Annotated in this window: 48 protein-coding genes, 1 tRNA gene and 2 pseudogenes (1 of these 51 running past the window's edge); 16 read left to right on the forward strand and 35 right to left on the reverse strand. The window is 39.6% G+C overall.

Going from position 1 to position 57,671, the window contains the following annotated elements; all coding sequences use genetic code 11:
- Both ACT4_RS02635 and ACT4_RS02640 read right to left on the reverse strand, forming a co-directional pair.
- Positions 1-1,417: pseudogene (locus ACT4_RS02635) on the reverse strand (hypothetical protein); the annotation flags it as partial.
- Between the two features lie 470 nt (positions 1,418-1,887).
- Positions 1,888-6,330, reverse strand: a complete 4,443-nt coding sequence (locus ACT4_RS02640) for a hypothetical protein (protein ID WP_007479599.1) — start codon at positions 6,328-6,330, stop codon at positions 1,888-1,890.
- Between the two features lie 502 nt (positions 6,331-6,832).
- Between ACT4_RS02640 and ACT4_RS02645 the strand changes: the two genes are divergently transcribed.
- A tRNA-Arg gene (locus ACT4_RS02645) sits at positions 6,833-6,909 on the forward strand.
- A 47-nt stretch (positions 6,910-6,956) separates the two neighbouring features.
- Here the strand turns inward: ACT4_RS02645 and ACT4_RS02650 are convergent.
- Positions 6,957-8,255, reverse strand: a complete 1,299-nt coding sequence (locus ACT4_RS02650) for a hypothetical protein (protein ID WP_007479600.1) — start codon at positions 8,253-8,255, stop codon at positions 6,957-6,959.
- A gap of 186 nt (positions 8,256-8,441) precedes the next feature.
- Between ACT4_RS02650 and ACT4_RS02655 the strand changes: the two genes are divergently transcribed.
- From ACT4_RS02655 to ACT4_RS02665, 3 genes are all read left to right on the forward strand, one after another.
- Complete coding sequence (locus ACT4_RS02655) at positions 8,442-8,939, forward strand: YcxB family protein (RefSeq protein ID WP_007479602.1); 498 nt, start codon at positions 8,442-8,444, stop codon at positions 8,937-8,939.
- Between the two features lie 33 nt (positions 8,940-8,972).
- On the forward strand, positions 8,973-9,614 hold the full coding sequence (locus ACT4_RS02660) for a fumarylacetoacetate hydrolase family protein (protein WP_007479605.1): 642 nt from the start codon (positions 8,973-8,975) through the stop codon (positions 9,612-9,614).
- A 78-nt stretch (positions 9,615-9,692) separates the two neighbouring features.
- Positions 9,693-10,589: a polysaccharide deacetylase family protein gene (locus tag ACT4_RS02665; protein ID WP_007479607.1), complete on the forward strand. Its 897-nt coding sequence runs from the start codon at positions 9,693-9,695 to the stop codon at positions 10,587-10,589.
- Here ACT4_RS02665 and ACT4_RS02670 read toward each other — a convergent pair.
- Complete coding sequence (locus ACT4_RS02670) at positions 10,586-11,386, reverse strand: helix-turn-helix domain-containing protein (protein ID WP_007479608.1); 801 nt, start codon at positions 11,384-11,386, stop codon at positions 10,586-10,588. The genes ACT4_RS02665 and ACT4_RS02670 overlap by 4 nt on opposite strands.
- Positions 11,387-11,493: 107 nt before the next feature.
- Between ACT4_RS02670 and ACT4_RS02675 the strand changes: the two genes are divergently transcribed.
- Complete coding sequence (locus ACT4_RS02675; RefSeq protein WP_007479609.1) at positions 11,494-12,402, forward strand: DMT family transporter; 909 nt, start codon at positions 11,494-11,496, stop codon at positions 12,400-12,402.
- Positions 12,403-12,435: 33 nt separating this feature from the next.
- Here ACT4_RS02675 and ACT4_RS02680 read toward each other — a convergent pair whose 3' ends face one another.
- Positions 12,436-13,686, reverse strand: coding sequence for a YihY family inner membrane protein (locus ACT4_RS02680; protein ID WP_007479610.1), 1,251 nt, complete (start codon positions 13,684-13,686; stop codon positions 12,436-12,438).
- Between the two features lie 114 nt (positions 13,687-13,800).
- Between ACT4_RS02680 and wrbA the strand changes: the two genes are divergently transcribed.
- Positions 13,801-14,400, forward strand: a complete 600-nt coding sequence (gene wrbA / locus ACT4_RS02685) for an NAD(P)H:quinone oxidoreductase (RefSeq protein WP_004877556.1) — start codon at positions 13,801-13,803, stop codon at positions 14,398-14,400.
- Between the two features lie 32 nt (positions 14,401-14,432).
- On the opposite strand, the gene lgt is transcribed toward wrbA, so the two are convergent.
- Positions 14,433-15,245, reverse strand: a complete 813-nt coding sequence (gene lgt / locus ACT4_RS02690; RefSeq protein WP_004877554.1) for a prolipoprotein diacylglyceryl transferase — start codon at positions 15,243-15,245, stop codon at positions 14,433-14,435.
- 93 nt (positions 15,246-15,338) lie between these two features.
- On the opposite strand from lgt, the gene ACT4_RS02695 reads away from it, so the two are divergent.
- The gene (locus ACT4_RS02695; protein ID WP_007479614.1) at positions 15,339-16,121 is read left to right on the forward strand and encodes an NRDE family protein; all 783 of its coding nucleotides are present in this window, start codon (positions 15,339-15,341) and stop codon (positions 16,119-16,121) included.
- Between the two features lie 48 nt (positions 16,122-16,169).
- Here the strand turns inward: ACT4_RS02695 and ACT4_RS02700 are convergent, their stop codons facing one another.
- From ACT4_RS02700 to ACT4_RS02755, 12 genes and pseudogenes are all read right to left on the reverse strand, one after another.
- Positions 16,170-18,149 carry a PhoX family phosphatase gene (locus ACT4_RS02700; protein WP_007479616.1) on the reverse strand — a complete coding sequence of 660 codons (1,980 nt, stop codon included), beginning with the start codon at positions 18,147-18,149 and terminating at the stop codon, positions 16,170-16,172.
- Between the two features lie 187 nt (positions 18,150-18,336).
- Positions 18,337-19,100: pseudogene (gene tatC / locus ACT4_RS02705) on the reverse strand (twin-arginine translocase subunit TatC).
- Complete coding sequence (gene tatB, locus ACT4_RS02710) at positions 19,097-19,540, reverse strand: Sec-independent protein translocase protein TatB (RefSeq protein ID WP_007479619.1); 444 nt, start codon at positions 19,538-19,540, stop codon at positions 19,097-19,099. The pseudogene tatC and the gene tatB overlap by 4 nt, the downstream one beginning before the upstream one ends.
- A gap of 12 nt (positions 19,541-19,552) precedes the next feature.
- A complete protein-coding gene (gene tatA, locus ACT4_RS02715) occupies positions 19,553-19,771 on the reverse strand; it encodes a Sec-independent protein translocase subunit TatA (protein ID WP_007479621.1) in 219 nt (72 codons plus the stop codon).
- Positions 19,772-20,013: 242 nt separating this feature from the next.
- The gene (rdgB, locus tag ACT4_RS02720; protein WP_007479623.1) at positions 20,014-20,637 is read right to left on the reverse strand and encodes an RdgB/HAM1 family non-canonical purine NTP pyrophosphatase; all 624 of its coding nucleotides are present in this window, start codon (positions 20,635-20,637) and stop codon (positions 20,014-20,016) included.
- Between the two features lie 51 nt (positions 20,638-20,688).
- Positions 20,689-21,234 (reverse strand): hypothetical protein, encoded by a 546-nt coding sequence (locus ACT4_RS17230; protein WP_007479625.1) that lies wholly within the window; start codon positions 21,232-21,234, stop codon positions 20,689-20,691.
- A gap of 90 nt (positions 21,235-21,324) precedes the next feature.
- The gene (locus ACT4_RS02730) at positions 21,325-21,912 is read right to left on the reverse strand and encodes a tetratricopeptide repeat protein (RefSeq protein ID WP_004877533.1); all 588 of its coding nucleotides are present in this window, start codon (positions 21,910-21,912) and stop codon (positions 21,325-21,327) included.
- Positions 21,909-22,502, reverse strand: coding sequence for a methionine biosynthesis protein MetW (gene metW / locus ACT4_RS02735; RefSeq protein WP_004877532.1), 594 nt, complete (start codon positions 22,500-22,502; stop codon positions 21,909-21,911). The genes ACT4_RS02730 and metW overlap by 4 nt, the downstream gene beginning before the upstream one ends.
- Positions 22,502-23,662, reverse strand: coding sequence for a homoserine O-acetyltransferase (locus ACT4_RS02740; RefSeq protein WP_007479629.1), 1,161 nt, complete (start codon positions 23,660-23,662; stop codon positions 22,502-22,504). The genes metW and ACT4_RS02740 overlap by 1 nt, the downstream gene beginning before the upstream one ends.
- A 126-nt stretch (positions 23,663-23,788) precedes the next feature.
- Positions 23,789-25,486, reverse strand: a complete 1,698-nt coding sequence (leuA, locus tag ACT4_RS02745; RefSeq protein WP_007479631.1) for a 2-isopropylmalate synthase — start codon at positions 25,484-25,486, stop codon at positions 23,789-23,791.
- 444 nt (positions 25,487-25,930) lie between these two features.
- On the reverse strand, positions 25,931-26,614 hold the full coding sequence (locus ACT4_RS02750) for a Fe2+-dependent dioxygenase (protein WP_007479632.1): 684 nt from the start codon (positions 26,612-26,614) through the stop codon (positions 25,931-25,933).
- Positions 26,615-26,720: 106 nt separating this feature from the next.
- A complete protein-coding gene (locus ACT4_RS02755) occupies positions 26,721-28,979 on the reverse strand; it encodes a TonB-dependent siderophore receptor (protein WP_034604510.1) in 2,259 nt (752 codons plus the stop codon).
- A 383-nt stretch (positions 28,980-29,362) separates the two neighbouring features.
- Between ACT4_RS02755 and tig the strand changes: the two genes are divergently transcribed.
- The 4 genes from tig (at position 29,363) to ACT4_RS02775 (ending at position 33,716) form a co-directional block, all read left to right on the forward strand.
- A complete protein-coding gene (gene tig / locus ACT4_RS02760; protein ID WP_004877523.1) occupies positions 29,363-30,694 on the forward strand; it encodes a trigger factor in 1,332 nt (443 codons plus the stop codon).
- Between the two features lie 197 nt (positions 30,695-30,891).
- Complete coding sequence (gene clpP / locus ACT4_RS02765) at positions 30,892-31,497, forward strand: ATP-dependent Clp endopeptidase proteolytic subunit ClpP (protein ID WP_004877521.1); 606 nt, start codon at positions 30,892-30,894, stop codon at positions 31,495-31,497.
- Between the two features lie 41 nt (positions 31,498-31,538).
- Positions 31,539-32,849, forward strand: coding sequence for an ATP-dependent Clp protease ATP-binding subunit ClpX (clpX, locus tag ACT4_RS02770; protein WP_004877517.1), 1,311 nt, complete (start codon positions 31,539-31,541; stop codon positions 32,847-32,849).
- A 150-nt stretch (positions 32,850-32,999) separates the two neighbouring features.
- Complete coding sequence (locus ACT4_RS02775; RefSeq protein WP_004877515.1) at positions 33,000-33,716, forward strand: DUF2846 domain-containing protein; 717 nt, start codon at positions 33,000-33,002, stop codon at positions 33,714-33,716.
- Between the two features lie 21 nt (positions 33,717-33,737).
- On the opposite strand, the gene ACT4_RS02780 is transcribed toward ACT4_RS02775, so the two are convergent.
- From ACT4_RS02780 to ACT4_RS02790, 3 genes are all read right to left on the reverse strand, one after another.
- Positions 33,738-34,280: a DUF2059 domain-containing protein gene (locus ACT4_RS02780; protein ID WP_007479636.1), complete on the reverse strand. Its 543-nt coding sequence runs from the start codon at positions 34,278-34,280 to the stop codon at positions 33,738-33,740.
- A 102-nt stretch (positions 34,281-34,382) separates the two neighbouring features.
- Positions 34,383-35,906, reverse strand: a complete 1,524-nt coding sequence (locus ACT4_RS02785; RefSeq protein ID WP_007479637.1) for a fumarate hydratase — start codon at positions 35,904-35,906, stop codon at positions 34,383-34,385.
- A gap of 155 nt (positions 35,907-36,061) precedes the next feature.
- On the reverse strand, positions 36,062-36,922 hold the full coding sequence (locus tag ACT4_RS02790) for a helix-turn-helix domain-containing protein (protein ID WP_007479639.1): 861 nt from the start codon (positions 36,920-36,922) through the stop codon (positions 36,062-36,064).
- Positions 36,923-37,100: 178 nt separating this feature from the next.
- Here ACT4_RS02790 and ACT4_RS02795 point away from each other — a divergent pair, with 178 nt between their 5' ends.
- Positions 37,101-38,006, forward strand: a complete 906-nt coding sequence (locus tag ACT4_RS02795) for a DMT family transporter (protein ID WP_007479641.1) — start codon at positions 37,101-37,103, stop codon at positions 38,004-38,006.
- 74 nt (positions 38,007-38,080) lie between these two features.
- Here the strand turns inward: ACT4_RS02795 and pta are convergent, their stop codons facing one another.
- From pta to ACT4_RS02810, 3 genes are all read right to left on the reverse strand, one after another.
- Positions 38,081-40,216 (reverse strand): phosphate acetyltransferase, encoded by a 2,136-nt coding sequence (pta, locus tag ACT4_RS02800; protein ID WP_007479642.1) that lies wholly within the window; start codon positions 40,214-40,216, stop codon positions 38,081-38,083.
- 32 nt (positions 40,217-40,248) lie between these two features.
- Complete coding sequence (locus ACT4_RS02805) at positions 40,249-41,430, reverse strand: acetate/propionate family kinase (RefSeq protein ID WP_007479645.1); 1,182 nt, start codon at positions 41,428-41,430, stop codon at positions 40,249-40,251.
- Positions 41,431-41,729: 299 nt separating this feature from the next.
- Complete coding sequence (locus ACT4_RS02810) at positions 41,730-42,995, reverse strand: glutamate-5-semialdehyde dehydrogenase (protein ID WP_007479647.1); 1,266 nt, start codon at positions 42,993-42,995, stop codon at positions 41,730-41,732.
- Between the two features lie 355 nt (positions 42,996-43,350).
- Between ACT4_RS02810 and ACT4_RS02815 the strand changes: the two genes are divergently transcribed.
- On the forward strand, positions 43,351-44,664 hold the full coding sequence (locus ACT4_RS02815) for an alpha/beta fold hydrolase (RefSeq protein WP_007479648.1): 1,314 nt from the start codon (positions 43,351-43,353) through the stop codon (positions 44,662-44,664).
- A 44-nt stretch (positions 44,665-44,708) separates the two neighbouring features.
- Here ACT4_RS02815 and ACT4_RS02820 read toward each other — a convergent pair whose 3' ends face one another.
- Together ACT4_RS02820 and nagZ are read right to left on the reverse strand one after the other, a co-directional pair.
- Positions 44,709-45,554 carry a class I SAM-dependent methyltransferase gene (locus ACT4_RS02820; RefSeq protein ID WP_004877499.1) on the reverse strand — a complete coding sequence of 282 codons (846 nt, stop codon included), beginning with the start codon at positions 45,552-45,554 and terminating at the stop codon, positions 44,709-44,711.
- Positions 45,555-45,841: 287 nt separating this feature from the next.
- Positions 45,842-46,861, reverse strand: a complete 1,020-nt coding sequence (gene nagZ, locus ACT4_RS02825; protein ID WP_007479650.1) for a beta-N-acetylhexosaminidase — start codon at positions 46,859-46,861, stop codon at positions 45,842-45,844.
- A 236-nt stretch (positions 46,862-47,097) separates the two neighbouring features.
- Between nagZ and ACT4_RS02830 the strand changes: the two genes are divergently transcribed.
- Complete coding sequence (locus tag ACT4_RS02830; protein WP_007479651.1) at positions 47,098-49,281, forward strand: carboxy terminal-processing peptidase; 2,184 nt, start codon at positions 47,098-47,100, stop codon at positions 49,279-49,281.
- A gap of 47 nt (positions 49,282-49,328) precedes the next feature.
- On the opposite strand, the gene ACT4_RS02835 is transcribed toward ACT4_RS02830, so the two are convergent.
- The 6 genes from ACT4_RS02835 to ACT4_RS17235 form a co-directional block, all read right to left on the reverse strand.
- The gene (locus tag ACT4_RS02835) at positions 49,329-49,784 is read right to left on the reverse strand and encodes a DUF2147 domain-containing protein (RefSeq protein ID WP_004877494.1); all 456 of its coding nucleotides are present in this window, start codon (positions 49,782-49,784) and stop codon (positions 49,329-49,331) included.
- Between the two features lie 235 nt (positions 49,785-50,019).
- The gene (locus ACT4_RS02840) at positions 50,020-50,463 is read right to left on the reverse strand and encodes a DUF2147 domain-containing protein (RefSeq protein WP_023012931.1); all 444 of its coding nucleotides are present in this window, start codon (positions 50,461-50,463) and stop codon (positions 50,020-50,022) included.
- Positions 50,464-50,550: 87 nt separating this feature from the next.
- Positions 50,551-51,219, reverse strand: a complete 669-nt coding sequence (locus tag ACT4_RS02845; protein ID WP_004877491.1) for an LrgB family protein — start codon at positions 51,217-51,219, stop codon at positions 50,551-50,553.
- Positions 51,220-51,231: 12 nt separating this feature from the next.
- Entirely contained in the window at positions 51,232-51,594 is a 363-nt protein-coding gene (locus ACT4_RS02850) for a hypothetical protein (protein ID WP_004877490.1), read from the reverse strand.
- A gap of 91 nt (positions 51,595-51,685) precedes the next feature.
- Entirely contained in the window at positions 51,686-53,026 is a 1,341-nt protein-coding gene (gene hflX, locus ACT4_RS02855; RefSeq protein WP_004877489.1) for a ribosome rescue GTPase HflX, read from the reverse strand.
- 74 nt (positions 53,027-53,100) lie between these two features.
- The gene (locus tag ACT4_RS17235; RefSeq protein WP_004877488.1) at positions 53,101-53,241 is read right to left on the reverse strand and encodes a hypothetical protein; all 141 of its coding nucleotides are present in this window, start codon (positions 53,239-53,241) and stop codon (positions 53,101-53,103) included.
- A 331-nt stretch (positions 53,242-53,572) separates the two neighbouring features.
- On the opposite strand from ACT4_RS17235, the gene ACT4_RS02860 reads away from it, so the two are divergent.
- Positions 53,573-54,394, forward strand: a complete 822-nt coding sequence (locus tag ACT4_RS02860) for a 1-acyl-sn-glycerol-3-phosphate acyltransferase (protein ID WP_007479656.1) — start codon at positions 53,573-53,575, stop codon at positions 54,392-54,394.
- Here ACT4_RS02860 and ACT4_RS02865 read toward each other — a convergent pair.
- The gene (locus ACT4_RS02865; protein ID WP_374750062.1) at positions 54,387-55,949 is read right to left on the reverse strand and encodes a phospholipase D family protein; all 1,563 of its coding nucleotides are present in this window, start codon (positions 55,947-55,949) and stop codon (positions 54,387-54,389) included. The two genes, ACT4_RS02860 and ACT4_RS02865, sit on opposite strands and share 8 nt — an antisense overlap.
- A gap of 168 nt (positions 55,950-56,117) precedes the next feature.
- Between ACT4_RS02865 and ACT4_RS02870 the strand changes: the two genes are divergently transcribed.
- The gene (locus tag ACT4_RS02870; protein WP_007479659.1) at positions 56,118-57,128 is read left to right on the forward strand and encodes a metallophosphoesterase; all 1,011 of its coding nucleotides are present in this window, start codon (positions 56,118-56,120) and stop codon (positions 57,126-57,128) included.
- Positions 57,129-57,172: 44 nt separating this feature from the next.
- On the opposite strand, the gene ACT4_RS02875 is transcribed toward ACT4_RS02870, so the two are convergent.
- Positions 57,173-57,652, reverse strand: coding sequence for an OmpA family protein (locus ACT4_RS02875; RefSeq protein ID WP_004877481.1), 480 nt, complete (start codon positions 57,650-57,652; stop codon positions 57,173-57,175).
- 8 nt (positions 57,653-57,660) lie between these two features.
- Positions 57,661-57,671 carry the end of a diguanylate cyclase domain-containing protein gene (locus tag ACT4_RS02880; protein ID WP_004877479.1) on the reverse strand. Its footprint extends 1,213 nt past the window's final position, so 11 of the gene's 1,224 nt are visible here — the last part of the coding sequence; the start codon falls outside the window, past its right edge — the gene reads right to left on this strand; the stop codon is at positions 57,661-57,663.

Raw genomic sequence — 57,671 nt, forward strand, 5'->3', positions numbered from 1 at the left:
TTGGGCTACCATCAGTACCGCCTGTGATGCCATCGATCACACCAGTGACAAGATCAATTGGGCTACCATCAGTGCCGCCTGTGATACCGTCAATTACATCAGTCACCATTTCTAGTGGTGTACCATCAGCAAGATTACCTAAGTTACTAAGATCGCTACCAATATGTTGGACAACTTCTGTAGCTGTAGAACCGTTATTAATTAATGTTTCCACCACACCAGATACGGAGTCGATCGAGCCATTAAAATCAGCGCCAGCTAAGTCTGAAACAGCTTCTAAAGAACCATTTACAGTATCGCGAGAAGTCTCAAAAGTCAGTGTGCCTAGATCTGCTGTATCCCCAATCGGATGTTCTGATTGATGAACAGCGCTAATGATTGTATCTGCAACGGTATTAATACCTGAGTTAATGACTTCTGTTTTGAGGCTCTCAGCACCTTGTAATGTATCAATACCGCTTTGAACAGTTTGAGTTACAGGACTACTTCCGCTACTTACCTGATTGATGATGGTAGAGACGGTATTTGTTGGGTTAGTCCCACCAGTGATATTTGAAATGGTTGTTGTTAGTGTATTGAGTTGATAGCCGCCGACACCAATATTTATATTGCCTGATCCTGTATTAATCCCACCATTGATACCATTCTCAGGGTCACCAGAAAGACCACTATTGATATTTCCAACAGGCGTATTGATGTTGCCGCTGGCATTGCCTGAGCTATCATTCACTCCGCCATTTAATCCCCCAAAGAAGTTAGTTAAAGCTGTTGCAGGATTATTCGCAATTAAGGTTCTAAAGTTGTTAATGGCGTTGATGTTATTTTCGAAACCATCTGTGTTTAGCCCAATAATTGAGCCACTGAATGCATTTGTTACGGTACTGAGTGGTGAAGTGTTGGTTGTGTTTGTAAAGGTATCAAAAATATTGGTTGGATTTTCTAGCGTACTTGTATTGAGAAGGCCTGAGTTATTGGTGATAGTGCTCGTGGTCTGATCAAATAATTGGTTATTCAGAGTTGTATTTTTTACATTCCCAGCCATATTAACAGCTGCATCTAATGGATTGTTGGTCGGAATATTTGGAACTCCACCACTCATATTGGGAACGACTTTAAACGGAATATTGACTAAACTTTTGAAGTTCCCGCTACTACTAGAAATGTCTTCAAAAGTCCCTGTGAATGATGATATAGGATTAAAATTTCCTAGAATATTAAGTACAGGGCTAAACGAGTTCATTGCTATATTGCTCGTTATACTGCTCACCATACTGTTGATATTTTGAGTAGACAGCGCCTGTGAAAGCAACGCAAAAGGAATCTGTGTTGAGCCACTCAGGGGCGATATTGTGAAATTATCATCAAATGAATTCGATGATAGATTCGAGATTGGCGAAAATAGACTTTTGAAGCTCATAAGCGTACCTATATATTTTTAAAATGTTTTGTTTCGAGTAATTATTAAATCCATATTGTTTTTGTGTGATTAACATCACATTAATCATTTTTAGTGTTATATGTTGCAGTTTTTTTGTCAATCTTGAGAATTTGATTTGCTTGTTCTATTTTTGATGTCTTATCTTGTTGATTATAAATAGTTTTAATATTTAATAGACTTTTTATTTGAGCTTAAATCCAGGCAGAATTTGTTTAATATATGAGCAATATCAGTTGTTTAAAGTGAAGGTTAATTTTTTAGACTGTCGGGGCGTTCTGTTTGTCAAAAGTGGTCATTCGTCAGTTTTTTTTGTATAGAATTTATTATTGTTAAGATATTTGAAACTATGTATTTATCAGTACTATTGATTAAGGTGTTTGAATGGATAAGTACGTTTAAATCTTTATTAAATCAAAGCCGCTGATGACAGCGGCTTTTTGAACGAGGATTTAGAATAGATTCAATGAGTGGAATAGATCATCTGAGAGATTTGTCAGTGTAGATGGTGAGGTAATGGTTTCTGTATATGTGCTGGTTGAGCCTGTTGAATCCATTACCGTTGTCACTGTTGATGTCGTTCCTGTAATTGCTGTCAGAATATGTTCAACGCCTAAGCTGTTCTCACTTTCACCATTTAAGCTAATGCTGATGAGGTTATGAATACCATCAAGTGAACCATCACTTAATCCGTCAGTCAGACCATCTAAACCAAGTTCAAGGTTATCCGTCGCATTGCTAATGGTTGTTCCAACAGAATCAAGCGCTCCGCCACTGAATACGCCATCGATATCGGCTGTAATATGAGTTACTTCACTTAGTGCACCACCATTAAGACTACCAGTAATACTACCAAGTAAGTTTGTGACGATTCCCAATGAACTTTCAGTGCCAGTTATGCCACCAACGACATTGGTGAGTAGATCAATCGGGTTACCATCAGTACTACCCGTGATACCGTCAATGACGCCAGTCACCATTTCTAGTGGTGTACCATCAGCAAGATCACCGAGATTACCAAGGTCATCAGCAATATGTTGAACAATACCGATTGCAGCAGAACCATTATCAACTAAGGTTTCAATGACACCTGTTGCAGAATCTAAAGCACCACTAAGATCAGCACCCGCCAAATCAGACAAGGTTTCTAAAGTACCATTTACAGTATCGCGAGAAGTTTCAAAAGTGAGGGTACCTAGGTCAGCGATATCCCCGACAGGATGTTCAGCTTGAGGGAAAGCACCGATGATGGTGTCAGCTACAGTATCAATCCCCGTATTGATAATTTCAGTTTTTAAGCTTTCAACGCCTTGTAGAATATCGATGCCTTCTTGAACAATCCCTGTGACAGGATTATTAGCAAGATCACCGCCTGTAATACCATCAAGAGCACCAGTGATGAGATCAATAGGGCTGCCATCAGTACCACCAGTAATGCCATCAATCACACCAGTGACTAAATCGATAGGACTACCGTCTGCTCCACCCGTGATACCACCGATTACACTAGTGACGAGATCAATCGGGCTACCATCGGTTCCACCCGTGATGCCACCGATTGCACCTGTAACAGTACCTAAAACTCCTGAGCCATCACCATTACCAGCAACAACGCCAACCAAGTTAGTCACTGGGCCAAGCACATTAAAATCACCTTCACCATTTAGACCACTGAGATCGAGAACAGATATTGCATTTCCTGAGAAGTTAATCGGTATCGTAATTGGCGTTACAACATTCGCATCATCTCCGTTGCCATTACCAATACCGTAGTTGTGCTCACCATTGCCTGCACCGATACCATCGAGGATTCCACCTGAACCATTGGCACTGCCGTTGCTATTATTTTCAAGGTCATTGTCATTGAACTGATTGGTTGTAGTGGTAGATGAGTTGTTAGTTGAGTTCGCAGAGGCACTACCAAAAAGAGAAATCGCATTACCCGAAAGGTTGATAGGAATCGCAATCGGTGCAACAACACTTGCATTGTCACCGTTACCATTGCCAATACCGTAATTGTGCTCTCCATTACCTGAGGCAGCGCCATTGAGTATTCCACCAAGACCGAATAAGCCACCAGAACCCGTGCTAACACCATTTCCTGTGCCATTGCTATTGTCAGTACTATCATTATCCTGATAATAGTTTGTAGTGGTTGTTGATGAGTTATTGGTTGAGTTGGCTGTTGCATTTCCAAAGATTGAGAATGCATTACCAGATGCATTAATTGGTGTCGTAATTGGCATCACGATGCTGGCATCATCAGCAATTCCATTGCCAATACCATAGTTATGTTCACCATTTCCTGCAGCAAAACCGTTCAGGATACCACCATCGCCAAGAGTCCCTGAGCCACCTTCGATTTCGCCAGCATTATGAGCATTGCTGTTATTGATGCTGTCATTGTCTTCGAAGTGATTCACAGTTGTTGTTGATGAATCATTGGTTGAGTTTGATGTTGCATTACCAAAGATGGAGAAGGCATTGCCTGAAGCATTGACTGGTGCAGTAATCGGGGTAACGATACTGGCATCATCAGCTATACCATTGCCGATTCCGTAGTTATGTTCTCCATTGCCAGCACCAACACCATTTAGCAGTCCTCCGCCAATTCCGTTCCCTGAAGAACCACCACCTAGACCACCATCACCAAAACCATTCGCGCTGTTACTGTTGTCTGTGGTGTCATTGTCTTGAAAATAGTTTGTCGTATGTGTGGATGAGTCATTCACAGAATTAGAGGTTGCATCGCCAAAGAGTGAGAATGCATTACCAGAGCCGCTCAGCGGGGCAGTGATAGGGGAGACAACGCTGGCATCATTTCCAATACCATTGCCGATGCCATCATTATGATCACCATTACCAGCGGCAGGACCGTTGCCCCAACCGCCTAAGCCGTTGCCAGCAGCTCCTTCGACGATGCCAGTGCTACTGTTACTATTATTTGTAGTGTCATTATCTTCAAAATGATTGACAGTGGTTGTTGATGAATCATTCACAGAGCTTGAATTTGCATCTCCAAATAATGCAAATGAGTTACCCAAGCCACTCATTGGTGTAGTAATCGGCATGACGACACTAGCATCATCACCGTTCCCATTGCCAATTCCGTAATTATGTTCTCCATTGCCAGAACCAACGCCACTCAGTAAACCGCCAACACCATTGCCTGCAACACTATTGATACCAGTGCCGTTATTACTATTGTCTGTACTGTCATTATCAAAAACATAATTTGATGCTGTAGTAGATGCATTATTTGTGGATGAGTTGTTTGCGTCGCCGAACCAAGAAAACTCATTTCCGAGAGCATTGATTGGTGTCGTTGTTGGCATGATCACGCCTGCATCATCACCGTTACCATTTCCGATACCGTAATTTTGCTCTCCGTTACCAGCGCCGAAACCGCTGAGAATACCACCAATGCCATTACCGGCTGCACCAGCGCCATTATTGCTATGATCATTAAAGTCATTGTCTTCAACAATATTGGTGGTGTTGGTGGTTGATGTGTTGGTTGATGTGTTGCCAGAACCATCTTCATCATTGTTATGATTTATTCCAGAGACACCATTGCCCATAATATTGATTGGGCTGACGACAGGTGATGTCCAGTCGACATCATCACCATTACCATTTCCGATGCCATAGTTATGTTCACCATTTCCAGCGCTCACACCATTGAGTAAGCCGCCAATCCCATTACCAGAAGCACTTCCCAAACCAGTGCCACCATTGTTACTATTATCGGTACTGTCATTGTCTTGTACGTGGTTGAGAGTTGTGGTTGAGCCATTGTTCGTCGATGAAACATCACCGCCAATACCTCCAAATGCATTACCTAGAACATTGACGGGTGTTGTGAATGGGGCTGTAACATCAACATCATCGCCATTTCCATTGCCGATACCATAGTTTTGTTCGCCATTACCTGCTGCGGGGCCGTTGCCCCAACCATCAATCCCATTACCTACAGCACTGCCAAGACCATTGCTATTGTTGCTGTTATCAATACTGTCATTGTCTTGAACAATATTTGTTGAGGTTGTTGCTCCATTATTGTTGGAAGAAACATCGCCACCACCAATGCCACCAAATGAGTTACCGAGAACTTGAACAGGTGTTGTCCATGGGGCAGTTACATCTGCATCGTCACCATTTCCATTGCCAATACCATAGTTTTTTTCGTCATTGCCTGCGCTGACGCCATTCAGAAGACCGCCTGCGTTTCCATTCCCAGCGGCATCTACGCCAGTATTGCTGTTATTGGTATTGTCATTGTCTTCAATAACAACTGTTGAACTGGTCGGAGTTGTATTGATTGAATCAACTGCACCACCACCAATTACTGCATAAGCATTCCCTAGGGAGTCTACAGGTGTCGTGACAGGTGTAATGATGTTGGCATCATCGCCATTTCCATCACCAATGCCATAGTTATGATGGCCATTACCTGAAGCAGTACCATTTAAGAAACCACCATCATTGCCATTTCCCGCAGTACCCGTATTACTGTTATCAATCGTATCTTGATCTTGTAAATGGATTGAAGAGGACGTTGGTGCTGTATTTATAGATGTGACAGGTTCAGCATTGCCAAACCAAGAATATGAGTCTCCGAGTGAATAGAAAGTTGTCGTAAATGGAATAGGAAAATTAACGCCTTCGCCATTGCCTACGCCAACACCGTAGTTTTGTTCACCGTTTCCAGCGGCAGTTCCATTCAACAAACCATCATAAGCAGAACTACTGCTATTATTGGTCAAGGTACTATCTTCTATTTGATTATTATTGACTGTTGATACCGTATTCACAGAAGATGATGAGCCTTGATTATTCTGGCTTGGAAGAGAAAGGATGCCTGTTATGGGTGATAAGATATTTTTAAATAACATATTGGTATACCTATCATAATTATTAAAGTCTTGTTTTATTCGTCCTTATAATTATGTGACTCCTGTCTCATAATTAATAAAAAGTATTGAATGTTTAATTAATTGTTGTCAACGCCACTCGATAAAGCGTAGTTTTTGTGAAAATCTTGGGGATAATAAAAATCAACTGCTTAGCTTATTTTTTTAGTGTGAGAGAAGAGAGAAAATATGGATAAAATAGCTAAAATCTATATCAAAAGCTAAGTGAATAAAATGTGAAACAAAGCATCTAACGCTGTAAACAACTTTTTAATCTTCTGAAATTTAATAATAAATCATGAAAATTTTGATCGTAGTGATTAAGCAGAAACTCTTGTCTCGTATTTCAATTGAAAGCAAATGTTTATATTGTGTATTGATGTGTTTTTAAACGATGTGCTGAATCTATAATCAATTGAAATTATTTTGCAATAAAGTTCTTATCAAATGGGAAAAAGTGCGTATAATGCCCTCCATCAAATACGCGCTCATAGCTCAGCTGGATAGAGCACTTGGCTACGAACTAAGGGGTCGGGAGTTCGAATCTCTCTGAGCGCACCAATTTGAAGAATTAACCGCTAACTTAGCGGTTTTTTTGTGCCTGAAATTTATATTTTGTTTTTAACTTTCTGTACAAACACGGTATTACCTCCAACAGCAGGCAGCACATCATGATAAGGCAAGCTGCGCATTGCCCTTAATAAAAATGGTGCTTTTTCATCAATTTTTGCGCTGGTGGTTATTTTAAATAAACTGCCTTGTTTGAGCTCAGTCAACTCCATTTTTCCTTTAATAAAACGTAAATCACCACCCGTGGCATAAAAACTATTCTCGGTGTCATTTGGATAGTTAAAATGCAGTTTAAATGCAAAGGGAATATTAATGACCCCTAAACCGACATTAACTTGAATATCAGCATTTTGTCCTTGGTTTTGAATGGGTGTCGTGACGACTTTTTTAATTTGTCTTGGAAATAACTCTTGATAGGAAATAGGATTCAACCATTTCTGTAATTGCTGTGGTGGATGTTTATAAAAATGATAGGTCGTTGTAAATCGCATGCCTTCACGTCCGTGAGTATACGGTACGCTCGTCGGGGCATGTAACACGCTGACTGGTTGATGGGATGCTTGAATCAGTTGAGTGATTTTCGCTAATTGAGCTGCACTGAGTTGTGGATTGGGCATTTGTCCTGCATTGAGTGCAGCCGTGTTTTGTCCAATAAATTGATTTCTGAGAGATTCTAAAATAAATGCATTACTTGTACTGGGAATCCCAAGCTTAACTTCAGGAATGGCATTTAATATTTTTTTGATGATAAAGCCTTTGGGTTGGTTTAGATCTCCCCATTGCGTTAAGGTGATCAAAGTTCTGTTGTCATCGAGTGCAAACCACTCTAGTTTCCCTACTCCGTAAGGAATAGGTGCATCGACTACCAAACTCGCGATGCTATTGGCTTTAATCTGATGTTGTAATGTCACATCTTCATTGAAATTAAGTACAGGAATAGGTGTTGGGATGGAGACTTTATATTTCATCTGTACGATATTGCCTGATTGTTCAATACGTTTGGCAGACTTCAGTGTTGGAAATAGACCAACATAATGACTAAAGTCAGTCAATGTTTCAGAAACGCGTTGGCTATTGGCGGGGACAATAATCGCTGCAGTATTAAAACTAACACTTGGCTGAGGATTGTTTTTTAATGTTGGTACAGAGGTTTTGACGGCAGGTTGCCCATAAATAAAAATATTGCCTTGCGTATAACTGGCTAAAAGCTGCGGATTATTTTGAAAAGGCTGTAAAGCACTTGGAATATTGTCAGACCATATAATGATCTGAGCAAAACTAAACGGACTTATTCCGAATAAAATGCCTATAGAAATGAGGCGAGAAAAATAAGACATTACATTCCTTTGAGTTCTTATAATTTACCCGTTGAGCAATGGGTGTTTATCCATAACAGTGAATCCAAAATATTTATAATTTCTTTCTAGAGTAAAAAATAGTCATATTGTGTAAAACAACATGTAGCCATTTAAATTAGTGTAATATTTATGCCCATTCATGATGAGCAAAATTAGAAGCCGAGTATGTCTGAACAGCGTCCAACCGTATCTGTGCGTTATTACCTTAACTTACAAGAATCTCAAGATGGTTTTGCCTTAGTCACTTTTGGAAAAAAGCCTCTTACGCGTTTTCTCACCCCAGCGATTAGTATTGCGATTATTTTGTGGGGTGTTTATCTCGGTTTTACTGATGTAGGTCGCTATTACGTCGCGCTTGGCGTTTTCTTCCTGATCATGCAGGGGGTGATGCGTTATTGGTTATTGCCGATGTTGTTTAAGCGTCAGTTCGTGCGTTATCAATTTGGAAAAAGTGAGCAAGGCATTGATCTCTACCAAGATCATTTTGAACTTTACTCAACAGGAAAGAAACAAACAGCGCAGTATGCTGAAGTACAATCCTTTGCAGTAGGCAAGTTGACCTACATGTTAGAGTTGAAAAATCATACGGTGATTATCGTGCCCAAACGAGCATTTACTGATTCAGCAGATCAAACGAAGTTTGAAAATAGCTTTAAAAAATAAACTCATTATTGGTTATAACAACAAGGAGCTTACATGAGTACTCAGCCATCAAAAATTGTTTGTGTAGGCAGAAATTATGCTGAGCATGCAAAAGAGCTTGGTAATGCAATTCCAGATCGTCCGATTTTATTTATGAAACCACCCAGCAGTATCGGTTCACTGGCGCAAGGTGTTAAATGGAATCAGGCTTTAGGCGAGTGTCATTTTGAATGTGAAATTTGTTTGCAAATCACACATCCTCTTTCTCAAGAGACGGATAAACTAAAAGCTTTAGAAGCTGTTGGTGCGATCACGCTAGGTTTGGATCTCACGCTGCGCGACTTACAAAGTGACTTAAAAGCAAAAGGACAGCCCTGGGAGCGAGCGAAAGCATTTGATGGCGCATGTATTCTAGCGGATTGGGTCGAAACAGATGAAATCGGCGATTTGCAAGAATTAGAGCTGATCCTGACGATTAATGGAGTTGAGCGTCAGCACGGTTTTAGCCGAGATATGTTATTTGATATTGGTGCTTTACTGGTTGAGATCAATCAATCTTTCAGCTTACAAGCAGGCGATGTGATTATGACTGGAACGCCAGCTGGCGTTGGTGCATTACATTCGAATGATCAGTTGACAATGAAGTTGATTACCCATACTGGAGAATATGACTGGGATACCTTTGTAAACGCTTAATAATGTTTAGAATGGCGCTGACTTTTATTTTATAAGATCAGCGCCATTTTTATTTAAAAATAAAAGAGAAGAAGAATCATGAAAAAATGCTTAGGTTTGCTGCTGATATTCGTGACAACAATGGGGCAGGCGAAACAACTGGCATTAAGCTTTGATGATGGTGTGAATCCCGATCTAAATTCGCAAGCGGTGCAGATTAATCAGCAAATTCTACAACAACTCAAACAACATCAACTAAAAAGTATTATTTATCCAAGTGTTATTAAAATAGGGGATTATGCAGGTTTGCAGCTTGTAGCTGAATGGGGCAAGCAAGGGCATCAAATTGGGAACCACAGTGAATTACATCTAAATCTCAACAAAGACCATATTAGCAGTCAGCAATATATTGCAGGCATACAACGTGCAGAACAGGTTTTTCGTCCGCTAACGGGTTGGACGGCAAGATATCGTTTTCCTTTTTTAAAAGAGGGAAATACGCTTGAAAAGCGAGATCGCGTTGCAGCGTACTTAAAACAACATCATTATCAATCTGGCGCTGTCAGTATTGATGCTAGTGATTGGTTTTATAATCAGAAATATATCGCCTATCAAAAACAAGGACAGACGCAGTACCTTAAAAAGTTAAAACAGGCTTATATTGCTCATTTACTTGATCGGGCCGCATATTATGATCAATTAGCGATTGAAACGTTGAGCTATTCGCCTAAGCATGTTTTGTTGTTACATGTAAATGCGATCAATGCGGCATTTCTGAATGATGTCATACAGACATTCCAAGCACATGATTGGCAGTTGATTGATAGCGAACAAGCATACAGTGATGCACTTTATCAAAAAAATGCAAAAATTTTGCCCGCAGGTGAGAGCATTATTTGGTCTTTGGCAAAGCAAAAGGGGCATGTCAATTTGCGTTATCCCGCTGAAGATGCACCCTATGAACAGGAAAATTTAAAACATTTCGAGCTGCCTTAACTGCCTTGATAGAGTTTTCGGAACTGATCAGGGGTGAAATGCATCCAACGTTTGAACATATAAATAAAAGCTGATGAACTAGCATAACCTAAATCGAGCGCAATACTTTCAATGGTTTTGCCTTTGTTTAACATCGACATTGCTTTCATGACTTTTAAACGTTGTCGCCACTCGTGCAAAGACATACCAAGCTCTTTTTGGCTATAACGTGCCAAGGTTCGCTCAGTCATGTTGATCATTTTAGCAAGTTCTTCTAAGGTACTATCATCTGCTGGATGCTCATGTAAATGATTAAGAATTTGAGTAAGAGCTGGATGTTGTGTAGTGGGTAAATAACTTCCGACTAATTCGGCATGTGTTAAGCAATCAAGCAGCACTTGGAGCAGCCTTAAATATTCAGGATCATGGTCGGGTAAGTGATGACTACGAATATGTTCGAGTAAGGATGGAACTAGTGGTGCAGTCAGTAGAATACCTGCCTGTTGCGGCATCTGCTGACACAAAGATTCATGGACATACAGCGTACAGTAAGTGACATCATTTCGGTTAATGCCACTGTGCTGCATATGTGGTGGTAGCCAAATACCATAAGGTGGCGGTGTTAAATAATGGATTTGCTCGATATTTACTTCTAACACACCATCAAAGGCATAAATAAATTCACCCCAAGCATGTGCGTGTTCGGGGTAAATTGTTTCAGCAGGCGCATCGCGAACTCTTAACCATAATGGGGCAGGAATATCATTGATGGCAGGAATTTTTTGGAAATCCTGAATCCTTTGTGCTGTTTTTTTCATAGAGTGAGAATTGCCCGAAAACACGTATGTATTGTCAGATTTTCACTATATCATGAAAATCTGACAGACTTATATTGGCTCTCTAGAATGAAAATTGGGAGAGGGCGATGGATGAGCGTAAAGCTTTAGATGCAAAAGCATCAGGTCTAATGATCGTGCTTTGTATGATTTGGGGATTGCAGCAAGTGATTTTAAAAATGGCTGCTCCCGATATCTCGCCCTTGATGCAAATTGCATTGCGCTCTGGTTTAGCTGCACTTTTGTTATTGCCTTTATTGTGGCTGGATAAAAACAGTCAACTGTTTAATCGACAAAACCTTAAAGCAGGCGGTTTGGTTGCTGTTCTTTTTTCTTTAGAATTCTTCTTATTGGCACAAGCGTTAAATCTAACCTTAGCATCTCACGCCGTGGTATTGCTATATACCGCTCCGATTTTTGTTGCCTTAGGATTGCATTGGAAGTTACCGTCTGAACGTTTAAGTGTATTGCAATGGAGTGGGATCGCGATTGCATTTATGGGGATCGTTGTAACCTTTATTCGCCCCAATCAAGGCCCTACAACAGTACTTGAGCAACAAATGCTTTGGGGGGATTTATTGGCTTTGGCGGCTGCAATTGCTTGGGCTGCGACGACGATTACCGTACGTTTATCCTCTTTGGCTCAGGCCGCAGTGACTCAGACTTTGTTTTATCAGCTTGCAGGGAGCTTTGTCCTGTTATTTAGCTTGGCTGTTTTTCTGGGACAATCCACCATCCATTTTACTCCCTTGGTTTTTGGTAGTTTGGCATTTCACACTTTGATTGTTTCTTTCGCAAGTTTCCTTGCATGGTTTTGGTTACTTAGAAATTATTTAGCTTCTCGTTTAGGTGTATTTTCATTTTTAACGCCATTATTTGGTTTGGCTTTTGGTGTGTGGTTATTGAATGAAACTGTAGAACTAAACTTTATGGTTGGTTCTGCATTGGTTCTGTTTGGGATTGTTGTTGTGAGCTTACAGGGTTGGCTACGGAAATAAAAAAGACCTCTGTTGAGGTCTTTTAGGTGAGCTTTATTTCTGTTCAAAGATAGTGGAAAGAGGGATGGAAAGTTTAGCCGCTAAGTAATCATTACTTTCAATCAATGATGGCCCAAGTCTCTCCATCCATTCATCATCTTGATGAATATTCAGAACGTCCTCACGGAGTGGAAGCCGATAAGGCAGCGCAGTAAAGAAACTCCAGAAATCGACTTGTGCCAGATTGCGAACCAAAACGTATTCATCCTTGTCGGTACGCTTAACCAAATTTTGTTCCTCTAATTGGAGGATATATGCAGGCAGGCGGCCCAGTTCACCTCGTCCAATAATACCGAGAAGCTCTTGCTCCGAAACACTTTCACCAATCTGTTGCTTTTTATAAAACAATTCCAAAATGTCCAATAACATCAGGATCGGATGGCGTTTCTGTTCCTTTCCTGAGTGAAATGCAGTCAATGCATAACTCACTTCGACGCCGAGCAAAATCATATTCCAAGAAAGATAGATCCAGAGCAGGAAAATAGGAACGGCAGCGAATGCACCATATACGATTTCGTAGCTAGTGAAGTTGCTCATCACCCAACCGAAGAAGCGTTTTAAGATTTCAAAAACGGTTGCACTAAAACAGGCAGCAATCAGTGCGGAGGGAATAGGCACGGTACGATTTGGAATCGTCCAATACAGAATAAAGAAACCAATAATGGTTAATAAAAATGAAATCATCCATAAGATAAAAGATCCATTTAATTGATAACCAGCAAAGTTATTGCTCAGAATATTCATCGAAGCAACAGTAGAGGAGAGGACAAATGCACTACCGAGCACAATTGGGCCTAATGAAATAATGGTCCAATAACGCATAAAGCCAACCAAACCTGAACGTGTCTCTTTAACGCGCCAAATACGGTTGAAAACATTCTCGATTGAGGTCAGCATTAAAACGGTTGTGACAAAAAGAAACAGCACACCAATGATGGTCAAGTTACTTGATTTCTCGGTAAAAGCATTAAGCGCTTTATCAAAAGCAATGGTACTTTTAGGTAAAAAGTTACTATAAATGAGTTGTTGTAGCTGCTGTCGAGCAGGCTCTAACGCCTTAATCGAAGAAATGATAACCAAGAATACAGTTAACATTGGAACCACAGCAAATAGGGTCGTATAAGTCAAAGAACCTGCTTGTTCCTGACAACGATCAGCCTTGAAGCGCCGTAACACAAATACAATAAACTGAAACCATGTTTTCTCTAAAAAAGGTAATTTTTTTAGATAACGGTCTAAGATCATGGGTTCTATCCTAATTATTTTTAATAAAAATCTTGTGAAAATCACAAGACTTACTACCGCGCAAACTATAAAAAATGTCGTATAGTGTTCTTTTTAACAAAATTACCGAAACTGATGCAACCTTACGTTCTTGTACTCTATTACAGTAAATATGGTTCAACTAAGCAAATGGCACACCTGATTGCTGATGGAATTGAAGCTTCAGGTATGACTGCACGAATTCGTACTGTACCGAATTTAGCGACTGTTGTGACAGAGGCTCAGCCAAGTATTCCAGCAGATGGAGATATCTATTGTAGCTTAGAAGATCTAACACATTGTTCTGGTTTGGCACTTGGCTCACCAACTCGTTTTGGCAACATGGCGAGTGAGATGAAATATTTTTGGGATCAGACCACGAGCCTATGGCTGAATGGCGCTTTACATAATAAACCAGCATGTGTATTCACTTCATCAGGATCAATGCACGGTGGGCAGGAAAGCACATTGCTGACAATGTTACCGCCACTGTTCCATCATGGCATGATGATTTTAGGGCTACCGAATTCAATTCCTGCATTATCCAATACCAAAACAGGTGGTACACCTTATGGTGCAAGCCATGTCAGTGGTCCTCGTCATGATCAAAGCTTATCTCAAGATGAAAAAATGTTGTGTGAAGCTCAAGGAAAGCGGTTAGGTGAGGTCGTGAAAGCGCTGATTGGAACGTTTTAATTAGAAAAAAGGGAGCATCAGCTCCCTTTTTATTATTTCTTAATTTGCCAATCGTAGATTTTCTTGTGATAGGCATACCACATCATCCATAGACCAATAATGATCATTGGGAAACTGAGGATTTGTCCTTTGGTCATCCAGCCAAACAAGATAAAGCCTTGGTCAATATCTGGTTGACGGAAGAATTCCATGAAGAAGCGCGCAACGCCATAGCCGATCAAGAATAATGCTGAAACTGCCATACGTGGGCGAGGTTTCGCACTAAACCACCATAAGATGATGAATAGAAGCAGACCTTCACACAAAGCTTGATAAATTTGTGATGGGTGACGAACCAATCCTAATGGATCTGTTGGAAAAATCATGCCAAATGGATAGCTTGGATCTTGAACTTGGCGACCATAAAGTTCACCACCAATGAAATTACCAATACGACCGAACATTAAACCTGTTGGTACACACGGTGCGATAAAATCCAAAGTCTGAAACCATGTTTTTTGGTATTTCTTACACCAAAATAACATCGCAATGATGACTCCAAGGAAGCCACCGTGGAAGCTCATGCCACCTGTCCACACTTGGAATAACCAGAGTGGGTTTTCTAAAAACTTACCAAACTCATAAAACAGCACATAGCCTACACGGCCCCCAAGCACGACACCTAACGCACCATAAAACACAAGGTCTGAGACCATGTCACCAGTCCATCCATCACGTTGCTTAGCACGATATGATGCTAAACCCCATGCGCATAGAAAGGCCAATAAATACATCAGTCCATACCAGTGCACTTTGACTGGTCCTAAGCTCAGTGCGACTGGATCAATATTAGGATAGGTCAGCATTGCTGTTCCTCAATTTTATATTTTGAGCAGATTGTAGCGGAATGATGTGAAAAATGTTGTACATTCAATGTGTAAAGATGTGAGAACAAAATAATGTGTATCGTCGCTTTTGCATGGCATGTTCTTGAGGATATGCCACTTTGTTTAATTTCAAATCGTGATGAGTTTTATCATCGTCCAAGTCAAACGCTGCATCTTTGGGAAAATAGTCAGATCGTTGCAGGACAGGATTTACAGTCTGGCGGAACTTGGATGGGTGTCACCGCATCAGGTCGCTGGGCAATTGTGACAAACTTTCGCAATGGACATGATAAAAACCAATATGAAACCTCGCGTGGAAAACTCATTCAAGACTTTTTAGAAAGTGACTTGCTACCCATTCGCTTCGCGCAAAAGTTAGAACAACAGCAACAAGCCTATGCTGGCTTTAATTTATTCATTGGTGATCGTGAGCAAGCGGTGTATATGAGTAATCGTGGTGAAGCACCTCAAGTGTTAGCCAATGGTGTGTACGTGGTTTCCAATGGATTAATGACTGAGGACTGGGAGAAAACCAAACATTTGCGCAAGCGTTTTACGCAAGAGTTTCTACCGATGTTGCAGCAAGTTGATATTTCAGAATCAGATTTAAAAAATGCGGTATGGGATATTTTGGAGGATGAGAGAAAGATTATTCCTGATCTTTTACCAAATACGGGAGTCAGTGTGGAAATGGAGGAGTTACTTTCTTCTACCTTTATTCAAAGTCCGATTTATGGGACACGCTGTTCGAATCTTTTAAGAATGACATCGCAACAGTGGCATTGGCTTGAGAAAACCCAACAAGGTGAGCAGCAGGGGCATCTTGAGGAAATAAAACTGAGCTTGCTGAAATAAATAATGCCGACATTTGTCGGCATTATCTTTTGATTTAAAAGCGAAGACTTAAGCTTTTTTCTCAATAGAAGGCGCTACTGGATCAGCCGTGATATAGCCTACACATGCGCTATAACCACCATTATAGTTTTCTAAAACTTTTGCTTTTAATTCAGCAGGAAGTTTTGAGCTATCACCAGCGTGTTGGAAGTTACTCATGATATATGTCCAACCATTTACAGAGTCAACGGCATGTAAACCAGTTGATTCTGCACCTGCTGGTGTAGACAAGATACGATCTAATTGTTTCGTATCAACGTTATAAGCCCAAAGGAAGTTATTAGTGTGGTTACCACTATCTTCACCAATGAACAAGGTACGTAAAGTTTCTGAGAATTTCAGGTTATCTGCACTTGCAATATTATCTGGGTTTGCTGTGTTACCTAAAGCATCTACAGAAATATCTTCACCCATCATGAGCATATGACTTTGATATGGAGCCCATTCGCTATTGATTAAGGCATTAGTGCTGTCAACTTGGCTGCCTTTCATGTCATGCGCAAGGATACCGCCAGCTTTGATGGTTTTTTTGAATTTAACATTATGGCCAGCAACCCAAGCAGAGTTACCTTCGATCATCGAGTCTTGTATATTTGCAAGTGCCGAATAAGCGACTTTATCCTTGATGTTAACTGTTGTACCTTCCATCTTCGTAAACGCCATACTACCGCCTTTAAGAGCAGCGTAACGATGAGTTTCTAGGAAAGCAGCAGCAAGTTCGATCTCTGCTTTTGTAAAGCCATTATTTGCTTCTTTAAGTTTGATCCAAAGCTTTTTCTTATCAAGCAGGATTTGTGTGTAACCCGTTGTATCAGCAGGTGCTTCAGTCAAACTTTCCATAATGTTTTCAGCTTTGATACCGCGAACATTGACTAGGTCATCAATTGCTTTACTTGTTGTATGACCCAGTTTGATCCATTTGATTGGTGCAGTCGAGGTTTCATTCAATTCAGCAGTATATTGAGCAATATACAATGTACCTGCTGAAAGGTCTTTTTCTTTGTCTGCTACGAACATGAAGAAACCACCGTTCGTGTAGTCATCACCCATGATTACAGTGCGGTTATCGGGCATTACTTGAATGAGTTCGTGTGAGATACGACCTAAGCAATAGTGTTTAACTGCTGTACCACGACCTTTACCATCAAGAATAATTTCTGGTAAATGACCATAGTTATAAACATTTGCGGTATTTTCATTGCCATATAGGTTTTTACTATATGCTTTTAAAGTCGCTAAGCTTGAACCGATTTGATCGAAAGCATCTGGTTCATACTCTTCACTTGAAAGGTGCGTATTCCAAGGAGAAAGGCTTGCACCACAAGTAATCCAAAGACCATGAACTTTAGACATATCTACATTGAAGTATTTTTTCAATGCAAGGTGTCCAGTTTTTTGATCTTGATCTAATGTCAGTACCGCAATCGGAGAAGGTAACTGACCATACATGCTTTGAGCAGCTAAGTTTTGGGTGGTGTATTCAAACTGAACAACATGGAATACTGGTGTTGTTACCCCCGCAACTTGAGCACCTTCAATATGAATTAATGATGAACCATCTGGACAGTCAGAGAAGAATTGACGCTCTTGACCAGCAACAGAAGTATCACGGATAGGTTGATTGTTAATATCGTAATAACTACCTGCGATAATTTTACCGCCATCGATATTGTCAACTTCCATACCAGTGCGGAAGAACTCTTCATAACCCAACTTATATTCAGTTGATGTATTGTCATCCCAAGTTACTGTTAAGCTAGATTTAACAGATGTTGTTGCCATATCAAGTGTAGTTGATGGTGCAGCCATAGGCGTAAACTTAGCACTTTTAAATTGTGCTAACTTAACAGCAGGTGTAGAGCTGTCATTGCTATCGTTACAACCTGTTAATGCTGCTGCAGTTCCCATTGCCCCTAGTGGTAAAAACGGTACACCCGCGAACCATTTCAAAATATCACGACGACTTGGCTGATTTGTATTGGCAGTCATAATAAATCCGTATCTTTAATTAATGATAAATAAATCCTGATTGATTCTATGAATTACAGATGACATTTTTTTACACTTTTAAGGCAATTTGAAGACAATTTAATTTTTGTAAATATTTAAAAAACATAAACTTAAAAAAGAAAACCTCTGCGATTTCGACAGAGGTTTATGATTTAAATATACTTTATTAATCTTCTTTTCTTTTTTCTAGTATTTTTCCAAATAGTAAACCAAGTTCAAACAGCATCCACATCGGGACTGCAAGCATAATCATCGATAGGGCATCAGGTGGTGTTACGAACATTGAAATAAAGAAACAACCAACCACAATAAAACGACGCTTTTCGATCAGACTCTGGGTGCTGACGACACCGATTAAGATCAATACCAAGGTAATAATTGGAATTTCAAAAGTAAAGCCGAAAACCAAGAATAGCTTTAAGCAGAAACTTAAATAGCTGTTGATATCGGTCATTGGCGCTACAGTTTCAGGCGATACACTAATAAAGAAATGTAAAATCGCTGGTAGTGTAATGAAATATGCAAATGCAACGCCTAAATAGAACAACACAATGCTGCCTAGCAATAATGGAACGGCTAAGTGACGTTCTTTTTCATACAAAGCAGGCTTAATAAATGACCAAATCTGGTAAATGATATAGGGCATTGCCAGCATGAAAGCGACAAATAAGTTGAGCTTAAATGGAGCCATGAATGTTGCCGTAACATCAGTGGCAATCATGGTTGATGTTGCTGGTAGTTGTTGTCTCAATGGGTCAGAGAGCCATTGATAAGTATAGTTTCTGAAAGGTAATAAACAGAAAAAAGAAAAATTGTTACACCAACAATTTTAAATAAATATTGGCGAAGAACAATCAAATGCTGCATCACAGGCATTTGTTGGAGGGTTTCTTCAGTACTGTTGACTGAAGTAGATGGCAATTGGCTCATACGGCAATCTTTAATTCTGTATCAAACTGCTCTGGTGTCGGTTTTAATGTGACATCTTGAGCGAATAATTGTTGATATTGAATACTGAATGGAACGGCAGCATGTTGTTCGAAATGAAAGTACTGAATAGATGCTTTAGTTTCTGATGCTGCCTGTTCTGGTTCTTCAGTGGAGGTTTGTGTGCTTTTTAGCTCATCCAACTGTTTTTGCATTCTGCGTTCGAGTTCAGTAATTTTATCAATTTCTTTCTGCATCTCTTCTCGAAATTCAGAAAGGCGCAGTTCACGATCAATCTCATTCTGAATATTGTTGATAAACTTTTTAATTTTTCCATACCATTTCGCTACAAAGCGTGCAGCTTCTGGCAATTTATCAGGACCAAGAACCAGCAAGCCGATTACTGCAAAGCAGAAGATCTCGGTCATTCCTAAATTCAGCATAATCAGGCTCGCTTAGCTTTTTACTGAACTTTCAGTATTTTTAACTTGAGCATCAATCGTGCGTGGTTCATTTAAAGATGCAGTTGCCTCATCTTCTTCTTTCATTGATTTTTTGAAATCTTTAACTGCACCACCGACATCTTTACCTAAGTTTTTAAGCTTTGATGTACCGAAAAGTAAAATAACCACGATTGCGAAAATGAGTACGTGCCAAATTGATAAACCAGCCATAATTTTATTCCTATCAAACTTTGTATATATCTCAACAGCTTGGCATGACAAATATGTGACACTTATATTGCAATTTTGCGACAGAGGGACAATTAGCTTTAAATATTTGAATAGATGATTTTACTTTTGGTTTGTAATCAATGCCTAATACAGGTGTTTTTTCTAATTTAAGCGTATTTGATTTTTTATTTTATATAAAAGTGCTCTAGTTTTTATTCATCAACTAGAGCACGCAGCTTGATTTAAATTAAGCTGGCTTTGAAGAGTTGCATCGCTTTGCCACGATGACTGATTTTACTTTTCTCTTCTTTGTTGAGTTCAGCACTCGAACAGTTACGTTCAGCTACCCAAAAGAGGGGATCATAACCAAATCCATTTTCTCCGCGAGCAGTTTCTACGATTTCACCTTTCCAAATACCTTGAAAGATTTGTGGTAGAGGATCTTCGGCATGTGTGACCAATGCAAGTACGCAAACAAACATACTTTCAATCACTTCGCCATCTTTGCGGAAAGGTGCGAGGTCAGCTAAAAGTTTTTGGTTGTTGGCAGCATCGTTACCATGTTCACCCGCATAACGAGCAGAATAGATGCCTGGAGCACCACCTAGAATTGGAACACAAAGTCCTGAATCATCCGCAAGTGCAGGTTTACCTGATAGTTTAGAGGCATGACGGGCTTTGATAATGGCATTTTCAACAAAGCTCAAACCGTCTTCGATTGCATCTTCAATATCCAGTTTACCTTGAGGAATAATCTCGACAGGTAGGTTGAGTTGTTGAAAGAGGTGTTCAAATTCGACCACTTTGCCTTTGTTATTGCTTGCAAGCAGAAGGCTGCCTTGTGTGAGCCATGATGGGATAGACATAATAGAAAATCTCAATATATTAAATGACCTGAAGTGTACTAAATATCTTTTTTAACGGGTTAGATGATCAATCCATTTCTCGAAAGTAGGATAAGTATTTTTTGCATCATTGATAATATCTGTAACTGTCCTATACGAAGATCTGGCATGTTTTTGAGCAAAGTTGAGAAATTTGATGTTTTCTTTTACAGGGCGTTTGGGAAATGAGATAACAGCTTCATGTGCTCCATAATTCTGAGCTAGTAGCCATAAATAATCATCAAAATTTTTTGCAACCACACCTATTTCACCTTCTGATCCAAGAAAAACAATAGGTTGTTCTAAAGTGTTTTTTTGGTGATTGACGAGCCAAAATGCAGTATATCCACCTGAACCATCCTGCCCGAAGATGAGAAGTTGATTACTATCAGCTTCGTTATTTCCTGTCCATGATTTAAACCAACCTTGAGTTTCTTCTTCTGATAAAAAATGTTGATAAGGTTCAAAATCAAGATCTTCATCTTCATCTTCATCTTCATCTTCATCTTCATCTTCATCTTCATCTTCATAGAAGTCGATTTGATGAAGTTGAGTGAGCAAATCGGGGAATTGATACATGTCTATATCCAGTGTTTTATTTTCTAAAATTACTTTTTGAAATAAAAAACCGACTCTTACAAGTCGGTTTTTCGATCTTTAAAATTCAGCTTATTGTGCTTGAATCCATTTATCAGCACGATCACGTGCAGTACGGATTTGATCTTGCGTTAAGTTAGCAGCTAAAGCAGTTTTCTTACCTTCTGAAAGTTTAATTACTTTAGTGTCGAGCATGCCATCACGAGTAGAAAGCTCATACCATTGATAAGCACCCATGTAGTTTTTCTTTTGCTCTTCCATCATTGCAAGATTAAAGCTGGCACGATTGTCACCATGACTTGCTGCTTTCTCAAAGTATTTACGTGCTAAAGCTTCATCTTTTTTGACGCCAATACCATCAGCATACATGCGGCCGACATTTAATTGTGCTGCTGAGATACCTTGATCTGCTGCTGCTTTAAACAAAGAAAAAGCTTGTTTCTCATCTTTAGCCACATCCTTACCGTATTGGTAACGAGTCGCTAAATAAAATTGTGCCCCAGCCTGACCAGCTTTTGATGCGCGTTGTAACTCATCAATACCCATTACTGAGTATCGTGCTGCTTGTGCTGCAACCGATTGCGGTTGAGTCACATAGTCAGCATGCGCTTGTATACTGATCAGACCAAATAAAAATGTGCTGATTAATGTCTTTTTCATAGAGCGCTCACTCGATAAATTGCGACTTCACCAAATAGGTTCGGCATATGCTTGCTCAGCATACTACCTTGTTGGTCACCATTAACGGCAAGTCGATTAATAATTTTAATCCGATTCTCAGCACATAAGGCTTCAAAGTCACGGAAAGTACATAAATGAATATTCGGGGTGTTATACCACATATAAGGTAAAGCTTCCGAAACAGGCATTTTCCCTTTTAATGCTAGAAAAGAGCGTGTTTTCCAATACGCAAAGTTTGGGAAGGTAATAATGGCCTGTTTGCCGACACGCACCATATCACGAAGTAATACATCTGGTGCATCTACAGCTTGCAAAGCTTGTGCCATAACCACAGAATCAAAAGATTGGTCGGCAAAGCGGCTTAAACCTAAGTTTAAGTCCTGTTGGATAATATTTAACCCCCGACTGATCGCAATTGCAATCTTTTCTTGATCAATTTCTAGACCATAGGCACGAATATTGTGCTGTTTACTCATATGAGCCAGTAATTCACCATCACCACAACCCAAATCGAGTACGCTCGAATTCGGATTAATCCATTTTTCAGCGAGTCGTTGATCTATACGCATTAGTGAACCTCCTGCGGTGTCGATTGCAACTGTTGTTCTCCACCTAAAAATGCTCGTAGTGTTTTTACATAAAGTGGGATTGGGAACAAGAACGAGTCATGACCTTGTTCAGCATCAATATCTAAGTAGCTGACAGGCTTATGATTATCAATCAATGCATCCACTAACTCTTGTGAACGGCTTGGGCTAAAACGCCAATCCGTGGTAAATGAGATGACCAAAAACTTACATTTAGGTTGACTCATTGCCTTCGTCAAAGAGTGCTCATATTCACGAGATGGATCAAAGTAGTCCAATGCCTTGGTCATAATCAAGTAGGTATTTGCATCGAAATTACGGCTGAATTGTTCGCCTTGGTAACGAAGGTAACTTTCTACTTGGAATTCGACATCAAAGCCGTACATAAATTTGCCTGATTTTAAATCACGACCAAATTTTTGCTTCATCGCCTCTTCGGAGAGATAGGTAATGTGCCCAACCATACGCGCTAAAATTAAGCCACGTTTTGGATAGCTATCATGTTCCAAATAACGACCATGATGGAAATCAGGATCGGAAAGAATCGATTGGCGTGCAACTTCATTGAATGCAATATTTTGTGCTGAAAGCTTTGGTGCACTTGCGATGATGGCACATTTTTTTAAACGATCTGGATAATCCAAAGACCATTGTAATGCTTGCATGCCACCCAATGAACCACCAATAACTGCATACCAAATCTCAATCCCTAGACGATCTGATAGCATTGCTTGAGTTTTTACCCAGTCGCGTACTGTGACAAGCGGAAAGTCTGGGCCATAAGGGCGATTTTCATTCTCTGGATTCGGCGAAGTTGGGCCAGTTGAACCGCTACAACCACCAATGTTGTTTAATGAAACCACAAAGAAATGATTGGTATCGATTGCTTTTCCTGGTCCAATACAACTATCCCACCAACCTGCTTTTTTATCATCTTCATGATGAAAACCTGCGGCATGGTGATGTCCTGATAATGCGTGGCAAATTAAGATCGCATTTGACTTATCTGCATTGAGTGTTCCATAGGTTTCAACCATCAAATCAAAACGGGGGAGAATACGCCCACATTCGAGTTCTAGAGGTTGTTCAAACTGAAACTTTTGTGGTGTGACTAAACCCACTGAATCCGATGGAAAAGACACTGGAATGATTCGCCCTATATTAAATCATTAATAATAAAAGGATACCAATTCAGGTATCCTTTCAAAAGTCATTTTTTCTGATATTACAACTCAGCTTTACTGAGCATTATGTGAAATTTCACAAATTTACACGGCTGCTGCAACCACTTGTTCAGTTGTCAACACGCCTTGCTCGATCAAGCGGTTAGTACATGCGATAATTGCTTCAATTGATGAAGTGACAATGTTGTCGTGAACACCTGCACCAAATGCGCTCTTACCAGCACCTTTCACTTGAAGCTCAATTAAGGCAAGCGCTTTCGCATTTGCACCTGAACTGATGCTACGTTCTTCATAGTTCACAACATCAATTGGGAGTTGTAATGCATTCAACATCGCTGAAATTGGGCCATTACCTTCGCCACGTAAGCGTTGGACCTCACCTTCAATTTCAATGTCTAATTCAATGATTTGTGTGCCATTGATATCTGACAATTGATAATGCTTCATTTGATAATGACGGTTTTTGATATCGACATAAGTATTTTGGAATAAAGTCCAAATTTCAGTTGCGCTGATCTCAGTGCCATTTTCATCAGTATGTTGTTGTACGATCTGACTGAACTCAATTTGTACACGACGAGGCAATGCAACGTTGTAATTTGATTCCAATAAGTAGGCAATACCACCTTTACCAGATTGGCTATTCACACGAATCACCGCATCATAATCACGACCTAAGTCTTTAGGGTCGATTGGTAAATAAGGCATGTCCCAAATTTCTTCATCTTTCTGGAATTCAAAGCCTTTTTTAATCGCATCTTGGTGAGAACCAGAGAATGCAGTAAAGACTAAATCACCTGCATATGGATGACGAGGGTGCACAGGCAAACCAGTACATTCTTCAACAGTTGCAATGATTTCATTGATATTTGAGAAGTCTAATTCTGGCGCAACACCTTGGGTGTACATGTTCAAGGCAATCGCGGCAACGTCAACGTTACCTGTACGTTCACCATTACCAAACACACAACCTTCAACACGGTCAGCACCTGCCATAATTGCCAACTCAGATGCTGCAATACCGCAACCACGGTCATTGTGACAGTGAACTGAGATAATCACCCCATCACGACGTGCTAAATTACGGTGCATCCATTCGATTTGATCGGCATAGACATTTGGTGTTGAAACTTCGACTGTTGCAGGTAAGTTTAAAATGACTTTGTTGCTAGGAGATGCTTCCCAAATTTCAGTTACAGCATCACAGACATCTTTTGCGACTTCTAATTCAGTTGCAGAGAAACATTCAGGGCTGTACTGGAAAATCCAGTCCGTTGCTGGATATTCGGCTGCATACTCTTTTACTTTTGTCGCGGCATTGATTGCAAGTTGTTTTGAACCATTTGCATCGACATTCAACACTTTCTTACGAAAAGTCGGAGAGTTCGAATTATAAATATGGACGATCGCACGTTTCGCACCAACTAAAGCTTCAAATGTACGTGCAATTAAATGATCACGTGCTTGAACCAATACTTCAATGTAAACATCTTCAGGAATCAAATCTTCTTCAATCAACATACGAGTAAAGTCGAAGTCAATTTGCGAAGCAGAAGGGAAACCGATTTCAATATGTTTAAAGCCGATTTTTACCAACATTTTGAACATTTTCAATTTTTGATCCATGTTCATTGGTTCAAAAATCGCTTGGTTACCGTCACGAAGGTCGGTACTCATCCAAATCGGTGCTTTGTTAATTTCGTTGTTTGGCCATTGACGATCTGGTAAATCCACTCGTTGATACATACGGCGGTATTTTTTGCTTGGGTCAGCCAACATCATGAGATAACTCCTTGTTGTAGCATGGTTGCTGAGTCAAATTAAATGCAACGTACTACAAATATATATGGGGTCTATAAGAATCAATTTAAAGAAAATATGGGGATTGAGTGCCTGAAAAAATAGGCAAAAAATTTATACGCGCGCGAGGCGCAGCATCAGGAGAGCAGCGAGATGTTTTGTATTATTAGACGGATGGGTGACACCGTGGGTTGTTTTCATCTTCTACCATTCAAATCAGTGATTGGGTTTTGCAGTTGTATTCATCATCTAGTAAAAACCAGTCTAGGTGAAAACACAAGCGACTGCAAAGGTCTATAAAACATTTTAATTTGAACAAGAGGGAAATGTTTTTCTATTTTTTGCAGTATTTCAAGAATTGTGAGAAAAATTTCCCATGATTTATAAAAAAATGGGAAAAATAAATTATTTCTTAATGCTGAAACTTTATAGTTCTGACCACATACGAATGAGGTTGTGATAGAGATTGGTAAGTTTCATTACTTCTGAATAGTTATCGCCGTGATCTTTGCGGAGCTGGCGGATGCTTTCATCTAAATTAAACAGCATATGACGTTTTTGATCTTCGCGAATAAGGCTCTGTACCCAAAAAAATGAAGCAAAGCGAGTGCCACGCGTGATGCTACTGACTTCGTGCAAACTAGTAGAAGGATAGAGTACGACATCACCTGCAGGAAGTTTTACTTCATGATAACCATAAGTATCCTCAATCACTAAATCGCCGCCGTCATATTCTTCTGGTTCACTCAAGAAAAGTGTGCAAGATAAATCTGTTCGAATTTGTTGACTCGTACCACGAATCAAACGAATGGAGTTATCGACATGAAAACCAAAGGTCTCGTGTTCATCATAGCGATTAAATAGTGGTGGAATAATCTGTCGTGGTAGAGCCGCGGCTTGGAACGTTGGATGTTTCCAAATGGCTTGCATCACGATCTCACTTAAATGATGGGTGAGAGGATCTTGTTCTGAAAGCTGCTGATTTTTTTTAACAGCTGCTGATAGTGTGCCTGCTGTTACTTTTCCACCAACCCAATTTGCTGTTTCCATCACTTTGCGGAATTCTGCAACTTGTTCTTTGCTTAATACATTAGGAATGTGATGAATCACAGAACATATCCTTTTGAATAATAGATAGTGATAAAAATAGCCTCTTTGTAGAGGCTATTTTATATTAACTTAGATGAATTCCATAATAAACTTATGGGATTTAGTCTTAGTATTTAAAGTTAACAGCAAGTACAGCGTTACGACCATCACCTTCATTTGCGTAATGTGCTGCGTGTGCACTCGTGAAATAACGCTTATTTGAGATGTTGTTGATGTTTAACTGTAAGTTTACATTATCATTTACATCATACTTTGCCATCGCATTATAGATCGTAAATGTAGGCAGGATTTTTGTCGATGTTGTTGCTGTGTTTGGGTTTGTATTTGCATATACCTGATCACGATATTGTGCACCAGCACCTAAAGTTAGTTTTGGTAAAACTTGGTATGTGCTCCACAAGCTAGCACTTTGTTTTGCTACGAAAGGCAATGGTTTGCCTTCCTGAGCAATAGCATTGTATGCAGCTTTAGTTAATTCACTATCTAAATAACTATAACCAATAGCTATTTCCCATTTATCTGTAATATGACCTGTTAAACCAAGTTCGAAGCCATCAACTTTACTCTCACCAACATTTGCTGTGGTGTTTGCATCAATTGAAACACGAGTATTTTGCTTCTCAGTACGGAAAATAGCAGCCGTTGCATTTGCACGGTTGTCCCAAAGGCTCCATTTTGTACCGATTTCATAGGTGCGTGCTTTTTCAGGCTCTAAATCTTGAGTTGAAACTGATAGTCCATCGATGTCTGGGTCAATCCCAACAGGGTTAGCAGCAGTTGCATAGCTTGCGTAAATACTGCCATTTTCGGTTGGACGGAACACAACACCTGCTTGATAAGAGAAGTAATCCGTATCGTTTGAATACTCTGTTCCAGCTGTGGTTGTTACACCACGACTCGTTACATCTTTATTGTATTTTAAGTTAGTATCAAACTGATCCCAACGTACGCCGAGGTTGAGTAACCAGTACTTGTTGAACTCAATACTATCTAATGCATAAATAGAAACAGTTTCATTGGTTAAAGTGGTTTGTTTCTTATTTGGGTTGAGTGTGCCTAACCACGGATCATTTGCGCTGGGGTTGTTTAGATCTGTACACCAACCATCATTGTTTGCACAGTTGGCGTTGAATCCAGCAGTCGTTGAACCTGGGTAACCTGGATAAGTCATATCGTAGTTACCGCGATTGGTTTTTTCACGATTGTACTCTGCACCAACATTAAAGCTATGTGCAATTGCACCCGTGTTTAACTTACCCGCTAAAGACAACTGATCGGTAAATGCTTCTGTGTCACGAATTGACTGAGTGGCACGACGATAAACTTTACCATTATAGATGTTACCTTTTGAGTCATCTGGATTTGTAAAGATATAATCTGCTTTTGAACGGCTATATGTTGTTGTATTCGTTACAGTTAGATCATCATTAAAATCATGTTCTAATTTTAAAGTACCGATGTGATTTTCACGTTTATCAAAGTCGCGATCTTTCCAACCGTAATATGTACCTTGTTTAACATTAACTGGACGACCATCAGCTTTATCCGTTCCAGCAGGTGGATTATTTGGGTTATTAAATGGAACGCCAGAATCTGGTTCATCATTGCTTTTCAAGAAGTAGTAGCTCAGCGTTGCACGATTTTCACTACCTAAACCAAATGCAATACTTGGTGCTAATCCAACACGTGCATATTCAGCACCGTTATGTTGGCCCGGTTTTTCATTCTCATGGCCCATCGCAATGACACGACCTGCGATACCATTGCCAAAGTCTTTATTTGCATCTAGTACGATGTGTTTGTAGTTATCAGTACCGCCAGCAACAGTACCTTGGTACTCATCACCTTCGTGAGCAACTTTAGGGATCAAGTTAATGCTACCACCTACACCGCTACCACCAGTAAGTGCAGAGCTTGAACCTTTAGTGATTTCTACTTGGTCGATTGCGAACATGTCACGATTTTGAGTCGTTGAGTTACGCACACCATCTACATAGATTGCGCTTTGCCCATTGTAACCACGAATATATGGGATATCTGTATAAGGTGTACCGCCTTCACCTGCGCCTAAAGTAATACCAGGCTCATTACGTAATGCTTCTAATAATGTATTTGAGTTGGTTTCTTTTAAAAGTTTTTGAGAAAGAATCGAAACAGTCTTTGGCGTATCTTTTAACGGAGCCACATATTTTGCATTTGCAGATTTGTCGACTTTTAATTCATCAACAGTTGCTTCTGCATGGATCGTTGGAAGCTGAACCACTTGGCTTTGATCTTGAGCAATCGCTGTTGTTGCGATCATTGATAGGGATGATGCAATTGCAGAAGAAACAAATTTCTTACGTGTTCTGATAAAAGAAGACATATCGTATCCATGTAAACCTTAAAATTCATGCAAATAATAATTATTCTTATTTTTATATGCAATTCTTTGGGATTGGTTTTAACGATCTTAAGATCATATAACTTTGGAAAAAGAAATAGAATAGTGTAATAAAGTGTAAGTTCTTGTGGATTTTGATTGTTTAAAATACGAGCGTTTTTTATGGTGGAGTAATTAACCTCGGGTACATGCAATTTTCACCTATTTAGAATAATCACTGAAAATAATTAAAAGAGGCGAGTTGGTAGAGATGCTCGGATTCACTTTTGCTGCTAGAATGCCTGACTAATTTTGTATATCAGCAAAGTTGTCATATAATGTGGCACTTTTAAAATTGTTACTACTAACTATATATCGAGGAAGCCATGCAAGTAACGACTGAAGCGGTTTCGGGCGTTGCCCGTCGTTTAAATGTTTCTGTACCGACGAGCCGTGTTAACGAGCAATTTGAAGCTCGCTTAAAACGCACTGCTAAAACTGTGAAGATCAACGGCTTCCGTCCAGGTAAAGTGCCTTTAAATGTTGTTCGCCGTGAATATGGTGCGAGCATTTATCAAGAAGTTGTGAATGACATCATTCGTGACACAGTATTCGAAGCGATTCAACAAGAAAAAATCAATGCGGTCGGTATGCCGAACATTGAGAAAGTTGAAAACAAAGATGATGCTTTAGTTTTTGAAGCGACTGTTGAAGTTTATCCTGAAGTAGAAGTGAAAGCTTTTGCTGATTTAGAAGTTGAGCGTAAATCATCAGAAATCAACGATGCAGATGTTGATGTAATGATTGAAAACTTGCAAAAACAACGTGCTTCTTGGACTGAAACCAAAGGCATGGCGAAAAAAGACATGCAAGTGACTTTCGATTTTGAAGGTACTGTTGATGGTGAGAAGTTTGAAGGCGGTACTGCTGAAGACTTTAAACTAGTTCTTGGTTCTGGTCGTATGATTCCAGGCTTTGAAGACGGTATCATCGGTATGAAGAAAGGCGAAGAGAAAGTGATTGATGTTACTTTCCCTGAAGACTACCAAGCTGAAAACTTAGCGGGTAAAGCAGCTCAATTCAAAATCACTGTGAAGCTTGTTGAAAAACAAAAACTTCCTGAGATTGATGCTGAATTCTTGAAAATCTTTGGTTTAACTGAAGAAGAAGGCTTAGATAAGTTAAAAGCTGACGTTCGTAAAAATATGGAACGTGAAGTTCGTAACGGTCTTCGTAACCAAGTTAAACAAGCTGCATTTGATGCACTTGTTGCTGCAAATGAAATCGAAGTTCCAGCTTCTATGGTTGCTCAAGAAATTGACCGTCAACGTCAACAAATGATCCAACAGTTCACTCAACAGTTTGGTGCTCAAGGCGCTGGTGCGTTTGATAGCAGCATGCTTCCTGATGAGTTGTTCAAAGAACAAGCTGAAAAATCAGTTAAGCTTGGTGTATTGGTTAGCAAAGTATTGGCTGATGCTAAACTTGAAGTTGACCAATCACGTGTTGATGCTTACATCGATGACATGGCTTCTTCTTATGAAGATCCAACAGAAGTTGTTGAATACTTCAAAAATGACAAGCAACAACGTGCTCAAATCGAAGCAGTTGTTTTAGAAGACCAAGTTGTAGATCACATTTTAGCTGCGGCTAAAGTAAGTGATGTCGCTGTAAGCTATGAAGACTTATTGAAAGAGCAACAAGCACGTCGTGGCTAAGCTTTCAAAAGTTTAAAAGAAAGGCGCTTATTGCGCCTTTTTTTATCCGTGTTATGAAAGTGTTAATTTCTAATGAAATTGCCAGCTTTTAGTCTAAATAATCGAATATTTCAGATTGAACCTTTTGCAATTTCGTCGATTATCCCTCATATTGTTGGCATAGACCGAGTCACAATAATTTAGGAATAAGTAAACGTATGTATGTTCCAACAATTGAAAATGCTTTAGTTCCTGTTGTCGTTGAACAGTCATCTCGTGGTGAGCGTTCATTTGACATTTATTCACGTTTGTTACGTGAGCGCGTTATTTTCTTAACGGGTGAAGTAGAAGATAACATGGCAAACCTCATCGTTGCTCAGATGTTATTTTTAGAAGCTGAAAATCCAGAAAAAGACATTCATCTTTATATTAACTCACCGGGCGGTTCGGTGACTGCGGGTATGGCGATTTACGATACCATGCAGTTTATTAAACCTGATGTCGTGACTTATTGTATGGGACAGGCTGCTTCTATGGGCGCTTTCCTATTAAATGCTGGTGCAAAAGGTAAACGTTACTGTCTTGAAAATGCACGTGTCATGATTCACCAACCTTTAGGCGGCTTCCGTGGTCAAGCTTCTGATATTGAAATTCATGCTCGTGAAATTTTATTTATCAAAGAGCGTTTAAATCGCTTAATGGCTGAACATAGTGGTCAAGACTATGAAACGGTTGCTCGTGATACAGATCGTGACAACTTCATGACTGCGCAAGCAGCAAAAGAATATGGTTTGGTTGATCAAGTGCTTAGTAAGCGTCCTTGATTTTTAAAAACTAAGTTTAAGATTTAAGTGGTGGAGTAAATATGTCCGAACATCCTCAAGGACAAAAACATTGTTCATTTTGTGGTAAGACGCAATCTGAAGTTGGAAAATTGATTGCAGGTGAGGACGCATATATTTGTAATGAGTGTGTGGATGTCTGCTTGGATTTAGTGCAAACAAGTCAACAAGTGGAAGCAGGTGATTGGGCGACAAAACCATTGCCTAAACCACACGAAATTCGTGCAGCGTTAGATCAATACGTCATCGGACAAGATGTTGCTAAAAAAACATTGTCAGTTGCTGTTTATAACCACTACAAACGTTTGAAGGTTGGTCAATCTCAGCATGGAAACCCTGAAATTGAGATTGCCAAGAGTAATATCTTACTGATTGGACCAACAGGTTCAGGGAAGACATTACTTGCACAAACGCTTGCTCGTTTACTCGATGTGCCTTTTGCAATGGCAGATGCAACAACACTCACTGAAGCAGGTTATGTCGGTGAAGATGTTGAAAACATCGTGCAAAAGCTACTGCAAAAAGCGGATTATGATGTAGAAAAAGCACAGAAAGGCATTATTTATATTGATGAGATTGATAAGATTACTCGTAAATCTGAAAATCCATCGATTACTCGTGATGTGTCTGGCGAAGGTGTACAACAAGCATTATTGAAAATGATTGAAGGTACGGTTGCTTCTATCCCACCACAAGGTGGCCGTAAGCATCCACAGCAAGAATTTATCCAAATTGATACTGCGAATATCCTATTTATTTGTGGTGGTGCTTTCTCTGGTTTGGAAAAAATCGTACAGCAACGTCAAGAAAAAGGCGGAATCGGTTTTACTGCTGATGTGAAGAATAAAGATGACAGCAAAAAAGTCTCTGAATTATTCCGTCAAGTTGAAGCGACTGATTTGGTTAAATTCGGTTTAATTCCTGAATTTATTGGTCGTTTACCGGTGATTGCAACCTTAGAAGAGTTAGATGAAGAAGCTTTGATGCAGATTCTAACTGAGCCTAAAAATGCATTAACTCGTCAATATCAATACTTATTCAGCATGGAAGATGTTGACTTGGTATTTGATGATTCCGCATTGCGAGCAGTGGCGAAGAAAGCGCTTGAGCGTAATACAGGTGCGCGTGGCTTGCGTTCAATTCTGGAAAATGTATTGCTTGAAACCATGTATGATTTACCTAGTCGTACAGATGTAGGTACTGTCATTGTGGATGAAGCTGTGATTAATGGTACAGCAAAACCTACTTTTAAAGCTGAACGTTTACCACAAACAGGTACGCCGGAATTGGTTGAAAAAACGGATCTGAAAGTGGTTGACTCTAAGTCTGCTTAATTCACATTCATCTAAAAAAGCATGAAAGGCTTGGCTTTTCATGCTTTTTTTATTTGCAATTAGGCGTTGAGGTGTTAATCTTAAAATTGAAAAAATCCGCATAGTTTTGCGCTGTTAAAAATAAATTCAAAAAACGCCTTGAGGGATGTCATGCGTTATTTAATATTGTCATTATGTTGTGCAGGGGTGTTGGCTGGCTGCCAAAGTCATAAGGCAGTGGAAAATGATCCAACTGTATTGACTGCGACACTTCCATCTATAGATACAGAAAAAGAGCCGGGTTTATTTGATCAATATCATGTCGGTGGTTTCTCTGTCGGTGGCTGGGTCAATCAAAAATTAGGTCAATACTTCGAACCTATCAAACCGCAAAATGAACAAGCTGCAGTCGTCTATTTATACCGACCAGATACGCGTTGGAATCGTCAGGAAATTGCAGCCGCGAATTTATTTATCAATGGGCATCGTATCCCTAGCTTGCTGCATAATCACTATTATTGGTTAGAACTACCAGCAGGTACATATCGTTTAAGCGTGAGTCGTCCTTTGGCTGGCTTACATTTCCAAAAGCCGAAATATGTCGATTTTACTGTGGATGCGGCACAAACTTATTTTATTAAATACGATGAAGAAAATAAGATTTCAAGAAGTGAGCATACTGGCCCATTTATGATTATGCCAGATAAAGTCGCACGCCAAGAGATTGCATTTACTCGATTAAAATCATCTAGCTATAACTTTGTTGCGCAGGATGCTTCTGGGAAAATTCGTAGCAAGCCGCAAGAGTTAAAGCCTGCGAAGTACGACGAAAAATCAGAAGTACATTTGGTCAAACCATTTAAGTTATGGAACCCTTTAACTTGGTAAAACCAACATCAAGAATAATTATCAGTTGATTTGAATGAGTGGTTTGATGATTGTTAAAAACTGCTCTTTCAGCTCAGCACTTTGCTCGGGATCATTTAACGTCTGTTCGCTTAAGCTATTCATATATTGAAAGACATCAGTGCTGATTTTCAGATTTTTCTTATTAATTGATTTGCCCTCTGGTGTCCTTAAAAATTTAAGATAGGCTTGAATCTCTTCTTCTGTCAAAGTCTCTGCATAGATTTTTTCAATATTTTGTAGAGTTTCAGGACGAGCAAAGACTTTAGAGCTAGTTTGTTTCAGTAGTTGGCTCAATTCTAAAACAGCTAAATGTTCTTGTGTGGTGGTTAATTCATTCTTACCCAAAATATTTAATAAAATGTTCTCGGCTTGTTTGTCTAATGCTGGCTGCATTTCCTCTAATGAGGCATTTAAAACATTTTCAAGATCACTAAGTGTGATCAGTTCTTTAACTGATTTCAATTGAGCAGGGCTAGCAAAAGTATTCTGCATGTTGATTATTAGACAAAACCCAATCATAAAGATGGGTAAACGCTTACGCATATCTCTATCCCTATACTCATATTATCTTTTTGTAATGTAACAGATACTTTAGACAAAAAAATAGCCGAATCAATGGATTCGGCTATTTTTCTGATAAAGGCGTTATTGCGCAGCATCAGCGACTGGGATTTTACCAATCTTCGCTTGCCAGATTTTTGGTGCAGTCGCATGGATTGATGTGCCATTTACGTCCACAGCAACAGAAACAGGCATATCTTCAACCACAAATTTGTAGATTGCTTCCATACCTAAATCAGCAAATGCTACAACTTCAGCTTCACGTACCGCTTTTGATACGAGGTAAGCTGCACCACCAACGGCCATAAGGTAAGTTGCTTGGTTGTCTTTGATCGCTTCAATTGCAGCAGGACCACGATCTGCTTTACCAATCATACCGAATAAACCAGTCGCTTCTAGAACTTGTCGAGTGAATTTATCCATACGGGTTGCTGTTGTTGGGCCAGCAGGACCAACGACTTCATCGCCGACTGGATCGACTGGACCCACGTAGTAAATAAATTTACCTTTTAAGTCGACTGGAAGCTCTTCACCGTTATTTAACATGTCGACCATGCGCTTATGCGCAGCATCACGACCTGTATAAATCGTACCATTGAGAAGTAATGTATCGCCTGGCTTCCAAGCATTCATTTCTTCTTGGGTGATCGTGTCGAGATTCACACGCTTAGATTGAGAAGAATCCCAAGTTACTGCAGGGTAGTCTTCAAGTTTAGGTGCTTGAATGTGTGCAACACCTGTACCATCTAATTGGAAATGAGCATGACGAGTCGCTGCACAGTTCGGGATCATACCAACTGGTTTACCAGCAGCGTGACATGGGTAATCTTTGATTTTGATATCAAGAACAGTGGTTAAACCGCCAAGACCTTGTGCACCAATACCCAACGCATTCACTTTTTCGAAGATCTCAATACGGAGTTCTTCCATTTTGTTTTGTGGGCCACGACGAAGTAATTCGTCCATGTTGATTTCTTCCATCAATGCTTCTTTTGCAAGCATCATGGCTTTTTCAGCAGTACCACCAATCCCGATACCGAGCATACCTGGTGGACACCAGCCTGCACCCATTGTTGGAACAGTTTTAAGTACCCAATCTACGATTGAGTCTGATGGGTTCAACATTGCAAGTTTAGATTTATTTTCTGAGCCGCCACCTTTAGCAGCCACGGTAATATCAACTTTATTACCTGGTACGAGTTTGTAGTGGATGACAGCAGGGGTATTGTCTTTGGTATTTTTACGACCAAAAGCTGGATCAGCAAGAACAGAAGCACGCAATACGTTTGAGTTTTCTAAGTAACCTTGGCGTACGCCTTCGTTTACTGCATCGTCTAAGCTCATGGTTAAATCAAATTTAACGTCTAAGCCAACTTCAAGGAAAACGTTGACAATACCTGTATCTTGACAGATTGGTCGATGGCCTTCAGCGCACATACGTGAGTTGATGAGGATTTGTGCAATTGCATCTTTTGCAGCTTTGTTTTCTTCACGATCATAAGCACGGCTCATCGCTTGGATGAAGTCTTGTGGGTGATAGTAAGAAATAAACTGGAGGGCATCCTTGATTGATGTAATCAAGTCATCTTGTTTGATGATCGTTGTCATATCAAAATTCTCTTGAGCGGGCTAATAGCTGGCGGGCTAAATTATATGACAAAAAGCATTCATTGTGGGAGTTTTACCGAGTATTTGGCAAAAGGTCTAAGAGGAATGATCAAATGGCTTTTATGAGAATTTACTCAAATGATTGAAGGGGAAAATCATTTCTTTCTCATTTGCGATGGCGAATAGCCAAAATGCTTTTTAAAACGATGACTAAAATGACTACTCGAACTAAATCCATACTGAGTCGAGATATTCGTCAGATTTTCATGGGTCAATTCTAATGCTCGATGTGCCAATTCTAGTCGACGTTGCATGACATATTGATGAGGTGGCATTTTCATTGACTGTTTAAACATATGTGCAAAATGATATTCACTCAATGCTGTTTGTTGAGCGAGATCAGATAAAGTCAAGCTTAGGTGTAAGTGTCGATCAACCCATTCTAATAATTGCTTTAATACATAGGGTGATAATCCACCTTTAACTTCAGGTGTCGTCCATTGTGTATGGCTATAATTTTTAATTAAGTGATTGAGTAATAGCGTTGTTGCGGTACTCATTTGCAAATGATTTTCACGATTTTGCCAAGCACCATTGAGTAAAAAATGTCGATAAAGCGTAGAAATTTGCGGGTCAGCCACAAAAATCTGTGGATTTAGGGCGATTTGGCTGGGTTCTCTATCCCAAACTTGCTCGGCAATCCGTCTTAGGTGTTGTTCTGTATAGTAAAGATGCACAAAAGTAAGCGGATCTCTGAGATCCCATGTCGACTCGAAATCTTGCGGCATCAGACACATACGATCTGGCCCACCGCCATTGTGCCAACCATGTTCAGTCTTTTGATAGCTCTGATAGCCGCCCTGAATATACATGCTTAAGGTGTGATGATTACTGCAAACACTGACACGATCTTGGTTATTTTGCCACATCGCGAGTTGCATACCTGAACCCAGTTCTACTGAGTCGAGCAATTGGGCCTTATATTGTTGTAATTGATCTAGAATCTGATATTTCATCTTCTACACACTGCGCAAGTATCGTGATTAGTGTAGGACTTTCTATTGATATTGTCACCAAAACGAAAGCGGATAAAGAAAATCGCAATTTGATGATAATCACCACAAGATCATGCAAGCATAAAAAGAGAGAAGTTAGACAAAATAGTGATCTCTATGATTGAGTTTGGTTTTAGAAATGAATGCGTTGTTATATGCCTTGGTTGTGGTGATCTGGGGAACGACATGGATTGCAATTACGGTACAGCAACAAAGTGGTATAGCAGCAAATGTTGCTGTGTTCTGGCGTTTTTTTATATCCGCATTAGTGTTATTTGTTTTTATTTGCTTAACTCGGAAATTACAGAAATTGACGGCTAAAGACCATCTGTTTTGTATGTTGCAAGCGAGTTGCATTTTTGGTTTTAACTTTGTTTGTTTTTATTATGCGGTGCAATATATCAGTAGCGGTTTAGAAGCTGTTATTTTTTCAATGGCTGTTATTTTTAATACCATTAATGCAAAACTCTTTTTCTCTCAGCAAATTTCTACGCGATTTTATCCTGCGGCGTTGTTGGGATTATTTGGAATTGTGGCTTTGTTTTGGCATGACGTGGTTGGGACGACCTTGAATAGTCATACGCTGATGGGTATCGGACTTTGTATGGTCGGAACTTACGGATTTTCATTAGGAAATATGATCAGCACACGTCACCAAAAACATGGACTAGATATTTTCACAACCAATGCTTTTGCTATGTTTTATGGTTCTATGTTAATGGCATTGATTTCGTTGTTAAAGCAGGATGATTTTTTCCCAAGTATGCCTGTGAGTTCAGTGAGTGCATTATTGTATTTAGCAATTTTTGGTTCAGTGATTGGCTTTACTGCTTATTTTTATTTGGTAGGACGAATTGGGGCAGGCAAGGCTGCGTATAGTACTTTACTATTTCCACTCGTGGCATTGCTCATTTCTACAGTTTGGGAAGGTTATCAATGGCAGATGAATGCCGTGATTGGAGTAATTCTGATTTTATGCGGTAACGCAATTTTCTTTGTAAAAGGACCGCAGTTGAAGTTATTCAGAATGTCAAAGGAAGTATGAGAAATACGATGATGTAAAAAGACCATCTATTTAAATATATCAAATAGATGGTCTTTGGCTGTCAGAACAATATGTTAGTCTTGTTGTTTTGCCTGAATCGCAGTTAATGCGATGGTAAATACAATATCATCAACCAATGCACCACGAGACAAATCATTCACAGGCTTGTTTAGACCTTGCAGCATTGGGCCGACACTCACGACATTGGCAGCACGTTGCACCGCCTTATAGGTCGTATTGCCTGTATTGAGATCAGGGAAGATAAAGACGTTGGCACGACCAGCAACTTTTGAATCTGGCGCTTTTTGACGACCTACACTCTCAACTGAAGCCGCATCATATTGCAAAGGACCATCGATCAATAAATCTGGTCGACGTTGTTGTGCAATTTTGGTTGCTTCGGCAACTTTTTCAACATCTGCACCTGTCCCTGATGTGCCTGTTGAGTAGCTGATCATAGCAATACGTGGGTCTAAACCAAATGCTTTTGCCGAGTCTGCTGATTGAATCGCAATTTCAGCAAGTTGTTCTGCATTTGGGTCAGGGTTAATTGCACAGTCACCATACACATAAACTTCATCTGGCAGCAGCATGAAGAAAATAGACGAGACAAGTGAATAGTTCGGCGCAGTTTTAATAAGCTGGAATGCTGGGCGAACAGTATTTGCTGTTGTGTGAATCGCACCTGATACCAAACCATCCACTTGATCAAGTGCAAGCATCATCGTACCAAGTACCACTGTATCTTGCAGTTGTGCTTTGGCTTGTAAGGCATCAAGTTTGCCTTTACGTAACTCCACCATTGGTTCGATATATTGATCACGGATACTGTCTGGATCAATGATTTCTAAATCATCTGGTAGTTGAATGCCACGCGCTTTTGCAACTTCTGCTACAGATTCTGGTTTAGCAAGCAAAATACATTGTGCAATACCACGCGTTTGACAAATCACCGCGGCTTGAACGGTACGAGGTTCATCACCTTCAGGTAAAACAATACGTTTTTTCGCTGAAATTGACTTTTGAACAAGTTCATAACGGAAAGCAGAAGGCGACAAACGTGGATGTAAATTATTTTGCGTGTGCTGATCAAGCCATTGATTATCAATATGGCTTGATACAAAACGGGTCACTTGTTCTGCACGCTCAGTATCATCAACTGGAATTTCATTACCAAAGTGATGTAAGCGTTGTGCTGTTTCTAAGGTGTCTAAAGACGTATGCAAAATCGGTAGACCTTGCTTAATAGCACTTTGACAGAATTCTAAGACATTGTCTGCTGGCGCAGCTTGTTCCGTTAAAATTAGGCCTGCGAGCGGAATACCATTACTACTTGCAAGGCTTGCTGCAAGTAGCGTATCGGTACGCTGAGACGCACTAATAATCAGCTCACCTGCAACAAATTTATGTAGTTCAGATTCAATATCCGATGCAACCAAACTGGTATGTAAAATACGACGTTGTTTGGCTTCACCTTCATGTAACCATGTCCCGTTGACCAGTGGGGCAATATCCAAGCTTCTTGGGACGCTTAAAATATTGCTAAATGGAACGAGTCCAATAATTGGAAGCTCATTGGTGCCCATGAAGCGATTGTAGCGTTGTAACTCAACTGAAAACTCAGCGATTTGTTTTTCTAAACGTAAACTTGGATCAAGGGTGACTGGGATTTCAGCAGTACCATCAGGAAGCCCTTTGGTTCGCATGAACAGTACGCCTGTAGTACGAGCAGACGCAGCACCACCAAATTGACGGAGGTGTGCATCAACTTTTTCGGCTGTTTTGCGTGGATCAACTAGATCTGCGGTACTGACAAGCACAACTTGCGCATCAAGTGCTTGAGCCAGCGCCGCATTGATTTCGCTTGCAAAATGATCTTGTCCATTTGGAACTAGACCTTCCACAATAATCACATCATGATGTGCGGAAATTCTACGATGAAGGGCAACAGCTTCTTCAAGTAATTCGTCTGTTTCACCTAATGAAATTAATTGCGTTAGTTTTTCATAGGTAATTGGTTCAACAGATTGATGTTGGAATAAATGGCTATATAGCGTTGTTGTGCGATCAACCGTTGTATCCGCAATTTGAGAAAATGGTTTTAGAAACCCCGCATTAATACCTTTACAGTCCAATGCATAAATCATACCTAAGCAAGCTGATGTTAAACCAACACCTTCGCCTGTAGGAATTAATAAAATAGTGTTCATAATGACCTTAATTTTTATCTAAATTTTTTGAACTAAGCTAAAACAGTTTGCTCAACCACTTGACGTGTTTCTTTGGCAATACGACCTTCTTCGTCCGTAGGCACCACCCAAATCTGAGGGCCTTGACCTGCATCAATACGGCCTTCAGTACCGCGAGGGAGCGCATCGTTTTTCTCTTTACTGAATTGCAAGCCAAAGTGAGATAAGTAACCTAAAGTTTTTTCACGGACATACGCTGAGTTTTCACCAATTCCACCAGTAAATACCAAGCCATCTAAACGAGGTAAACCACAGCTAAGCGCTGAGAGTGATTTTGCTAAACGATAGCAGAATACTTCGATTGCAAGTGTCGCTCCTTCATGTCCATCGTTTGAAGCATCAACTAAAGTACGCATATCGTTTGATAACCCAGAAAGACCAAGCAAGCCACTTTCTTTATTGAGCATATTGTCAATTTTTTGAATATCCCAGCCCAAGTTGCTTGCCAAGAACAGATGTAAACTTGGATCTACATCACCGCTACGTGTGCCCATAACCACACCTTCAAGTGGTGTCATTCCCATTGATGTATCAATACTTTGACCATTCCAAACCGCACAAGTCGAACTCCCGTTACCTAAATGTGCGCTTAACCAACCGCCTTGATTTTTTGCTCCTGCAAGCTCACTTGCACGCTCTGTTACATAAGCGTGGCTTGTGCCGTGGAAGCCATAGCGACGAACGTGGTGCTCTGTATATAAATTTTGTGGTAATGCATAACGATATGCATGTTCAGGCATAGTTTGATGGAATGCAGTATCAAATACAGCAACTTGTGGTAATTCAGGGAACAAACGCATGGTTGCTTCGATACCCACTAAATGTGCAGGATTATGCAATGGAGCTAAAGGTGTTGCAGCTTCGATACGTTTCACGATTTCAGGCGTTAAAAGCTCTGCTTTGGTGAGGTTGCCACCATGAACTACACGATGACCAATTGCTTGCGGATTATAATTTGCTAGGCGTGCTAAAAGTGTTTCAAGTGCTTTTGCATGGTCTGCATGTGGAATCGAAAGCTCTAAGGGTTCACCGCCAACGGTCACACCTTTGATTCGTGCATCAGCAGAGCCTAAGTTTTCTGCCAAGCCATAAATACGATCTTCGCGACGCTCAGAAATTAGCGCGTATTTGATTGAAGATGAACCACAGTTAATTACAAGTACAGATTTAGCCACGTTTTGAACACCTAACAGATTTTAAATTTGATGACGAACACTTTGATCTTGCCGCAACGCAAAAGGCAGTGGAATCAAGCGCAATGTTTTAACATGGGTTGTTGTATTGGTGAAAATAGACTTTAGCCTATACAACTGATTTATAATTGAATCTCATTAATTATAGGTTGCAAATCATAATTTCTTTTGAGTGATGTGTTTATTTTGCACGTATTTTTTGTATGAAATTATGTAAAAACACGATAAAGATCAAGTTGATGAGCTTTATCGTGTGGAATATTTAAAACAACAAAAATAAATTATTGGCGAATTTGACCATCACCAAAAACAATCCATTTTTGTGAGGTTAAACCTTCTAAACCAACAGGTCCGCGTGCATGAATTTTATCGGTTGAAATTCCAATTTCAGCACCTAAACCATACTCAAAGCCATCAGCGAAGCGGGTTGAGGCATTGATCATGACTGAGCTTGAGTCAACACGTGCGAGGAACTCGCGTGCTAGACTAAAGTTTTCAGTTACGATGGCATCTGTGTGATGAGAACCATATTTGTTGATATGCTCAATAGCTTCATCCATGCCGCTGACGACTTTGATCGCCAAGATCGGGCCTAGATATTCGGTATACCAATCTTCTTCAGTCGCCGTTTTAACTGAATCACCTAAAATCCGTTGTGTTTCCGCACAACCGCGAAGCTCAACTTGTTTTTCAGCATAAAGTTCAGCAATACTCGGTAAGAAATCATCTGCAATTGCTTCATCGACTAACAATGTTTCCATCGCATTACACACACCATAACGATGTGTTTTAGCATTTAGTGCGATAGGCAATGCTTTTTGAAGATCCGCTTGTGCTTCGACAAAAACGTGGCAATTTCCGTCTAAGTGTTTAATCACTGGAATACGCGCTTCATTGGTAATACGTTCAATCAAGCTTTTGCCACCACGAGGTACGATCACATCAACATATTCAGTCATGGTAATCAAATGACCAACAGCAGCACGATCAGGTGTATCGATTACTTGCACGGCATACTCAGGTAATCCTGCAACTTGTAAACCGTGTTGAATCGCTGTTGCAATGGCTTTATTTGATTCAAGTGCTTCTGAACCACCGCGTAAAATGATGGCATTACCTGACTTTAAAGCAAGTGACGCTGCTTCTAATGTCACGTTTGGTCTTGATTCATAAATCATACCAATGACACCTAAAGGCACACGCATTTTACCAAGTTGAATACCTGATGGACGGTAAGCAAGATCCGTGATTTCACCAATTGGATCAACCAAGGCGATCACATCTTTAAGACCTTGTAACATGCCTTTAAAGCGAGCAGGGGTCAACTCTAAACGATCGAGTAAAGCGTTGTCTAATTGGCGTTGGCGACCATTTTCCATATCGATTTGATTGGCTGCTAAAATTTGTGCTTGATTATTTTCCAAAGCAGTATAAATTGCAGACAATGCATGATTTTTCAAATGAGTCGATGCGCTAGTCAAAACACGAGACGCTTTACGCGCTTGGATACCGACCTGCTGCATATAATTTTGAATAGATTCTTGCATAGCATTTTGATGATTGCATGTATTTATAAAGATAGTAACAGTCAAATGCGGAACAATGAATAGTTTGAACCGACAATTCAAAAAATTATAAATTGTTAAATTGCTCAAACCTTTTGATTTAAATGCGATGGAGATATTGAATAAATCGCTGAGACTACATATTTTGCAAAAGATTATTACTTTAAACAAGATAAGTGGTTAAGGAAATGATTGCGTATAAAACGTGCATTTGTATAGAATGAAAATGTATAGGATAAATGTAATACAAATTTTATAAATTTGTTAACTAGCAAGTAGAAATCGCTAAAAAATGAGACTCTTGCTGCAAAAAAATAATCAAGGATGGAGGAAGGATATGAATTCCATTATCCAAATGGACTCGGATTTAAATCATACCTTCACGGGTTTTGGTTTTTTCGACATATACAATAAAAACAGTTTTAAACAACCAGCACATACGACATGGATAGATGGTTGGAAAATTGAATATATGGCAATTGCAGATCCTAAAACGATCTACAACACGCCAATTGTAATTGTCGGGGGCGCATTTCAAAATTTTAACTCTTATAAGTATTGTGTTGAGCAACTCTTTGAGAGTGGACCCGTGATTTTAATTGACTTACCTTCAATGGGAGCTAATCAACAAATTCGTAATGTTGATACAGGTGAGTCAGCTGGAATTCTAGAACTACCAGATTTATCTAAAATGTTAGGTCAGTGGCTTGATATCGTTGGAATTGAAAAAGTTTCAGTGATGGGGATGTCATTAGGCTCAGTGGTCGCATCTTCTTTTGCTCATCAACGTCCAGAACTGATTGATCGTATGGTGTTAATGGGGGTTATGCAGAAGACACGCAAGAGCTGGCGTATGCTACTTGAAGAATCTCTACATTTAATGCGTGAAGATCGCATGGAAGAGTTTGGTCAAGCTGTAATTTTGTATCTCGTAAATCATGCGAAGCTAGACAAAACGCGAATGTCACCAACAGCAAAACGTTTGTTCTTCAGACAAATGGCTGAGTTTACTGCGACAGAGCGAGAGCGTTATGAGATTAATTGCAATCGTTTACTGCGTTTAAGTGATGTGCCAGTGCCACAATGTAAAACATTGGTCGCGGCTGGTCAGTACGATAGTTTTACTTTGCCGCATGAAAATGCTGATTTCGCTTTGCAATGTCAAGATATGCAGTTTGCTTTAATTGCCAATGCAGATCATGTACCGCAACTGCAACGCCGTAAAGAAACCATGAATTTATTCACCTCATTCTTAAAAGGAGAATCCATCGATAACCTTGATGGCATTATTCCTATGACGCGTGAAGAAATGAAGAACATCGAGCGTCGTGGTGAAGAGCGTATCCCTGTTTTGCAGCCTGAAACGAAATTATCTCATCGCCATTCAGACATTGAAGCTGGTGTAAAAATTGTAGATATCACTTTCTTTGGGGTGTTTTTAAAACTTGATAATCTTGAACAACTTAACTTTGTTCGTCAGCAGCCGCGTGATTTAGCATTGCATTTGGTTGATGAAGAAGGTGAGTTTAAAATTGAGTGCTTAACCTTTGATGCTACTGAGCAAGGGCTTCGTATTCTCTTCAAACACGGTAGTTTTGATGTGGCAGACCGTTTGACTCGTTTTATTGCACGTCAAAAACCTGCTGAATAATCGTGATAAATAAAAAAGGTGGGATAACCCACCTTTTTTAATGTCTATTTATTATTGCTCGCTTTTATAGTCCAGACGAGATCACCTAAATGCTGCTGATTGTTTTCTAGGATCTGCTGCTCGAAAAACTGTTTTGGTTGTTGGATCACAACCTGTTTAAAACCTGCTTCGTAAAAGAAACTTTCAACTTCGGCAGGTGTTTTAAAGTGAAAACTAAACGCGCTACGAGACATCCATTTAAGTAGACGACTGCTGTTCCAAATAATGGTAGCGAGTTTATTTTGCGTTGGTTCTGGATAGAGATCAGTTAAATAATGTAGTTCTTTAAAGTCTTGACCATAAGTGACGATAGATTTAATCAATTGCTGTAATAAAGGCTTTTCAAAATAATTGATGAGACCTTCACTGATAATCACAAGTGGACGTTTTGGATCAAATACTTCAAATGCCGAAGCGAATGTTTCTGTGAATAAATCAACGGAAAGGACATCATCAACTTCACCTTCAATTTGTTGCAGGGCGGCTTGTTTGGTTGCAGCCATATCAGGTAAATCAAGCTCGCGATAGGTAATATTTGGATAATGTTGTCTAAACCACCAACCACGCGGTGACAAGCCACATGCAATTTCGAGTACTTGGATATCAGGATACTGCTGAATTAATTCTTGTAAGTCATGATCAAGCATCGTATGACGTTGTTTAAGCGTGGTGCGCATGCTGCCACCAACATATTTTTCAGCCCAACTTTCAATTGGATGTACAAGTGCTGCTAGTGTTTTGCCTTTGGCAGTTGCTAAAGCTGGATGTGAAATCCCCATTTGATACCAAATATAGCCGGTGTAGTGTGCAGTAAATGAAATATGGCGATGTTTTGAAAGTTGTTGTGTCATCTGTCCTAGACTCTATTTTCCTAATTTGGATATATAAATTAATCTCTTTTTAACGTTGAGATTTTGCTACCAAATCCGATTTTAGGTTTGTTATTTACTATCGTAGAGCGGCATGGATGCCGCTATTGGGCTGGGGTTACAAGGATGTACCCTCAGCCTAACAAAGGATTTTTGCTTACTTTTCATCCCTGAAAAGTAACTCGAGCCGAAGGCAAACTTCTTCAATCAGATCAGCACTCGGCAAGATTCCATTATCTTAATAAAACAATGGAAAAATCTAAGTAAAGTTAGAACGAATTCTTAAATTCTTCAATGACTTTTCTGACGTTATCCCAGTTTTCATCTAACATGAGTGTTGTTCCCACGTCGATATTTGGAATTTTGCCACGCATACGCTCTAAACGTTGCTGATTTGGTAAAGCCAACACTTCAATTCCGTCTAATGCAGTACATGCAGCTACGCGATCATTACACACTAAGCCCATATCACAACCTGCATTTAAGGCTGCTTGAATACGTGCATCAGCGCCACCAGCAACACATGCTGCTTGCATACTTAAATCATCAGAGAATAAAACCCCATCAAATTTAAGTTGTTGGCGCAAGACATTTTGCAACCAGAATGGAGAGAAGCCAGCTGGGTTTGGATCAACTTGATCATAAATCACATGTGCGGGCATTAATGCATCGAGTTGTGGCATTAATTGAATGAAACTTTGCATATCTTTGTCGTAGATTTCTTGATATGAGCGGCTATCAATCGCAGCAGCAATGTGAGAGTCCGCTTTCACTGAACCATGTCCAGGGAAATGTTTGCCTGTCGTTGCCATGCCTGCTTTTTTCATACCACGCATAAAAGCATCTGCCAGTGGGATGATGTCTTGTATATTTTTAGCAAAACCACGATCACCAATTACATCACTAACATCATTGAGATCTAAGACAGGAGCGAAACTAAAATCGATACCAACTGCGAGAACTTCTGTTGCCATTAACCAACCGCATTGTTCTGATAGTTCAATGGCTTGTTCAGGATGATGTAAGTAATGTTCCCCAAGTCGTCCCATTGCAGGAAGTAGTGTGAAACCTTGTCTTAAGCGCTGTACACGACCACCTTCTTGATCGACCGCGATCAGAATATCAGGACGGACTTGACGCATATGATCCGTAAGTGCTCGAACTTGTTGTGGTGATTCAATATTTCGTGCAAATAAAATCATTCCGCCGACTTGCGGAGCTTGTAATAGTTCAATATCTTCTTGAGTAAGTTCTGTGCCAGCAATATCCAGCATCAATGCGCCGATCATATGGATTCCGTTTGAATTTTGATGAAAAAAACGATAGCTAAATTGTGCAATGATTTGCTACATTTTGTCAGTACAGAATATGATAAAACTAGATGATATTGATGATAAGTGCTTATTGGTCATTTATTTATGAAGATTGATAAGTTCTACATGTTGCAAAACTATCGAATGAATTATGTTCATATGATGATAGCAGCATGTAATAATTGCCAGATCCAAGGAAGTACCAGAATTTTATGAAACTTCAAATGATAGCGTGTGCAGTTGCAATTGCGACTGGTGGTTTATTTTTTTCTCATACAATCAATGAGGCTTTTGCAGCAACTGAAACGCCAATCGTTTCAAGCGTAATCAAACCATCGCAAGAGCAAGCTTTGGTCGCGCGCCAGCTAGCAACCTTGGTCGATCGTCAGCATTATTTAAATATGCGTTTGGATGCGACAACTTCAAATCGTATTTTAGATATGTATCTCGATAGCCTTGATCCAGATCACTCATTATTTTTAAGCAGTGAAGTTGAAGACTATAAGAATAAATATGGTTCAAATTTTGGTAGCGCCTTAAAAGCAGGGAACCTGACAGGGCCATATGCAATTCATGCTCAATATCGTGACCGTTTGAAACAGTTTTATGAATTCATGTTAGCAGAATTAAAAAAGCCACAGAACTTGAATCAAAAAGATGTGTATTTAGATATTGATCGTGAAAAAGCGGCATATTTTAAAACCTCTGCCGAGCAACAAGCACACTGGCAGAAAATGCTGGTTTCACAATTAATCAATCTCACGATCAGCAAAGAAGAGGAGCAAGCGAAACAAAAAGCCTTAAAAGCTAACCCTTCGCTTGCCAATGGACAAGATTTGACGGGCCCAGAAGATTTAACCCCAGTTCAAACTTTAACTAAACGTTATACTCGTCAATTAGAGCGTATTGGTCGTGTCAAAAGTGATGATGTGTTAGATAAAACACTGAACGCGATGTTAGCGACTTACGATCCACACAGTAATTATTATCCGCCGATTGATGCGATGGAGTTGAATCGTCAAACAACTTTACAGTTAGAAGGCATCGGTGTTTCGATTCGCCCAGAACGTGGTAATGAAGATTACACTAAGATTGAAACTATCGTAGAAGGCGGGCCAGCAAGTAAATCAGGTCAAGTGAAATCAGGAGATCGCATTATTGGGGTTGCTCAAGATGGCGAAAAAATGGTGGATGTGATTGGTTGGCCTAGCTCCGAAATTGTTGGTTTGATTCGTGGTAAGCGTGGTACGAAAGTAGTGGTTCGTTTGTTGGGCGCTGGCGCATCGATGAGCCAAGCACGTAATGTCACTTTAACACGTGACATCATTCAAGAAGAAGATGCAGGTGTTCGCTCTCGTACTGTTGAAATTACTCGCGACGGTAAAAAACATAAGTTTGGGGTGATTGAAATTCCATCTTTCTATTTTGACTACCGTTCACGCCGTGCTGGTACTGAATATCGCTCAGTCTCTGAAGATACAGCAAAAGCATTTGAGTCATTAAAAGCTCAAAAAGTTGAAGGCATTATGGTCGACTTACGTAATGACCCAGGGGGGTCATTAGAAGAAGTTGCCCGTATGCTTGGTCAGGTGATCAAGTCAGGTCCTGTTGTCCAAATCCGTGATGGCAATGGTAATGTGAATGTCTTTGAAGATACTGATGGCGGTGAGCAAATTTATGCAGGGCCAATGGCGGTACTTGTGAATTTAGCTTCAGCTTCAGCGAGTGAAATTTATTCTGCAGCGATTCAGGATTATGAGCGCGGTATTATCATTGGTAGCACAACTACGGGTAAAGGAACGGCACAAGTCCAATTAGATTCTTTAGCTCATGGTCAAGCGACATTGACACAACGTAAATTCTACCGTGTAACAGGTGGCAGTACGCAGAATAAAGGAGTCGTTCCAGACATCAAATTGGTAGATATTTACAATGAGGAGTTTGGTGAGCGTAAGGCGAAGAATGCATTGAAATGGGATACGATTCCAACTGCACCATTCAAGCGTGAAGGTTCAATACAGCCTTATGTTACGAAATTATCTGAGCTTTCTCAGCAGCGTGTAGCGCTTGATCCACAGTTTAAATATTTAGAACAACGTAAAGCAATTTCTCAGAAAACTTCTGAGCAGAAAAAAGTTGTACTAGATATTGATCAACGCAGAGCTGAATTGATTGACTTGGAAAAACAGACTTTAGCAGCTGAAAACCAGCGTCGCAAAGAAACAGGGCAAGCACCGTATGCGAACTGGGAAAGCTATCAAGCATCTATTGATGCATTGGTTGAATCTCGTGCCAAAATGAAAGCACATCTTCGTCCACCACTACCAGAGGAAGAAACTTTCATTAATGAAGCTGCAAATGTGCTTCTAGATTATTCAAAGTTGCAAGGTCGTTAAAAATTAAGTGATAAAAAAGCCCTGAATATTCAGGGCTTTTTTGTTGATTATTCAGTTTTATTGTTGACTCGAATCCATATTTGGCTGCGTCCTAATACAGAAACGCCGACATAGCCACGTAAATGTAAACGCTGTCCATTCGAGCTCAGTTTTGTTGTGAGGCTATACATGCGACCACTGTTAGGATCTAAGATTTTGCCACCAGTATATGTTAAATCTTTTTTGTGCTTGAGTTTGGTAATAACGTTTAAACCTAAGATTGGTTTATTGGTATAGGGTGCAGGACAACCCGTACAGAATTCTTTTGGCGTATATCCTGTGCGAGGCGTGATTTTTGTAACCTTGCCCGTATAGGTGCCATCTGCATTTTGAGTAATTTCAACTTGCCCTTTAGGTGCACCCGTAAGGTCATCTACACTTTGCCAAGTTCCTGTAATATCTTGTGCAAATGTGAGATGGCTTAGCCCCATGAATAAAAATAGTGTAATGAGTTTTGTATACATATTTAAGCCGCTCAGCCTATATTCTTGTCCCTCTATTATTTCGGATTTCTAATAATAGATTCAATCTTTATTTTACAATTGTGCATTTTTATTAATTGTTGAAATTTCAATAATTTTCAGGCTAAAAAGTAGAAAAGCTTTCTCAAAGATTGTTAGGCAATGAGAAAGCTTTTTGTATAAACCGTGATCGAAAGTAATCTAAGAGAAGATGGTAGATGCTTTATCTATCTGAGTTTTATTCAGTACGAATCCAGATTTGATTGCGTCCTAAAGCCGATACACCAAGATAACCACGTAGATGCAATCGTTTGCCATTTGAACTTAATTTTGCTTTCATGCTGTAAACTTTGCCTGTATTCGGATCAAGAATACGACCATTGCTATAATTAAGTCCTTCACTGTGCTTCAGACCTGTAACAACATCTAAGCCTAAGATTGGTTTATTGGTATAAGGTGCTGGACAGTCTACACATATTTCCTTTGGAGTATAGCCTGCACGAGGGGTGATCTTTACGATTTTACCTGCATAACTACCATTCGTCTCTTTACGAATTTCGATTAACGCTTTAGGTGCCCCAGTTTTGTCATCAATACTTTGCCAAGTCCCCGTGATGTCTTCTGCGAAAGAAAAGCTACTGATTGCAGATAAGAGTAATGCACCTATAAGTTGTTTGCCCATCATTAAAAATCCTTTTAACGTTTGAAATCCCATTATGTCGGATTTTTGACAATTAGTTCAATCTTAATGTGATATTTGTGGCAAATTTTAAGATAAAGACAGTATAAATGTTGGTAACCAGATCGCTGTAAATACACCATTTACTGCCATGCCAAACGCTGCGTAACGACCAGTCACAGGGCCACGTTGCCATGCTTGCGCTGTTCCGATGGCATGAGCTGCGAGACCTAAAGCAAGACCAGATGCACGTTCATCATGAATGTGTTTTAAAATCCAAGGAGAGAAGGCAGCACCAATTACACCAGATAAAATGACAATCAATGTCACCATCATCAATGGCGCATGTAATAGAGTAGCGATGTTCAGTGCGATAGGAGTCGTAACTGCACGTGTAGCAAATGCCATGATTGTAGGTTCAGACATATGTAATAAATATGCCAAACCCATTGGCAATGCGACCGCACTGATACTCGCAAAGCATAAAATTCCGATCATTGATTTAATCGGTAAATCATCATAGCGCATTGCAGCTAAAGGAATAGCTAAGGCAACCGTGACATAGCCTAATAAATGATTAAAGATATCATTTACGTTCTTCATGTAATGCTCATAAGGAACGCCTAAAATGGCCAATAAAGCAATGACGATAAACATTGCAAACACGATCAACGGAATTTGCGGGAATTTTTTATTGAGTGGTTTCGAAATCAGATAGCTGACCAAGGTGATCATAAAGCCATAAATAATCATAAACATATTTAGCGACTCCTATAACCAACGCTTTGCCATTTTGGCGTAAATCCAGAGAGGGAGTAAGGTACTTAACGTAAGCACAAATAAGAAAACAGGAATCTCTTTGCCTAAGTGAACCAACATAATCAAAGAACCTGCACAGATAGGTAAAAATGCAAAAGCGCTTTCTTTCATGATTTTATTATTAGTATCAATCAAACGATTCGAAATCTTTCTAAATCGCCTCCAGATTAATAACGTTGCAAGCAGACTCATCAAGCCGACGAGATTGCCGAGTTCTGGATGATTAAATACTTTAGTGATTGCGACGGCACCTTCACGAAATACGACAATCAATAAAATCGTATAAAACCAAGCTGTCCAATCAATATCTTTCATGTTGTCTCTTACTCATTTATCTGAACAATGGACGATTACCATTATGATGATGTCATTCTTTTCTTAAGATGCTACCACGGGAAGAAAAAATTTATTGATCTTTCACGTATTCAAACTCTTCTAATGGTCGTTTGAATAAAGCGGCTTTCTCTCCAAGAATTTCATCTAGTGGTAAGTGGGCTTGTCTGATGATTTGTTCCAGTTTTTGTGGTGCTATACAGACTGATAAATGCAAATCACCTTGCTCATCGTAATGCTCAGATTGAATTACATTCAGTGTATAGAGTTGCGTGCGTAGTTTACCGTATGCAGGTTTCAAGACTAAATTAAAGTGTTGTAATTGTCCTAATAAGCACTGTTGTACAGCCTGACTTAATAAGGCTAAACCTTCACCAGAATGTGCGGATACATAAACTCGATCTGGAAAATCAGGAGATTTATAAATGATTTTTGCACTATCTCCACTTTGGTCAATTTTATTATAAACATGCAAAATGGGTGCATCCGCTCCAATCTCTTTGAGCACAGACTCAACAGCTTCTATTTGTTCAAGCATATTCGGGCTACTACTATCCACAACATGCAACAGTAAGGTAGCTTCCAAAGTTTCTTCTAGTGTTGCTTTGAAAGATTCAACCAAATCATGTTGTAGGTTGCGGACGAAACCTACGGTATCTGCTAATACAACTGTACCAATCCCATCCCAATCTAAACGACGTAAGGTTGGATCTAAGGTTGCAAAGAGTTGATCTGCCGCATATACATCACTTTTCGCTAGAATATTAAAAAGTGTAGATTTCCCAGCATTGGTGTATCCAACGAGAGAAATAGTTGGAATGGCTGCTTTCTGACGAGCAGCTCGACCTTGTAAGCGTGTTTGTTGAACCTTGATTAATTTTTCTTTGAGTTGTGTGATACGAACACGAATCAGTCGACGGTCAGTTTCTAGTTGTGATTCACCTGGGCCACGAAGTCCAATCCCACCTTTTTGTTGTTCCAAGTTCCCAGTAAAGCCTCGGATTAAACGCGTTGATAAGTGTTTAAGTTGGGCAAGTTCGACTTGTAATTTACCTTCGTGTGTACGCGCACGTAAGGCAAAAATATCAAGAATCAATCCTGTACGATCGATGACACGACACTTCAGTATTCTTTCTAAATTACGTTCTTGGGCAGGACTTAAAGAGTGATCAAAAATAACCAACTCAGCTTCAAGTTCCTGTACTAGTTCTGCAATTTCATCGACTTTCCCTGAGCCAATAAAAAACTTAGGATCAGGTTTATTTCTTTGTACAGAAATATGTTGCAGGATTTCAGCGCCAGCAGATTGAGCGAGCAATCGAAACTCTTCAGCATCAAGATCATCGAGGAGTTGAACAGAAACACTGACTAAAATTGCCCGTTCGCCACCTTGATGCTGCTCAAAATATTCCACGCTGCTGTCATATCCTAGGTATTAAAGTCCTATTTTAGAATAAACTTTAACGAAAGGGCAAAGACTTACTCGATTTATATGACATTACGACGAATCAGCTCAATGAATCCGATTAACGTCCCCATATATAAAATAGCCCAGCCTAAAAACATTTTTAAAGCATAACCATAAGAGATGGTATTTTCGACTTCAGTGGCGGTGCTGTTGGTGTGCATAGTAGGACTCTTTTAATCTGTTATTTCGATTGATTTATATTATTTGATCTAATTGTTGATTTGAAATTGAAAAAAATCATGCTCACGTTCGTTTTTTATTATCAAGATAACTTTTATAAGTGGATATTGGCATGATATAACTTGCTTAACTCAAAGCGTATATACCGAGATTTTTTGGTAATTTATCTTTGTATAACGTGAGGATTGATTAATTAGAAGTAGCGGAATTATATAAGTCTGCACCTTGTATCATCCAAAGATGCTTGTGCTGTTTGACATTCATGTCCCAAGTGTCTATGACGGGTGAAAACCCAATGGTTTTAATGATTTTATGACTCAAGAAACAACTGCAGTAGATAGCGAACCATTAAATTTATTTTCAAAATTTAGTTTATATAGTCGAAAATTAGCTTCTGGTTTAGAGACCATTGGTGAAGGCTTTTATCTTATTTATCGTCATGGTTTATATAAAGATCCAAATAATCCTGTAAATACGCGCTATGTGCAGTATTTCTGTCGTCGTCTATGCGAAGTCTTCAATATCGAAGTACAAGTGCATGGTGCGATTCCGCGTGAACCTGCACTTTGGGTGAGCAATCATATTTCATGGCTTGATGTTGCTGTACTTGGTTCTGGTGCTCGTATTTTCTTTTTGGCCAAAGCAGAAGTAGAAAAATGGCCAATTCTAGGAAATCTAGCGAAAGGTGGAGGTACGCTTTTCATTAAGCGAGGTTCAGGGGATTCAATTCGGATTCGTGAACAAATTACTGAGTTTTTAAAACAAGATATTCCAGTACTATTTTTCCCTGAAGCAACGACCACAGATGGTCATAAGGTTAAAAAAGTACATGGTCGATTATTAGGTGCTGCGATTGAAGCGCAGAGACCTGTTCAGATTTGTGTGATTTGCTATGTCAATCAACATGGCGAACTTGATATGGTTGCACCTTTTATCGGTGAAATGTCTTTTGCTGAGCATGTGCAACGCGTTTTAGAAATGCCGAAAGTCACTGCACATTTAATGACATTACCTGCTATTCCTGTAGAAGGACATACAGTTGATACCTTAACCAAAGAAGTTGATCGTCAAATGCGTGCGGGACTTTTAGAGTTACAACAAAAGGTTTTAAACACCCCACCTAGTGCTACATAAAACCTTCGATAGGTAGCCAAGACAAAACTTTAACCCCAGCTTTTTGCCACCATTTCATCCGAGGTTCTTTTGTGTAAACAACAGGACCTTGAGGTGTTTGGCGTTGCCATGTAATTTTCTTATTCGCATTTAGGACAAGTTTATAGGCATATTTACTGAGATTTTGATCCATGGTTGCGTGCACAGCTTGAGCTAAAGGTGGACTATCAAGTAAAACACCAATTTCAGTATTTAAATAAGCTGAACGTGGATCAAAATTAAATGACCCGATAAAAACTTGCTTTTCATCCAGCGCCATTAGCTTTGCATGTAAACTTGATCGGCTAAGACCTTTAATATTAACTTTGGCTTTTTTAGCTAAATCTTCAGTATGTTTGTCGAGGTCATCTTTGTCTAAAGCGGGCAAGAATTCATAGAGTTGAACACCTTGCTCTAAAAGCTCCTTGCGATATTTACCATAGAAAGCATGTACCACTGCAACGTCATTGGCTTTAAAAGAGTTGGTTAAAACTCTAACCTTCACACCATCTTGGGCTAGATCGCCCAAGATTTTTGCGCCTTTTTTTTCAGGAACAAAATAAGCAGAAATAAGATCAATGTTTTTTTCAGGCTGTTCTAAATGATTGATCAGTTGGAAATTAAGATGTTCTTGCTTTTTTGCTTTAGACTTGATTTTATCGGGTGAGTCTTTAACAACTTCCGCTTTAACCCAATCTAATGAAATGTCTCGATTGATCAATGCATCGATTGATTGCGAACGATCTGTTAAATCTAAATAGTTTTGTACAGTGACTTTTTTATAGTGATCATCAAGCTGTTGTTTTAAACTTTCATAGCTGAGACGATGAGATTTTGGATTAACGATTTCACGAACATCATAGGCATATTCATGATTCCAATAATCATCAAAAGACTTGGAAATATCATTTACCGCCGTTCCAAACAGCATGACATCAACATCTGAAAATTGATAATTATCACTGACGTTATAGTATTGATTCGTCATATTACGACCACCGATCAGTGCAACCTGATGATCTGCAATAAAACTTTTATTATGCATACGTCGATTAATACGTTTTAAATCTAAAACCATATCGATTGCGCGGTATTTGCGAAAGCGATAAGGGTTGAATAATTTGACTTCAATATTAGGGTGTTGAGCTAAAGCTAAGAAAATACCTTCGGTATGTTTTGCATTATTATCATCAATTAAAAGTCGTACTTTCACACCACGGTCAGCCGCACGAATTAATGCATGTAGTGCAAGTGCTCCAACTTTATCGTTATCCCAAATATAGTATTGAAGATCTAAAGTTTTCTCTGCTTTATCAATTAAACGCAAACGAGCAGCCAAAGCCTCCAATGGTTCATATAAAACATGATAGCCCGTTAGGTTTGGATGTTGTTGCTGTAAAGGTTGAATTACTTGCGCTAACGTTGTATCAGCCGTATTGATCTGTAATGTGGGTTGTGGTGTTGGTTCAATTGTGTGCTTTGGTAGCGTACTACAGCCCGTCACCGTGATCGCAATACTGCAATAAATCGCAAGCATACTTTTATTGTAAGTAGTTGTACTTATTTCTGTATGTTTGCTATTTATGCGAGAAAATTGCGTCATAATTGTTACTGATTAAAAGTTGGGCTTGAGTATAACATTTCATCTAAAAATATAAATATGAGATGCGATATCTGTCCCTAGATGAGGTTAATGAGATCTGTAATGCTTGATTCAGATACAACAGTTTTGATTTTCTATTCGATTTTCGCAGTTCTAGCACTCTGGGCATTTATACAGGCTTGGGTGCATCAGTCACGTACAGAGACAATTCATCCTTTTAAAGCTTTTGTGCACTTATTGGCTTTTTATCTCTCTTATTTACTTATTCCACTCTGGTTTTTTAGTTTATATGCAGGGTGGATTGGTTACTACAGCATACACCAAACAGCTTTTGTCTTTCTATTAAGTAGCCTTTTAATTTATGCCCGCTTTATTGAGCCGCATACGGTTCATGTCAAACATCATCAATATCGTTTGAATCCGCATCGTGAATTTAGCTGGCCTGTGAAAGTGGCTGTTGTGGCTGATATGCATGTTGGATTGTTTTCAGGACATGAGCGACAGTTAAAAACGATTGTGAGAAAGCTGAATCAGGAGAAACCTGATCTTGTGGTTGTGGCGGGGGATTGGACATACGAACCTGAGAATCGGTTAGTGCATGAGCTTGCAGTATTGAAACAGATTGAAGCTCCTGTTTATTCTGTACCAGGAAACCATGATGAGCAATATCCTGGACCACCGATTCAAGCGTTATTAAATGAAGCATTAAGCCAAAACGATGTCATTGATATCGAAGGCAAGATTGTTGATTTTGATGAGTTTCGTTTAGTGGGTATTGGTGACTTATGGGCTGGTAAGGCGAATATGCGTTTCTTACCAGAGCTGCCACAAGATAAACCGTGGCTGATTTTGTCACATAATCCAGATACAGTAGACATGGTTCCAGAGTTACCCATGCGTCCGTTAATGCTGTCAGGACATACACATGGCGGACAAATTGAATTACCGTGGATTACTAATTACATCATGAAGAAAGTTTCGATATTAGGGCATAAAAAAGGATTTTATATTCATGAACATGCAGATGTATTTGTCACGGTGGGTACAGGCATGGTTGGCGTTCCTTTTCGATTTAGAGTGCCCCCAACGATTGATATTATTGAGCTAAAATGAAAAAAGGCCAACTTTATTGTTGGCCTTTTTATTTATTAATCATTTTATGGAATGATAATCACAGCAACGCGACGGTTATTTGCACGATTCTCGTCACTTGTGTTTGGAACAAATGGTTGTTTAGAACCACGCCCAATTACAGTTAGATTATTTGGTTTAAAGCCTTCATTAACAAAAATAGAAGCAACACTTTGAGCACGTTCTTCAGATAGTTTTTGATTGTATTCTGGATTACCAATATCGTCAGTATGACCGACGATTTTTAATTTCTCTAAATCATATTTTTCTAGCTGTTTTGCTAGGCGCGTAATTTCTTTACCATGCTCTGGCTTAATATCTGATTTATTAAAGTCGAATAATAAGCGCTCTGGTAAACCAAGGCTCCAGCCCTCATCCGTTAAAACAAAGCCTTCTTTTTTTAACATTTTAACTTGACGGTACTTAAGTGGACCAAAACTCAAACATCCAGCCAATGTTAGGCAGAGTAACGCAATAAATGAAATTTTAATGGTATGAGTGCGCATAACATGTCCTAAATTTCTG

The organism is Acinetobacter sp. NBRC 100985 (assembly GCF_000241225.1).
Lineage (GTDB): Bacteria > Pseudomonadota > Gammaproteobacteria > Pseudomonadales > Moraxellaceae > Acinetobacter > Acinetobacter venetianus.

Excerpts from the sequence above, each read along its gene's own strand:
- ACT4_RS02640 (WP_007479599.1), bottom strand. The coding sequence starts at position 6,330 with ATGTTATTTAAAAATATCTTATCACCCATAACAGGCATCCTTTCTCTT.
- ACT4_RS02650 (WP_007479600.1), bottom strand. The coding sequence starts at position 8,255 with ATGTCTTATTTTTCTCGCCTCATTTCTATAGGCATTTTATTCGGAATA.
- ACT4_RS02655 (WP_007479602.1), top strand. The coding sequence starts at position 8,442 with ATGTCTGAACAGCGTCCAACCGTATCTGTGCGTTATTACCTTAACTTA.
- ACT4_RS02660 (WP_007479605.1), top strand. The coding sequence starts at position 8,973 with ATGAGTACTCAGCCATCAAAAATTGTTTGTGTAGGCAGAAATTATGCT.
- ACT4_RS02665 (WP_007479607.1), top strand. The coding sequence starts at position 9,693 with ATGAAAAAATGCTTAGGTTTGCTGCTGATATTCGTGACAACAATGGGG.
- ACT4_RS02670 (WP_007479608.1), bottom strand. The coding sequence starts at position 11,386 with ATGAAAAAAACAGCACAAAGGATTCAGGATTTCCAAAAAATTCCTGCC.
- ACT4_RS02675 (WP_007479609.1), top strand. The coding sequence starts at position 11,494 with ATGGATGAGCGTAAAGCTTTAGATGCAAAAGCATCAGGTCTAATGATC.
- ACT4_RS02680 (WP_007479610.1), bottom strand. The coding sequence starts at position 13,686 with ATGATCTTAGACCGTTATCTAAAAAAATTACCTTTTTTAGAGAAAACA.
- wrbA (WP_004877556.1), top strand. The coding sequence starts at position 13,801 with ATGCAACCTTACGTTCTTGTACTCTATTACAGTAAATATGGTTCAACT.
- lgt (WP_004877554.1), bottom strand. The coding sequence starts at position 15,245 with ATGCTGACCTATCCTAATATTGATCCAGTCGCACTGAGCTTAGGACCA.
- ACT4_RS02695 (WP_007479614.1), top strand. The coding sequence starts at position 15,339 with ATGTGTATCGTCGCTTTTGCATGGCATGTTCTTGAGGATATGCCACTT.
- ACT4_RS02700 (WP_007479616.1), bottom strand. The coding sequence starts at position 18,149 with ATGACTGCCAATACAAATCAGCCAAGTCGTCGTGATATTTTGAAATGG.
- tatB (WP_007479619.1), bottom strand. The coding sequence starts at position 19,540 with ATGCTGAATTTAGGAATGACCGAGATCTTCTGCTTTGCAGTAATCGGC.
- tatA (WP_007479621.1), bottom strand. The coding sequence starts at position 19,771 with ATGGCTGGTTTATCAATTTGGCACGTACTCATTTTCGCAATCGTGGTT.
- rdgB (WP_007479623.1), bottom strand. The coding sequence starts at position 20,637 with ATGTCTATCCCATCATGGCTCACACAAGGCAGCCTTCTGCTTGCAAGC.
- ACT4_RS17230 (WP_007479625.1), bottom strand. The coding sequence starts at position 21,234 with ATGTATCAATTCCCCGATTTGCTCACTCAACTTCATCAAATCGACTTC.
- ACT4_RS02730 (WP_004877533.1), bottom strand. The coding sequence starts at position 21,912 with ATGAAAAAGACATTAATCAGCACATTTTTATTTGGTCTGATCAGTATA.
- metW (WP_004877532.1), bottom strand. The coding sequence starts at position 22,502 with ATGCGTATAGATCAACGACTCGCTGAAAAATGGATTAATCCGAATTCG.
- leuA (WP_007479631.1), bottom strand. The coding sequence starts at position 25,486 with ATGATGTTGGCTGACCCAAGCAAAAAATACCGCCGTATGTATCAACGA.
- ACT4_RS02755 (WP_034604510.1), bottom strand. The coding sequence starts at position 28,979 with ATGTCTTCTTTTATCAGAACACGTAAGAAATTTGTTTCTTCTGCAATT.
- tig (WP_004877523.1), top strand. The coding sequence starts at position 29,363 with ATGCAAGTAACGACTGAAGCGGTTTCGGGCGTTGCCCGTCGTTTAAAT.
- clpP (WP_004877521.1), top strand. The coding sequence starts at position 30,892 with ATGTATGTTCCAACAATTGAAAATGCTTTAGTTCCTGTTGTCGTTGAA.
- clpX (WP_004877517.1), top strand. The coding sequence starts at position 31,539 with ATGTCCGAACATCCTCAAGGACAAAAACATTGTTCATTTTGTGGTAAG.
- ACT4_RS02775 (WP_004877515.1), top strand. The coding sequence starts at position 33,000 with ATGCGTTATTTAATATTGTCATTATGTTGTGCAGGGGTGTTGGCTGGC.
- ACT4_RS02780 (WP_007479636.1), bottom strand. The coding sequence starts at position 34,280 with ATGCGTAAGCGTTTACCCATCTTTATGATTGGGTTTTGTCTAATAATC.
- ACT4_RS02785 (WP_007479637.1), bottom strand. The coding sequence starts at position 35,906 with ATGACAACGATCATCAAACAAGATGACTTGATTACATCAATCAAGGAT.
- ACT4_RS02790 (WP_007479639.1), bottom strand. The coding sequence starts at position 36,922 with ATGAAATATCAGATTCTAGATCAATTACAACAATATAAGGCCCAATTG.
- ACT4_RS02795 (WP_007479641.1), top strand. The coding sequence starts at position 37,101 with ATGAATGCGTTGTTATATGCCTTGGTTGTGGTGATCTGGGGAACGACA.
- pta (WP_007479642.1), bottom strand. The coding sequence starts at position 40,216 with ATGAACACTATTTTATTAATTCCTACAGGCGAAGGTGTTGGTTTAACA.
- ACT4_RS02810 (WP_007479647.1), bottom strand. The coding sequence starts at position 42,995 with ATGCAAGAATCTATTCAAAATTATATGCAGCAGGTCGGTATCCAAGCG.
- ACT4_RS02815 (WP_007479648.1), top strand. The coding sequence starts at position 43,351 with ATGAATTCCATTATCCAAATGGACTCGGATTTAAATCATACCTTCACG.
- ACT4_RS02820 (WP_004877499.1), bottom strand. The coding sequence starts at position 45,554 with ATGACACAACAACTTTCAAAACATCGCCATATTTCATTTACTGCACAC.
- nagZ (WP_007479650.1), bottom strand. The coding sequence starts at position 46,861 with ATGATCGGCGCATTGATGCTGGATATTGCTGGCACAGAACTTACTCAA.
- ACT4_RS02830 (WP_007479651.1), top strand. The coding sequence starts at position 47,098 with ATGAAACTTCAAATGATAGCGTGTGCAGTTGCAATTGCGACTGGTGGT.
- ACT4_RS02835 (WP_004877494.1), bottom strand. The coding sequence starts at position 49,784 with ATGTATACAAAACTCATTACACTATTTTTATTCATGGGGCTAAGCCAT.
- ACT4_RS02840 (WP_023012931.1), bottom strand. The coding sequence starts at position 50,463 with ATGGGCAAACAACTTATAGGTGCATTACTCTTATCTGCAATCAGTAGC.
- ACT4_RS02845 (WP_004877491.1), bottom strand. The coding sequence starts at position 51,219 with ATGTTTATGATTATTTATGGCTTTATGATCACCTTGGTCAGCTATCTG.
- ACT4_RS02850 (WP_004877490.1), bottom strand. The coding sequence starts at position 51,594 with ATGAAAGATATTGATTGGACAGCTTGGTTTTATACGATTTTATTGATT.
- ACT4_RS17235 (WP_004877488.1), bottom strand. The coding sequence starts at position 53,241 with ATGCACACCAACAGCACCGCCACTGAAGTCGAAAATACCATCTCTTAT.
- ACT4_RS02860 (WP_007479656.1), top strand. The coding sequence starts at position 53,573 with ATGACTCAAGAAACAACTGCAGTAGATAGCGAACCATTAAATTTATTT.
- ACT4_RS02865 (WP_374750062.1), bottom strand. The coding sequence starts at position 55,949 with ATGCTTGCGATTTATTGCAGTATTGCGATCACGGTGACGGGCTGTAGT.
- ACT4_RS02870 (WP_007479659.1), top strand. The coding sequence starts at position 56,118 with ATGCTTGATTCAGATACAACAGTTTTGATTTTCTATTCGATTTTCGCA.
- ACT4_RS02875 (WP_004877481.1), bottom strand. The coding sequence starts at position 57,652 with ATGCGCACTCATACCATTAAAATTTCATTTATTGCGTTACTCTGCCTA.